This window comes from Klebsiella sp. 10982, assembly GCF_048589245.1.
Lineage (GTDB): Bacteria > Pseudomonadota > Gammaproteobacteria > Enterobacterales > Enterobacteriaceae > Klebsiella > Klebsiella quasivariicola.
The window spans coordinates 55896-111676 of sequence record NZ_JBMAXV010000007.1 but is presented as its reverse complement, the minus strand read 5'-3'; the positions used below and the strand labels follow the sequence as shown (position 1 = coordinate 111676).

The window sequence follows — 55781 nt, the reverse complement described above, 5'->3', positions numbered from 1 at the left end:
GTGTACGCCGATCAGCTTGGCCTTGTCGATAGCGGCCTGACAACATCGATGTGGCAGGCGCCGGGTCTGGAGCGCCGCCAGCGCGTTGCGTCTTCCCCCTCACCCTAACCCTCTCCCGGTGGGAGAGGGAACCGTTCGGCACTCGCGTTGAATATCGGTGCCGATCCGCCTTTCTCTTTGCCCTTTGAGCGGGAACCGTTCGGCGCAGGCCTTGAATACCAGTGCCGATCCGCCTTTCTCCCTCGCCCTTTGGAGAGGGAACCGTCCGGCGCTGGCCTTGCATACCGGTGCCGGTCCGCCTTTCCCCCTCTCCCTTTGGGAGAGGGTCGGGGTGAGGGACAACGTGTTCCGTTCTTTGAATCCCATCACAATCACCGCACTCCCCTTTTCCCTTTTTCTCCGCGACGGCTAAATTAGTAACTCATCCGACCACATAACAATAATTTTACATTGGAAGCCACTATGAGCCGCTATCCGTCGCTTTTCGCCCCGCTTGAGCTGGGCTTCACAACGCTCAAAAACCGCGTGTTGATGGGCTCAATGCACACCGGGCTGGAAGAGCTGCCGGACGGCGCGCAGCGGCTGGCGGCCTTTTACGCCGAGCGCGCCCGCCACGGCGTGGCGCTAATTGTCACCGGCGGCATCGCCCCGGCGCCCTCTGGCGTCACCATGGCCGGCGGCGCGGTACTCAATGATGCCAGCCATCTGGCGCACCATCGCCATATTACCGACGCGGTACACCAGGAAGGCGGCAAAATCGCCCTGCAGATCCTGCATACCGGGCGCTATAGCTATCAGCCCGCGCTGGTTGCCCCCTCGGCGCTACAGGCGCCGATTAACCGTTTTACGCCCCATGAACTGAGCCACGATGAGATCCTGACGCTGATCGATGATTTTGCCCACTGCACCCAGCTGGCGCGCGAAGCGGGCTATGACGGCGTCGAAGTGATGGGCTCTGAGGGCTATCTGATTAACGAATTTCTCGCCGCGCGCACCAACCAGCGCGACGACCAATGGGGCGGCGATTATGCCAGGCGCATGCGTTTCGCCATTGAAGTGGTTAAGGCGGTGCGCCAGCGCGCCGGCCACGATTTCATTATCATCTACCGTCTGTCGATGCTCGATCTGGTCAACGGCGGCAGCACGCTGGCGGAGGTCACCGAACTGGCCCAAGCCATCGAAGCGGCAGGGGCGACAATCATTAATACCGGCATCGGCTGGCACGAAGCGCGCATTCCGACCATCGCCACGCCGGTACCGCGCGGGGCGTTCAGCTGGGTCACCCGCAAGCTGAAAGGCGCAGTGTCGATCCCGCTGATTACCACCAACCGCATCAACGATCCGCAGGTCGCTGAGGATATTCTCGCCCGCGGCGATGCCGATATGGTATCGATGGCCCGCCCGTTCCTCGCCGACGCCGAATTTATGTCGAAAGCGCAGAACGATCGTGCCGATCAGATCAACACCTGCATCGGTTGCAACCAGGCGTGTCTCGATCGGATCTTCGTCGGCAAAGTCACCTCCTGTCTGGTCAACCCGCGCGCCTGTCATGAAACCCTGATGCCGGTCCAGCCTGCCAACGCGCCTAAACGGCTGGCGGTGGTCGGCGCCGGGCCTGCCGGCCTGGCTTTCGCCGTTAACGCCGCCGCCCGTGGCCATCAGGTCACGCTGTTCGATGCGCTCCCGGAGATCGGCGGCCAGTTTAATATCGCCAAACAGATCCCCGGCAAAGAGGAGTTTCACGAGACGCTGCGTTACTACCGCACCATGCTCGATCTTCATGGTGTCGATCTGCGCCTGAACACCCGCGTCACGCCAGACGATCTGCTGGCGTTCGATGAGACGATCCTCGCCACCGGTATCGCCCCGCGCCTGCCGGCGATCGCCGGGATCGATCATCCTAAGGTGCTGAGCTACCTGGATGTCTTGCGCGACAAAGCGCCGGTTGGCGCGAAGGTGGCGATTATCGGCTGCGGCGGCATCGGCTTCGACACCGCGATGTATTTAAGCCAGTCGGGCGCGGCCACCAGCCAGGATATCGGCGAGTTCTGCCGCGAATGGGGTATCGATACCAGCCTGCAAACGGCGGGAGGGCTGAGTCCTGAGGGCCCACAACTGAGTAAAAGCCCGCGACAGATTGTGATGCTGCAGCGTAAAGCCAGCAAACCGGGCGAAGGGCTCGGCAAAACCACCGGTTGGATCCACCGCGCGACGCTGCTGGCGCGCGGCGTGAAAATGATCCCGGCGGTCAGCTATGAAAAGATCGATGATGAAGGGTTACATGTCACTATCGGCGGCGAGCGCCAACTGTTGGCGGTCGATCAGGTGGTGATCTGCGCCGGTCAGGAACCGCGCCGCGAGCTGGCGGATCCGCTGCGCGCGGCGGGGAAAACTGTGCATCTCATCGGCGGTTGCGACGTGGCGGCGGAGCTGGATGCGCGCCGGGCGATTGCCCAGGGCACAAAACTGGCGCTGGCGATTTAGCCGTGTCCCGGGGGCGGCGCGATGCGCCTTCCCCGGGCTACCACGATAATCCCGAAAGGTAGGCCGGCTAAGGCGACAGTTGGTAGCCCGGCTAAGGCGACAGCCGCAAGCCGGGGGAAACAGCGACAAGAATCAGCGCTGCTTACGCACCTTCGTTGCTTTCAAAATGACAAACTTATTGTTCGTCGCAATGGTCGTGCAATTACCAAACGCGCGCTTCAGCTTACGGAAGTAATCGAGGTGGCGGTTGCCGACGACATACAGCTCGCCGCCATATTTCAGGCTGCGGCGGGCATCGTTAAACATCTGCCAGGCAATATGGTCGGTAATGGCGTGCTGCTGATGGAACGGCGGATTACACAGAATCGCCGTAAACCGGTCGGGCTCAATGCCGGAAAGCGAATTGTTGACCATGAATTCACAGCGTGCGATATCGTCCGGCAGGTTGCGCTCGACGTTCAACCGGCTGGAAGCTACCGCCATGTGCGACTCATCGGTAAACATGACCCGCGCATTCGGGTTTTGCGCCAGCGCCTGCAGGCCAATCACCCCGTTGCCGCAGCCGAGATCGGCGATCTCGCCTTCTAAATCAGACGGTAAATGCTGCAGGAAGAAACGCGCGCCGATATCCAGTCCGCTGCGGGCAAAAACGTTGGCGTGGTTATGGATGGTCCATGGCGTGCCGTCCAGCTTCCAGCTGTAGGTTTGCGGCGCATCGGCAAGCTTGGGGGCCGTGAAAACGCAGTGGATCAGACGCGCTTTTTTCCACGCCAGCGAGGTGGTGGTAGTGCCGAGGATTTTTTCAAACAGCGCCAGCGTCGAGTTGTGCACATCACGGGCTTTCGCCGCGGCGATAATGCGGGTTTCCGGCGTGACCACTTCGCGCAGGGCGCGCAGCTGCTGTTCCAGTAGCGCCAGCTGTTTTGGCACCTTAATCAGCACCAGCGCCGGCGCAGCCGGTAGCGGGCTCAGGCTATCCTGAAAGCGCACGCTCTCTTCATCGATACCGTTCATCCGCAGGTTGTGGCGGGTCGCCAGCTCGGAAATAAAGGAGTCGTTGATGCTGACCGGGTTGCGCGCCGCCAGCGCGCAGGAGAGCGCGCCGAAGCCGTCGTTGAAGATGAGCGTCAGGCCGTCGACGTCATTCACCTGTTGCAGCAGATATTCATCCGCCGCTTCCCAAGCCTGAAGCGCTTCTTCTTCAGCGTTAGGTGGGAACCGCTCTAATGTGAATAACTCACCGTTTAACTCTACCTGGCTCATCGCCCCTCCGAAATGCTAAAATTCGCGCGTGTTATCGCTCAATTCTCCGGAGAAGTAAACTTTTTTCACCATGAACACGCTACCTTACCTTCAGGGCTACCCTGAATCGCTGCTGTCGCAGGTCACGGCTTTAATCGAGCAAGACCGCCTCGGCGAGGTGCTGCAAAAGCGTTATCCTCAGGGCCATGACGTTAACAGCGATAAAGCGCTGTATCAGTACACTCAGGATCTGAAGGCCCGCTTTCTGCGCGGAGCGGCGCCGATCAACAAAGTGATGTACGACAGTAAGATCCACGTGCTGAACAATGCGCTCGGCCTGCACACCGCCATTTCCCGCGTTCAGGGCGGCAAGCTGAAAGCCAAAGCGGAAATTCGCGTAGCGACGGTGTTTCGCGACGCGCCGGAAGCGTTTCTGCGTATGATCGTGGTTCATGAACTGGCGCATTTAAAAGAGAAGGATCACAACAAAGCCTTCTATCAGCTGTGCTGTCATATGGAGCCGCAGTACCACCAGCTGGAGTTCGATACCCGTCTGTGGCTGACGCATCTTTCGTTAAATCGTTCTGCGTAGTGACGCACTGGTTTTGTCATGATGGCATGATAGAGTGACGACAGGTTCCCTTTAATGGAGTTCGTCAACGTTTATGATACGTTTCGCAGTTGTTGGCACAAACTGGATCACCAAGCAGTTTGTCGATGCCGCCCATGAAACCGGCAAATATAAACTTACCGCCATCTACTCCCGCAGCCTCGAACAGGCGCAAGCCTTTGCCAATGACTATCCGGTCGAGCATCTGTTTACCTCGCTGGAGGCGCTGGCGCAAAGCGACGCGTTTGATGCTGTGTATATCGCCAGCCCGAACTCCCTGCACTTCCCGCAGACCCGCCTGTTCCTGAGCCATAAAAAGCACGTGATTTGCGAAAAACCGCTGGCGTCGAATCTGCAGGAGGTCGAGGCGGCCATCGCGCTGGCGAAAGCCAATAACGTGGTGCTGTTTGAAGCCTTTAAGACCGCCAGTCTGCCTAATTTCCTGCTGCTGAAGGAAACCCTCAGCAAAGTGGGTAAACTGCGCAAAGCCTTCATCAACTACTGTCAGTACTCCTCGCGCTATCAGCGCTACCTTGACGGCGAAAACCCCAACACCTTTAACCCGGCGTTCTCTAACGGCTCGATTATGGATATCGGCTTCTATTGCCTCGCGTCCGCCGTGGCGCTATGGGGCGAACCGCGGGCCGTTCATGCCACCGCCAGCCTGCTGGACAGCGGCGTGGATGCCCAGGGTACCGTGGTGCTGAGCTATGGCGACTTCGACGTGACGCTGCACCACTCCAAGGTGAGTGACTCGGCGATCCCCAGTGAAATCCAGGGTGAAGATGGGGTGCTGGTGATCGAAAAAATCTCCGAATGCCAGAAGCTGGCGTTTGTGCCGCGCGGCGGCAAAGCCCAGGACCTGACGCAGCCTCAGCACATCAATACTATGTTGTATGAGGCAGAGACCTTTGCGCGCCTGGTGGAGACAGCAGATGTGGATCACCCGAGCCTGGCGGTAAGTCGTATCACCGCCAAACTGTCGAGCGAAATTCGTCGCCAGACCGGAGTGATCTTCCCGGCCGATACGCAGCCGCTGGCGTAAAAGAGTGTAAAGGCCGGACCGGCCGCCATTGACGAAAACCGCCCTGTGACATATTTTGTTACGTGCAAAGGGGAGTAACTTCCTTGCCGGTTGATCGTCATTACGATGCGTGCAATACCGCATCCGGTCGCCGGGCAATAACCAAAGCCCATCGCGATGTACTTTGGTTGTTGTAAGTGAGACCTTGCCGGAAGGCGAGGTCTATGCATAAAAGCGCAGCGGCTGCCGTCTTCCGACGTCAGCCGTTTTGTTTTTATGTAAGGAATATCAAATGAATACTGTCGGCACGCCGTTGCTATGGGGTGGATTCGCTGTCGTCGTCGCGATCATGCTGGCGATCGACCTGTTGCTTCAGGGACGACGCGGTTCGCATAGCATGACTATGAAGCAGGCCGCGGGCTGGTCAATCCTCTGGGTCACACTTTCTCTGCTGTTTAACGCCGCCTTCTGGTGGTATCTGGTACAAACCCAGGGCCGCGCCGTCGCCGATCCGCAGGCCTTAGCCTTCCTCACCGGCTATTTGATTGAGAAAGCGCTGGCGGTCGATAACGTCTTCGTCTGGTTGATGCTGTTCAGCTACTTCGCCGTACCGCCTGCTCTGCAGCGCCGGGTACTGGTGTATGGCGTGCTGGGCGCCATTGTTCTGCGTACCATCATGATCTTCGCCGGCAGCTGGCTGATTTCGCAGTTCGACTGGCTGCTGTACGTCTTCGGCGCCTTCCTGCTGTTTACCGGCGTGAAGATGGCGCTGGCGAAAGAAGATGATTCCGGTATCGGCGATAAACCACTGGTGCGCTGGATCCGCAGCCATCTGCGCATGACGGATAAAATCGAGAGCGAGCGCTTCTTCACCCGTAAAAACGGGGTGCTGTTCGCCACCCCGCTGCTGCTGGTGCTGATTCTGGTGGAACTAAGCGACGTGATTTTCGCCGTCGACAGTATCCCGGCTATCTTCGCGGTCACCACCGATCCGTTTATCGTGCTGACCTCGAACCTGTTCGCCATCCTCGGCCTGCGCGCCATGTACTTCCTGCTGGCGGGGGTCGCTGAGCGCTTCTCGATGCTCAAATACGGTCTGTCGGTGATCCTGGTGTTTATTGGCGTGAAGATGCTGATCGTCGACTTCTACCATATCCCGGTTGCCATCTCGCTGGGCGTGGTGGGCGGCATCCTGGCCGTCACGCTGCTGATTAACGCCTGGGTTAACAAGCAACACGACAAGCAACGCAACCTGCCTGAGTAATCTGCCCAATCCGCCGTCGGCTATTGCCGACGGCAACCCCATCTCATGTCACAATTATGTTGCTACATAGTTAATAAATTAGATACAGATTAAAATCACAGTATTTTGCGCTTCCCGCCCGCCGTTCTTTCCGTATACTCGACTATGCAAACATCTACTTACATCCTGACATAAACGTAACAAATAATACGTGGCTGGGATGGCTTGCTACATCACTGGAAGGAATGAATTATGACAACACGCACTCCCCCAACAGGGTGGCTCACTCGTCTGGCGCAAGGCAGCCTGGTGAAACAAATTTTAATCGGCCTGGTGCTTGGCATACTGCTGGCGCTGGTTTCAAAGGAGGCGGCGATTGCCGTCGGACTGCTGGGGACCTTGTTCGTCGGCGCGTTAAAGGCGGTGGCGCCAGTGCTGGTATTAATGCTCGTGATGGCCTCCATCGCCAACCATCAGCACGGCCAAAAAACCAGCATCCGGCCCATTCTGTTTCTTTATCTGCTGGGTACCTTTAGCGCGGCGCTGACCGCAGTGTTGCTCAGTTTTGTCTTTCCGTCGTCACTGCATTTAACCACCGCCGCCGACAGCATCACCCCGCCATCGGGGATTGTCGAAGTGCTGCGCGGCCTGCTAATGAGTATGGTATCCAACCCGATCGACGCCCTGCTGAACGCCAACTATATCGGCATTCTGGTGTGGGCGGTGGGGCTAGGCTTCGCCCTGCGTCACGGTAACGACACCACCAAAAACCTGATCAATGATGTCTCCCACGCGGTGACCTTCATCGTCAAAGTGGTGATCCGTTTTGCGCCGCTGGGGATCTTCGGTCTGGTCTCTTCCACCCTGGCGACCACCGGCTTCGAGACCCTGTGGGGCTACGCCCAGCTGCTGCTGGTGCTGGTGGGCTGTATGCTGCTGGTGGCGCTGGTGATTAACCCGTTGCTGGTGTTCTGGAAGATCCGCCGTAACCCCTATCCGCTGGTGCTTACCTGCCTGCGCGAAAGCGGCGTCTACGCCTTCTTCACCCGCAGCTCGGCCGCCAATATTCCGGTGAATATGGCGCTGTGTGAGAAACTGAATCTGGATCGCGATACTTATTCGGTGTCAATTCCGCTGGGAGCAACCATCAATATGGCGGGCGCGGCGATCACGATCACCGTGCTGACGCTGGCGGCGGTGCATACGCTGAATATCCAGGTCGATCTGCCGACAGCGCTGCTGCTAAGCGTAGTCGCTTCGCTGTGCGCCTGCGGCGCCTCCGGCGTAGCGGGCGGTTCACTGCTGCTGATCCCGCTGGCCTGTAATATGTTTGGTATTCCGAACGATGTGGCGATGCAGGTGGTGGCCGTTGGCTTTATTATCGGCGTGCTGCAGGACTCCTGCGAAACCGCGCTGAACTCCTCCACCGACGCTCTGTTTACCGCCGCGGCCTGTATGGCGGAAGACGACCAGCTGGCGAAAAACGCCCTGCGCGGATAACGCCTTTCCCCTCCGCTATCGGGCGGAGGGGCTCTCTTCCTGTACTGCGTTTTCAACCTTAAACGGATCGATACCGCGCTTTTGCATCCGGCGGAAGCGAATGATGTTCAGCCCGTTGACGATCAGAAAACTGCCTTCAATCAGCGTCCCGCCAATGGAACCCAGCCACAGGTTATGCGTAACCCAGCAGGCGGTGGAGCACCACATCACGCAGCGGACGGTCAGCCCTTTGCAGCGAAACAGCGCCCAGGTACTGGCAACGGTGCCAATAATCGGCAACAGCTCCATGGCATGCTGCAGTTTGCCCAGGCCGAGGATCAACGTCAGGAGGATAAAGACCGTCATCACCCACAGGCTGCGGGTGCGCAGGGAAATGACCGTGCGGAGCGCATTGAGCCCGGCGCTCATCCCGGCGGGTGCGGCGCCCATCAGGAAAAAATGGACGCCAATAATGGCGCTATAGCCCGCCAGCTGAAGCCTGAAGCGGCGTTCGTCGCGGTTGATAAAGGTGGTAATGCCGATAAGAAAGGCGATGACGCCGACACCCTGGGCCAGCCAATACGCGGTCATGAAGGCTCCCTGACAGGAAAAAATAAACGGCGCTTCACAGGCTGAAACGCCGCTTTTACTTGCCTGATGGCGCTACGCTATCAGGCCGATACGCGCTCAACGCCCCTGGAGGCTAGTATGATTGCGCCTTTACAGGGTAACACCGCTTTTAAAGATGGCCAGTTCGCGGAAGTCATTCTTCTCATTACACGTCGGTTTACCGTTGGCGAAAGCCACAATGGTATCCACAAACTCCTCCAGCAGCTGCGGCATCGCTTTACCGTGGATCAGTTGCCCGGCATCGAAGTCGATCCAGTGCTTTTTCTTCGCCGCCAGCTCACTGTTGGTGGCAATCTTCACCGTTGGCACAAAGCCACCATACGGCGTGCCGCGGCCGGTACTGAACAGCACCATATGGCAGCCGGCGCCGGCCAGCGCGCTGGTGGCAACCGCATCGTTACCCGGCGCGCTCAGCAAATTCAGACCATGTACCTTCAGGCGCTCACCGTAGCGCAGGACATCCACCACCTGGCTGGAGCCCGCTTTCTGGGTACAGCCCAGCGATTTATCCTCCAGGGTGGTGATCCCCCCGGCTTTGTTGCCCGGCGATGGATTTTCGTAAATAGGCTGGTCGTGGGCAATAAAGTACTGCTTGAAGTCATTGACCATGGTAACCAGCTTGTCAAAGGTCGCTTCGTCACGGCAGTGGCTCATCAGCAGCTGCTCGGCGCCAAACATCTCCGGCACTTCGGTCAGCACGGTGGTGCCGCCGTTGGCGATCACATAGTCTGAGAAACGTCCCAGCATCGGGTTAGCGGTGATCCCTGACAGCCCATCCGATCCCCCGCACTCGAGGCCAAACTTCAGCTCGCTGAGTTTGCCCGGCTGGCGTTTATCCTGGCGCATCACTTCATACAGCTGGTGAAGATGCTCAACCCCCGCCTCCACTTCATCGTCCTGGTGCTGGCAGACCATAAAGTGCACGCGCTGCGGATCATACTCGCCCAGCGTCTCGCGAAACGCATCAACCTGGTTGTTTTCACAACCAAGCCCTACCACCAGTACCGCCCCGGCGTTCGGATGACGAACCATATTTTGCAACATGGTACGGGTGTTGATGTGATCGTCTCCGAGCTGCGAGCAGCCGTAGGTATGGCTGAAGAGATGCACCCCGTCGATACCCTCAGCGCCACCGGTCTCTTTCAGAAAACGGTTCTGCATTTGCCGGGCCATGGCATTGACGCAGCCGACGGTCGGCAGGATCCACAGTTCGTTGCGTACCCCAACGTCGCTGTTGGCGCGACGATAAATCTGCACCTCGCGATCCGCAGGCTGTGCCGGTTGGGCAACCAGGTCCGGTTGATAGCGATACGCGTCAAGATCGCTGAGATTGGTGCGCGTGTTATGCGCATGGACATGCTCACCCGGCGCGATATCCGCCAGCGCATGACCTATCGGCAACCCGTACTTAATGACGTTTTCCCCTTTCGCGATAGCGCGCAGTGCAAACTTGTGGCCGCGAACGATATCCTGGCCAAGGGTGACAGAGTCATTATCTACCGTCACCACGCTACCGGCCGCCATATCCGAGAGCGCGACCGCGACGTTATCCTGCGAATGGATTTTAATGTATTGCATATCAACCGACCTCAGGCCTTAGTTCAGTTCAATGGCGAAATAGTCGCGCGCATTGTTAAAGCAAATGTTTTTCACCATCTCGCCCAGCAGCGCGATATCCGCAGGCGCTTCACCCGCAGCCACCCAGCGGCCAATCATCTGGCACAGAATGCGGCGGAAATATTCATGGCGCGTGTAGGAGAGGAAGCTGCGGCTGTCGGTCAGCATGCCGACAAAGCGGCTCAGCAGACCGAGCTGCGCCAGCTGGGTCATCTGCCGCTCCATGCCGTCTTTCTGATCGTTGAACCACCAGCCGGAGCCGAACTGCATCTTGCCCGGCATACCTTCGCCCTGGAAGTTACCGATCATAGTACCCAGCACTTCGTTATCACGCGGGTTCAGGCAGTAGAGAATGGTTTTCGGCAGCAGGTTTTCTTCATTCTGCTTGCTCAGCAGCTTAGACAGCTCTTCAGCCATCGGGCGGTCGTTGATCGAGTCGAAGCCGACGTCTGGCCCTAACAGTTTGAACTGACGCAGGTTGTTATTGCGCAGCGCGCCAATGTGGTACTGCTGCACCCAGCCGCGGCGAGCATACTCTGCGCCAAGGAACACCAGCACCGCCGTTTTGAACTGTGCGACTTCGTGTTCATTGAGGGTTTCCCCTGCCAGACGGCGCGCCAGAATGTCATCCAGCTCGGCGTCGGTCGCTTCCGCAAACAGCACCACGTCCAGCGCGTGGTCGGAAACTTTGCAGCCGTGAGCGGCAAAGTGATCCAGACGTTTCGTCAGGGCGCTTTGCAGGTCAGAGAAGCGACGAATATCGGTGTCGGACACCTCGCCCAGCTTCGCCATGTAGTCATTGAAAGTCGCCAGCTCGATGTTGAACGCTTTATCCGGGCGCCAGCTCGGCAGCACCTTGATATCAAAGGAGGTGTCTTTGGCAACGACCGCATGGTGCTCCAGCGAATCAATCGGATCGTCGGTGGTGCCGACCATCTTCACATTCATCTGCTTCATGATTCCGCGGGCGGAGAACGCGTCCTGAGCCAGTAAATCATTGCACTGGTCCCAGATCTCATCGGCAGTGGATGGCGACAACAGCTTACCTGTAATACCAAAAGGACGACGCAGTTCTAAATGCGTCCAGTGGTATAACGGGTTGCCAATAGTGTGCGGAACTGTTGCCGCCCAGGCGTCAAATTTCTCGCGATCGGAGGCATCTCCGGTGCACAGACGCTCTGGTACGCCGTTGGTGCGCATCGCGCGCCATTTGTAGTGATCGCCTTTCAGCCAGATGTCATACAGATTTTTGAAACGATAATTTTCGGCAACCTGCTGCGGCGGAAGGTGGCAGTGATAGTCGAAAATTGGCTGATCTTTGGCATAATCGTGGTACAGACGGCGGGCAAACTCGGTATCAAGTAGAAAATCTTCAGTCATAAACGGTGTCATTCGCGTGTCCTCTTCGCTCCACTGCGGGAGCCTTTCAGATGATTGACTACAATGCTGACAAAGTTATCACACCAATTTCTACAGACCGAGCTGTTTTTCGTGAGTTAGATCAATAAACGTCGATAAAAAAACAACCGCCCCAGGGCAAAACACCTCGCCAGAGCGCGCCATTTCTGGCTTTTTCGGCCAGAGATAAAGACCACACTATCTTTCCCACTTTTGTGACAGCACTCAACTTTTAAAGTTGTATGACAAGTTATCTTTCTGCCGTCGCAACATATAAACCGACGGAATGCATTACCGGTGTTTATGACATCGGCTTAAACGGGATGGATACCGACTTTCAATAACCACTAATGGCAAGGTTCGAACAGAGGGGAGTTCCCTCCTGAACCCTCCGTTTCGCTTTCCCGGCCGCGTAACGCGGTCGGAAAAGGCCGCACCTGGTGCGGAAAGATAACAGACGATGAGGTTTACATGCGTAAAATTAAAGGGTTACGTTGGTACATGATTGCACTGGTGACGCTGGGCACCGTGCTGGGCTACCTGACGCGTAACACCGTGGCGGCGGCCGCGCCAACGCTGATGGAAGAGTTACACATCTCGACCCAACAGTATTCCTATATCATTGCAGCTTATTCCGCTGCCTACACCGTCATGCAGCCTGTTGCGGGTTATGTCCTTGATATTCTGGGCACAAAAATCGGCTATGCCTTCTTCGCCATCGCCTGGGCGGTATTCTGCGGCTCAACGGCGCTGGCCGGCAGCTGGGGTGGACTGGCGCTGGCCCGCGGCGCGGTGGGCGCGGCAGAGGCCGCGATGATCCCGGCAGGTCTGAAGGCCAGCTCAGAGTGGTTCCCGGCAAAAGAGCGCTCTATCGCGGTGGGCTACTTCAACGTCGGTTCCTCTATCGGCGCCATGATCGCGCCGCCGCTGGTGGTGTGGGCGATCGTGATGCACAGCTGGCAGATGGCGTTCATCATCTCCGGGGTCCTGAGCTTCGCCTGGGCCATCGCCTGGCTTATCTTCTACAAACACCCGCGCGATCAGAAAAAATTATCTGACGAAGAACGCGACTACATCATTGGCGGCCAGGAGTCTCAGCACCAGACCAACAACGCGAAGAAAATGTCGCCATGGCAGATCCTGCGCAACCGTCAGTTCTGGGGTATCGCCCTGCCGCGCTTCCTCGCAGAGCCGGCCTGGGGGACCTTCAACGCCTGGATCCCGCTGTTCATGTTCAAGGTTTACGGCTTTAACCTGAAAGAGATCGCCATGTTCGCCTGGATGCCGATGCTGTTCGCCGACCTCGGCTGCATCGTCGGCGGTTACCTGCCGCCGCTGTTCCAGCGCTGGTTCGGCGTCAACCTGATCGTCTCGCGTAAAATGGTGGTGACCATGGGCGCGGTACTGATGATTGGCCCGGGCATGATCGGCCTGTTTACCAGCCCGTACGTGGCGATTGCGCTGCTGTGCATCGGTGGGTTTGCTCACCAGGCGCTGTCTGGGGCGCTGATCACCCTCTCCTCCGACGTCTTTGGCCGTAACGAAGTCGCCACTGCCAACGGTCTGACCGGGATGGCTGCCTGGCTGGCCAGCACCATGTTCGCTCTGGTCGTCGGCGCGCTGGCAGACACCATTGGCTTCAGCCCACTGTTTGCGGTGCTGGCGATCTTTGACTTGCTGGGTGCGCTGGTTATCTGGACGGTATTGAAAAATAAACCGGCTGATGATGACTCTACGCCACTTAGCAGTAGCAAACCGGCTACGCAAAGTTAGACGTTGTGAGAATGTGACTGCTGATTAAGCCGCCTGTACAGGCGGCTTTTTCATACCTGCCAGTGGTGGAAAGCGCGTAAAAGTGGTATAACAAATCGAATATTGTCGCCATCTTCCGGGAGCGAATATGGAAATCATTGAACCACGCCGTCTGTATCAGCAGCTCGCCGCTGAGCTGAAGACGCGCATCGAACAAGGTGTCTACCTTGTTGGGGATAAGCTGCCCGCCGAGCGCTTTATCGCCGATGAAAAAAACGTCAGCCGCACCGTGGTTCGCGAAGCCATTATCATGCTGGAAGTGGAAGGGTATGTCGAAGTCCGCAAAGGGTCGGGTATTCATGTCATCTCCAACCATCCGAAATACCAGCAGGTGGCCGATGAAAGCCTTGAGTTCGCTAACTATGGCCCTTTTGAACTGCTGCAGGCGCGGCAGCTCATTGAAAGTAATATCGCCGAATTTGCGGCTACTCAGGTGACCAAGCAGGACATCATGAAGCTGATGGAAATTCAGGAGAAAGCGCGTAACGAGAAATGTTTCCGCGACTCCGAGTGGGACCTGCAATTTCACGTCCAGGTCGCCCTGGCCACGCAGAACAGCGCGCTGGCGGCGATCGTGGAAAAGATGTGGACCCAGCGCGTGCATAACCCGTACTGGAAAAAACTGCATGAGCATATCGACCTGCGTACGGTCGATAACTGGTGCGACGATCACGATCAGATCCTGAAGGCGCTGCTGCGTAAAGACCCGAACGCCGCCAAGCTCGCCATGTGGCAGCATCTGGAAAATACCAAGCAAATGTTGTTTAACGAAACCAGCGACGACTTTGAATTTAATGCCGATCGCTATCTGTTTGCTGAAAACCCGGTCGTTCATCTCGATACGGCGGCCAACAGCGCAAAATAACCCCTTATCTCAGCGGCGCGCAGCCCCGGCGCGCCTGCCCGCCACCCAGGCTGGAGTAAGCAAAGCATATATAGTGTCAGCCTGTGTAAATCCTCTCGCCTCCCACCGCCGCAATCAGCAAAATCAACAAGCAACACCTTGCAATTTCTCTGACGTAAAGTCAGGTGATTTGTTACAATTAGATGCATTTTGCCGTTCTGGGGGTAGGTCTTTACTTACTTCAGTTTTATACAGGGAAGCGTTCAGAGCGCCTAAGCCGCGACCATAATCTCATAAAAATCTTGTCGCCCTATATGCCACGCGCTCAGACGTGCCGTTAACCGATGTACCAGGAATCGTGAATGGAACTATTAACCCAGTTATTGAATGCCTTGTGGGCTCAGGATTACGAAACACTCGCAAATCCCTCCATGATTGGCATGCTGTATTTTGTCTTGTTTATGATTTTGTTCCTTGAGAATGGGCTCCTGCCTGCCGCGTTTTTACCGGGAGACAGTCTGCTTGTGCTCGTCGGCGTGCTGATCGCCAAAGGCGCGATGGGCTTTCCGGAAACCTTGCTGCTGCTTACCGCCGCCGCCAGCCTTGGCTGCTGGCTGAGCTATATCCAGGGGCGCTGGCTGGGCAATACGCGGATCGTGCAAAACTGGCTATCACATCTGCCCTCTCACTATCATCAGCGTGCCCATCATCTGTTCCATAAACACGGGCTTTCCGCGCTGCTGATCGGCCGCTTTATTGCCTTCGTGCGTACGCTGTTGCCCACCATCGCGGGCCTTTCCGGCCTCAATAACGCCCGCTTTCAGTTCTTTAACTGGATGAGCGGCCTGCTGTGGGTGCTCATCCTGACCTCGCTGGGTTATCTGCTGGGTAAAACCCCGGTATTCCTCAAGTATGAAGACCAGCTGATGTCCTGCCTGATGCTCCTGCCGGTCGCGCTGTTGGTCTTCGGACTGATCGGCTCGCTGGTGGTGCTGTGGAAGAAAAAATACAGAAGCCGGGGCTAATGATGGTCATAAAACGCCCTTCCCTGCGCCAGCTGAGCTGGCTGCTGGGTGGCTCTCTTGTGCTCTGCGCGCTGTTATGGGTCTGTCTGGCGGTGCAGCAGCAAGAGGCCACGCTGGCGATCCGTCCGGTTGGACAAGGCGTCAGCATGCCGGACGGCTTCTCCGTCTGGCATCACCTCGACGCCAACGGCATCCGCTTTAAAAGCATTACGCCGCAAAAAGATGGCCTGCTGATTAAGTTCGATTCCACCGCCCAGGGCGCGGCGGCGAAAGAGGTTCTCGGTCGCGCTCTGCCACATGGTTATATTATCGCCCTGCTGGAGGACGATAACTCGGCCACCGCCTGGTTATCCCGCCTGCGCGACGCGCCGCACCGGCTTGGCTAAGCGGCCACCAGACTGCGTTTTTCTCGTAGTCTGGTGGTTTTCCGCATTTGTTACTATGCTTAAACCTGCGGGAATCAACGCATTCCCGTTCACCATCGGGAACGGGTATATCCTCCGGGTACACCCTCAGACAATGGAAGGTACTATCCATGAAACACCGCATCGCTCTGCTTCTGGCCCTGACTTCACTTAGCGCCAGCGCCAGCGCCATAGCCGCCTCTCCCTGCCAGGAAAAAGAGCAGGATATTCAACGAGAGATCAGCTATGCCGAAAAGCATCACAATCAAAGTCGCATTGATGGGCTAAATACCGCGCTACGTCAGGTCAGAGAGAACTGCAGCGACAGTCAACTGAAAGCCGATCATCAGCAAAAAATTGCCAAACAGCGGGAAGAGATCGCTGAACGTCAGCGCGATCTGCAGGAAGCCCGGAAGAAAGGCGATGCGGACAAAATCAACAAACGCCAGCGTAAACTTAATGAAGCGCAACAGGAGTTGAAAACGCTGGAGTCTCGGGATTACTAATCACCATTAACTTTCGCAACACGGACCACGCTACAGGAGAACGACATGGCTAAAGAGAATGTGACTGACGACCTTCGTGCAGAACTGAAAACGCTGGCGGATACCCTGGAGGAAGTTCTGAATTCCTCAGCGGACAAGTCGAAAGAAGAGATGGGTAAACTGCGTAGTAAAGCAGAGAGCGCGCTAAAAGAGAGTCGTGCCCGCCTGGGTGAAACCAGCGAGGCGATTCTGCGTCAAACGCGTGAGACCGCCGCGCGGGCGGATGATTATGTTCGCGAAAATCCGTGGACTGGCGTCGGGATTGGTGCCGCCGTCGGGCTGGTGCTGGGTGTCCTGCTGTCGCGTCGCTGATTATGGCGAATACTCAACACACGCAGGGGCCAGGCCAGCGCGTGTTCTCCATTGGCCAGCGTATCGTCACGCTGCTGGCCGAAATGGTGGAAACACGGCTGCGCCTGGTCGTCGTGGAGCTGGAGGAGGAGAAAGCCAACCTCTTCCAGCTGCTGATCATGACCGGACTGACGCTGCTGTTTGCCGCGTTTGGCCTCATGAGTCTGCTGGTGCTGGTTATCTGGGCCGTTGACGCCCAGTACCGCCTGCACGTCATGATCGCCACCACCGTCGTTCTGCTCCTCGCCGCCGCGATCGTGGGTATCCTTACCCTACGTAAGGCGCGCCGCTCCACGCTGCTGCGCCTGACGCGTAAAGAACTGGAGAACGACCGTGCCCTTCTGGAGGACCATAAACCATGAATGGCCGACAGGAGCGTGAACGACAAAAGGCGCTGCTGTTGCGCCAGATCCAGCAGCAACGTCTGGAGCTGAGCGCTTGTCGTCGCCACTGGCTGGAGACGACAGCGCCTTTCGATCGCGGCTGGCATACGCTGCTGGGCTTACGTTCGTGGCTGATGGTGGGCAGCGGTTTGATGGCCGTGTGGTCCGTACGACATCCACACTTTTTAATGCGCTGGACCAAACGCGGTCTCGGACTGTGGAGCACCTGGCGAATGGTCCGCGGCATCCTGCGCCAGTCAGCTCGCTAGCGGCTCAGGGCGCGGGCGCTTTTTCTCGCGCCCCGTTCTGCCGTTTTCCCACCAGATAATACCGTTTACGGCAACCTGCGCCTTTACCGCACCAGGCGGTTCCCCTGCCTTAACATCCCTGTCCAGTGAGATCTGTCGACTCCATATCGTGGCGGTTGGCTACCCATCGCCCCTGGGTATTTTGTCTCTCACCGCACTTATTGCTCAGAAACTTTGAAAAAGATCTACAGTTTTCCTTGCTAACAATTCCCTCTCCGCCTCGCTAATATCCTCTCCATCGACAGCGACACCGCGTAACTACGCGGGATTGCACTAAAAAACAAAACCGCCGCCCTTTGGGTTTTCTGGAGTAAGAAATGAAAAAATTAGAAGATGTTGGTGTACTGGTAGCGCGCATTCTGATGCCAATTCTGTTTATCACTGCAGGTTGGGGCAAAATCACCGGTTATGCGGGTACCCAGCAGTATATGGAAGCCATGGGCGTACCGGGAGCGCTGCTGCCGCTGACCATCCTCCTTGAGTTCGGCGGTGGTCTGGCGATTCTGTTCGGTTTCCTGACCCGTACCACGGCGCTGTTCACCGCAGGCTTTACGCTGCTGACCGCGTTCCTGTTCCACAGCAACTTTGCGGAAGGCGTGAACTCGCTGATGTTCATGAAAAACCTGACCATTGCTGGCGGTTATCTGCTGCTGGCCATTACCGGACCGGGCGCATTCAGCATCGACCGCGTACTGAATAAAAAGTGGTAAGCGCACTATACTGAGTAAAAATCTAAAAAAAGCGAGGGGATTATCTCCTCGCTTTTGTTATCTGAAGGAGGAAGTAATGGGACAATTAGTCGACGGCGTCTGGCAAGATACCTGGTATGACACCAAATCCACCGGAGGACGGTTCAAGCGTTCCGTTTCGGCCTTCCGTAACTGGCTCACTGCCGATGGCGCCGCCGGTCCCAGCGGTGAAGGCGGTTTCGCGGCAGAGAAAGATCGCTATCATCTGTACGTCTCTCTCGCGTGTCCGTGGGCGCATCGCACGTTAATCATGCGTAAACTGAAAGGGCTGGAGCCTTTTCTCCCCGTCTCCGTGGTCAATCCGCTGATGCTGGAAAATGGCTGGACCTTTGACGACAGCTTCCCGGAAGCTACCGGCGATACCCTTTACCAGCACGATTTTCTGTATCAATTGTATCTGCACGCCGACCCGCACTACACCGGTCGCGTCACCGTGCCGGTGCTGTGGGATAAAAAACAGCAGACTATCGTCAGCAATGAGTCAGCAGAAATCATCCGCATGTTTAATACCGCCTTCGATGGCCTGGGCGCCAGAGCCGGTGATTACTACCCGCCGGCGCTGCGGGAAAAAATCGATGAGCTGAACGGCTGGATCTACGATAACGTGAATAACGGCGTGTACAAAGCCGGCTTCGCCACCAGCCAGCAGGCGTACGACGAAGCGGTCGATGCGGTCTTTACCTCGCTGGAACGGCTCGAGCAGATCCTCGGCCAGCACCGCTACCTGACCGGGAATCAGTTAACTGAGGCGGATATCCGCCTGTGGACGACGCTGGTACGGTTCGACCCGGTGTATGTGACGCATTTTAAATGCGATAAACGGCGCATCAGCGATTACCTCAATCTGTACGGTTTCCTGCGCGACCTTTACCAGATGCCGGGCATCGCCGAGACGGTAAGTTTTCCGCATATCCGTAACCACTATTACCGCAGCCATAAAACCATTAATCCTACCGGTATCATCTCCATAGGGCCGCAGCAGGATCTCAACGAACCACACGGTCGCGATCAGCGCTTCCGTTGATCTGTCAGGCGCCAGTGATGGCGCCTAATAATTCAGAAAACAGATATTTACCCACCATTCATTCACGTCTATTCTTATTACGATCGCTTAAAAAACAAGTGATTGACGGTTAATTGAGGCGTAGAAATGGACTGGTATCTCAAGGTATTAAAAAACTATATTGGATTTGGCGGCCGTGCGCGGCGCAAAGAGTACTGGATGTTTATTCTGGTCAACCTCATCCTGACCGGCGTATTGAGCATCATCGATAAAATGCTGGGCTGGCAGCGGGCGGGCGGCGAAGGCATTCTGACAACCATCTATGGCGTGCTGGTCTTTTTACCGTGGTGGGCGGTGCAGTTTCGGCGTCTGCACGACACCGACCGTTCGGCCTGGTGGCTACTCCTGCTGTTGATCCCGGTCATCGGCTGGCTGGTGATCCTGATCTTTAACTGCCAGCGCGGCACCGAGGGTAATAATCGATTTGGCCCCGACCCAAAACCCTTTTCCTACTAATCTTCCTGCTCCTCCCGCTACCGGGAGGAGCGTCTTCGTGGCTAGCGCCCCGCAAACAGCTTAGGGATCTCACGCAGACACCAGGACTTCGCTTCGCCCATACTGTCCCGTCGCCAGGCCATAATAATGTCAATTTCATTGGTGTATTCCGGGCTGACGACCCGCAACCGCCCTTCGGCAATATCCTTCTCCACCAGCGGATAGGGCATGGTCGCCACGCCTAACCCGGCCAGCAGCGCCTGGCGCTTATCTTCTATCGTACTTACCGTTAAACGCGGCTGTTTATCCAGTAGCTGGACGGTAAGAACAGGCCGCTCGCGCGCGGTATCCGCCACCGCAATACCGCGATATTTTACGCGGGTAACCTCAGAGAGCGGCTCCGCCTCCTGATGGATCGGATGGTCCGGCGCCGCCACGTAGACGCTCAACACCGAGTAGAGCTTGCGGGAGTTAATCTCTGAGGAGGAACGAAAATGCATATCCGGCGCGACAACAATATCCGCCCGCCCCTGCTCCAGCCGTTCCCAGGCACCGGCCAGTACCTCGGTGATAATTGACAGCTGAGTGTTGGATTTGGTCGCCAGTTTCTCAATCAGCGGAAACAGTTCCGGGGTGGGAATAAGCGCTTCAGTGACGATCGTGAGGTGGGTTTCCCAGCCACGCGACAGGGCTTCCGCATCGGTAGTCAGCTTATCTGCCGCTTCAAGCAGCACTCGCCCGCGCTCCAGCAGCATTCTTCCGACGTTAGTGAACTTCGTGCGATGACCGGAACGGTCAAACAGCACCACGTCCAGCTCCTCCTCCAGTTTTTGCATGGTATAGCTCAGGGCGGAGGGCACGCGACCCAGTTCATCAGCCGCGGCAGCAAAGCTCCCGCGCCGGTCGATCGCATCCATCACGCGTAACGCTTCCAGCGTTAATGCTCTCTCTTTGGCCATCGCTTTCTCATTCAGGAAATTTGAACATACCGGGCAGAATATCTGGCTAACAATACAGCGTCCATACCTTTACCATTGATTTAGTGTAAAGAGAGGTCAAGAACATGATTACTACCCGAACAGCCAAACAATGCGGACAAGCAGACTTCGGCTGGCTGCAGGCCCGCTACACTTTCTCCTTTGGCCACTACTTCGATCCGAAATTACTGGGCTTTGCGTCCTTACGTGTCCTCAATCAGGAAGTGCTGGCGCCTGGCGCCTCGTTCCAGGCGAGGACTTATCCAAAAGTCGATATCCTGAACCTGATTCTGGAAGGTGAAGCAGAGTACCGCGACAGCGATGGCAACCATGTGCAGGCCAAAGCCGGTGAAGCGCTGCTTATCGCCACCCAACCAGGCGTAAGCTACAGCGAGCATAACCTGAGTAAAGAGCAGTCGTTAACACGGATGCAGCTGTGGCTGGATGCCTGCCCGCAGCGGGAAAACCCGTTACAGCAGAAAATCGACGTCGCGAGCGCACCGCTGCAGCTGCTGGCCTCGCCGGAAGGAGAGAGCAACAGCCTTCAGCTTCGCCAGCAGGCCTGGGTCTACCATATTGCCCTGGAGAAAGGTGAGCATATTAACGTGCAATTACATGGTCCACGCGCTTACCTGCAGTCGATCCACGGCACCGTCCATGCCGTCGCGCAGGAACAACAAAAGCAGGCACTCACCTGCGGTGACGGCGCATTTATTCGTGACGAAGCTAACATTACCCTCGTCGCCGATACGCCGCTGCGCGCTTTGCTGATAGATTTACCGGTGTAACAACGGAAGTCATGGAGTCGGTCAGTGAGTAAGAAGAAAAATAGAAAAAAGGCGTCACCAACGCCGTTAGCCCCGCCGCAGCCGGAAGCCGCCGGGGTTACCAGCTTTGGTTATGATGAGATGCTTAGCGAACTGGAAGCCATTATTGCCGAAGCGGAGATTCGCTTGCGGGATGAAGAAAGTCTCGCCTGAAATGGCAAAATGGATGGGTTAATTTTCGTTTATGGCCTGAAGATGAAATCGGCCCCGAAAGGGGCCGATGGCATTATTCACTCAGCGCGTCGGCAAGATCTTTTTTCACCTGGGTGCGCTGCTCCGGCGTCAGTACCTGATTCACTTCAAAATAGTACTTCACGCGGTAATAACGTACCTGCTGATCGATCTTACTGAAGGCTGCCAGCTGATCCTTGACCGCTTTCTCATCCCATTTTCCGGAATCAATTACGTTAATCAATGCGCCATCTTTAATGTCTTGCTGTGAAATCTGCTGAACATTATTTTCCAGCTGCTGATGCAGGCTTTTAATTTTCGCAACCTGATCGTTGGTGAGTTTTAAGTGCTGAACAATAGGATCCTGCGCCGGTGCTGGTGCCGCCTTAACATCCGCGGCCTGTGCCGCAACAGAGAAGCCGGTGGTCAACAGCGCGGCGAAGGCAATACGGGTCATAAATTTCATGGTCTTATCCTGTAGTAAAGGGAGCAGAAATAGCAGCTCATTATTTTCCAGTCGGTAGTGAAGAAATGTAAAAAATAATACCTAAAGATTATTCACATTCAATTGCGGAATGTATATCACGATATATATAAAAAACACGAATATCACCCCTTTATTAATCACTCAGGATAATACACTATTATCATTACATTATTTTCACCGCTGGCCTCAGGTAAAATAATTGACAACAGTAAGCTTTAGTTTATTTAATAAGCGCGAAACAAGTTATCCAGTGCATCAAGGACACCATAAAAAATAGATAAGGAGATAGTAATGTTATTACGTTTTCGCGTATTACCGCTGGTTTTTTTCATCTCGTTGTTAAGCGGCTGCGGCCTGGCTTCTAAAGCCTTTTATTCCGCGGGTGATAAATTATTTCAACCCGGAGATGACGCCGTCGCGTCGATGCAGACGTATTCAGTGTCTCAGTTCTTGCAGCCGTTTACTCTCAACCCGGCGAAGGCCAGCAACGATTATCTGGGTAAATGGGTTAAGGTGCGCGGCGTCATTGTCGATATTCGCCGGATGAGCGGTATTGCCGGCAGCTATTATTTTACCGTGACCATGCGAGATGAGCAGAATAAAACGGATAAACGTCTGACCTTCAATTTTGGCTCACACAATAGCGCAGACGTAGAAGCTTTAAACAACGGCAGCGTCGCCACGATCGTCGGTCAGGTTCATCAGGTGCAAGATTCCACGATACCGACGCTACAGAATCCTAAAGTGGTGAAATAACGGTAGCTGACCGGTAAGCCGCTTTCCGATTTCCGAATAGCAAAAACCCCGCCGGAGCGGGGTTTTGACATAAAAAGGTGAAACTGACCGATAAGCCGGGTTCTGTCGTGGACAGTCATTCATCTAGGCCAGCAATCGCTCACTGGCTCAAGCAGCCTACCCGGGTTCAGTACGGGCCGTACCTTATGAACCCCTATTTGGCCTTGCTCCGGGTGGAGTTTACCGTGCCGCGGACTGTTACCAGCCGCGCGGTGCGCTCTTACCGCACCCTTTCACCCTTACCTGATCCCGCTTGCGCGGGCCATCGGCGGTTTGCTCTCTGTTGCACTGGTCGTGGGCTGTGACACCCCCCAGGCGTTACCTGGCACCTTGCCCTATGGAGCCCGGACTTTCCTCCCCTCCGCCCGTCTCCCCCCGAAGGAGGACGACGACGAAGCGGCGACTGTCTGGTCAGCTTCGGCGCGCAGTATAGAGGGTTTACCGCCCGTTGTCATCCTTCTGTCGTCATCCCGACCAGCAGGGTAGCGGCGATATTGCGCGATGCATGATAAATATTATCAAACGCCCCGCGAAATGCCTCTTCCAGCGTCGAAACGGAAGTTAACACGCTGAAAACAGCATCGATGCCGTGCTGGTGAACCACACCGACGTCGTGGGTCAGGCTACCGGCAATACCAATCACCGGCTTATGGTATTTCTTCGCCACCCGGGCAACCCCGACGGGAACCTTACCGTGAATAGACTGACTATCGAGCCGCCCTTCCCCGGTAACCACCAGTGAACAATCAAGGATCTGCTCTTCCAGATGCAGCGCCTCGGTGACAATCTCAATCCCGCTGCGCAATTCCGCGTTCAGAAACGCCATCAGCGCCGCGCCCATGCCACCTGCCGCTCCCGCGCCGGGGATCGACTTCACGTCCACCTGCAGCGACGTCTTAATGACGTCGGCATAATGCGCCAGATTACGATCCAGCTCGACGATCATCGCCTCGGTCGCCCCTTTCTGTGGGCCAAAGATCCGCGACGCTCCTCGCTCGCCTACCAGCGGATTGGTAACATCGCAGGCCACGTGGATCATCCTGTCACGTAAGCGTGGATCGATGGCGGAAAGATCGATCCGGCTCAGACGGCTCAGGCTACCGCCGCCATGGCCGATCTCCTGCCCCTCGGCGTCACAAAGGCGGGCGCCTAGCGCCTGCATCATGCCCGCTCCACCGTCGTTGGTCGCACTGCCGCCGATACCGATAATGATCCGTTTCGCGCCATGTTCCAGCGCCTGTAATATCAGCTCGCCGGTACCGCGTGAAGTGGTGATGAGAGGGTTGCGTTTTTCGGGCGGAACGAGTCCCAGGCCACTGGCCGCCGCCATCTCAATAAACGCAGTGACGCCATCGCCGGACATGCCCCAGCAGGCCTCCACTTTCTCGCCCAGCGGGCCAGTCACCCATGCGGAATGTTCCGTTCCCTGCGTCGCGGCAATCATCGCCTCCACCGTTCCCTCGCCGCCGTCGGCGACGGGCATGGAAACATACTGCGCGTCAGGGAAAATTTCCCGAAATCCTTTTTCTATCGCCTGAGCTACCTCGGTGGCAGAAAGGCTTTCTTTGTAAGAGTCTGGGGCAATGACGATTTTCATAATTTTGTAGCCTGACAGTGCCGCGCAAGGCAAGAATAACAGGGCGCGCAAGGCGCCCTTCTTGTTAGCGAGTGACTTCCACTTTCGCCAGTTTTTCGTAGTAGCACGCCAGCGCGCTATGGTCCGCGGTGCCCAGACCGTCTGCGCGCAGCGCCTGCATCATCTCCATTACCGCCGCCGTCAGCGGTAGCTGAGCGCCCACGCCATGGGACGTATCCAGGGCGTTCGCCAGATCTTTAATATGCAGGTCGATACGGAATCCCGGCTTGAAGTTACGATCCATCACCATCGGCGCTTTGGCATCCAGCACGGTACTGCCCGCCAGGCCGCCACGGATCGCCTGATAGACCAGATCCGGATTGACGCCAGCTTTGGTCGCCAGAGTCAGCGCTTCAGACATCGCTGCGATGTTCAGGGCGACAATCACCTGGTTAGCCAGTTTGGTGACGTTGCCCGCGCCGATGTCGCCGGTATGCACCACGGAGCCCGCCATCGCTTTCATCAGATCGTAGTATTTATCAAAGATCGCCTTATCGCCGCCGACCATCACCGACAGGGTGCCGTCGATGGCTTTTGGTTCGCCGCCGCTCACCGGCGCGTCCAGCATATCAATACCCTTGGCTTTCAGCGCTTCGCTGATTTCCCGACTCGCCAGCGGCGCGATAGAGCTCATATCAATCACCACGGTGCCCGGCTTTGCGCCTTCGATAATGCCGTTTTCACCCAGCGCCACCTCTTTCACATGCGGAGAGTTTGGCAGCATGGTAATGATCACGTCACATTGCTCAGCAACCGCCTTCGGCGTCGTCGCGGTCTCTGCACCCGCGGCAATCACGTCGGCAATCGCTTCCGGGTTACGGTCGGACACCACCAGCGAATAACCTGCTTTCAGCAAATTTTTGCTCATCGGTTTGCCCATAATGCCAAGACCGATAAAACCTACTTTGATTGTCATAATGTTCTCTCTCTTCATCCTGGTGATTATTTTTTAAACGCATCAGCAAGTTTCTGCGTTGCTGAGCGGAAGACGCCCAGATCGCTGCCGACGGCGACGAAAGTCGCCCCCCATTCCAGATAGCGGCGCGCATCAGCTTCCACTGGCGCCAGAATGCCGCTTGGCTTACCGTGCTTCTTCGCGCTGGCAAAGATATGTTGGATAGCGTGCTGTACCTCAGGATGGGCGGCATTGCCGAGATGGCCTAAAGCGGCAGCCAGGTCGCTCGGGCCAACGAACACCCCGTCCACACCCTCGGTCGCGGCAATCGCCTCGACGTTATCTACCCCGGTCTGGCTCTCAATCTGCACCAGAATGGAAATGTTCTTGTTGGACTGGGCGAAGTAGTCCGGCACGGTGCCAAACATATTGCCGCGGTGGGAAACGGAGACCCCGCGGATCCCTTCCGGCGGATAGCGGGTCGACGCCACCGCCTGCGCCGCCTGCTCAGCCGTCTCGACGAACGGCACCAGGAAGTTATAGAAGCCGATGTCCAGCATGCGCTTGATGATGATCGGCTCATTGGTCGGCACACGGACTACCTGCGCGCTGGAGCTGCCCTTCAGCGCCATCAGCTGTGGGATAAGCGTGGTCACGTCGTTCGGCGCGTGTTCCGCATCCAGCACCAGCCAGTCGAAACCGGCCAGACCCAGCACCTCAGTACTGATCGGGTTAGCCAGCGCGCACCAGCAGCCAATCTGCACCTGATGAGCCGCCAGCGCGGCCTTAAATTTGTTCGGGAAAATTGCGTTATCCATAATTTTTACCTTGCGTTAATCGTTGCTTACTTCTGCAATTCCATACGTTTGATATCGCCAACCACAAACAGGTAGCAGACCATCATCATCAGCGCGGAGCCGCCAACAAAAATCAGTGCGCCATTGAATGAGTGCAGTTCGCTTACGATGTAGCCAATAACCAGCGGCGTGGCGATCGAGGCCACATTGCCAAAGACGTTGAATACCCCGCCGCACAGGCCAACAATCTCTTTCGGCGCAACATCCGAGATAACCGGCCAGCCCAGCGCGCCAAAGCCTTTACCAAAGAACGCCAGCGCCATCAGCGTAATAACCAGCGGCGTGCTGGCCGTGTAGTTACACAGAATAATGGACGATGCCAGCAGCATTCCGAGTACTATCGGTAACTTACGCGCAAAAGTCAGCGTACAGCCGCGGCCAATCAGATAATCCGAAAACAGCCCGCCCAGTACGCCGCCGGCAAAACCAAACAGCGCCGGAATTGAAGCCACGAAGCCGACTTTCAGAATTGACATTCCCTTGTCCTGCACGAGGTAGATCGGAAACCACGTCAGGAAGAACCAGGTAATGGTGTTGAGGAAATACTGACCGAAAAATACGCCTAACATCATTCGGTTGGTCAGCAACTGACGGATATAATCCATCTTCGGCCCGGCCGCCTGGGTCGTCTCTTTTTTGTGGTCCATATCGACCACCGCGCCGCCTTCAGAGATATACTTCAGCTCCGCCGCGGACATTCGCGGATGATCGGTGGGGTTATGCACAAACTTCACCCAGATGACGGTGAGCACAAACCCTATTATCCCCATCACGGTAAAGACATGCTCCCAACCCAGCGCGAAGGTCAGCCAGCCGAGTAGCGGCGAGAATAACGCCAGCGAAAAATATTGCGCCGCATTAAAAATAGCCGAAGCGGTGCCCCGCTCTTTGGCCGGAAACCAGGCCGCCACAATGCGGGCGTTGGCGGGAAACGAGGGCGCTTCGGAAAAGCCCAGCATAAAACGCATAAAGAACATGGAGACCCCAGCCCAGGCGAGCGGGAACACATCAATAAAGCCCTGCAGGAAGGTAAACAGCGACCAGAAAAACAGGCTGTATGAGTAAACCTTCTTCGATCCAAATTTATCCAGCAGCCAACCACCAGGGATCTGCATCAGCAGATAAGCCCAGCCGAAGGCGGAAAAAATGTATCCCATCGACACCGCGCTGAGCCCCAGCTCTTTCGCGACTTCAGTACCGGCGATAGACAACGTCGCGCGGTCGCCATAGTTCACCGCCGTCACGACAAATATCATCAATAGAATTAAATAGCGGGTCGGTATTCCTTTTTTCTCATCTAATGTAGAATCCAGAATCATTTAGACATTCCTCAGGCACAGAACACCTTTTATAATTGCTTTAAGCGGTTTCTTATTTATTTAAAAGACGATATTGAAGCTATCTATTCGCATATCGAATACCTCAAAAACATGACTCAGTATAATCAGCACGCCTCCGCCAGACACTATGCATAACCACAATATAAAGTCATTATTTAACGCTAAAATTAGGCTTATGCCATAAGCCATGGGCGCTAATCCACAGTTCTTACGATTGCCTGCCCTGCTGGGGTTACCACCTCAGCAAGGAGTGATGTAGATCACATTTTAAAATCAATACAGCTGACATCCTTTATTCCATCATACTGATACGTAGTAAATGAATTAGCGTTTTATTTTATTATTAGCACCTGTTTGGAGATGACTGGACAATGGCTGACATTGCAATTCGACAACAATCGCCAACCGCGTTTTATATTAAAGTTGACCCGACAGATAACGTGGCGATTATTGTCAACGATCGGGGATTGACCGCCGGAACACGTTTCCCGGACGGCCTGACGCTCGTCGAACACATCCCACAGGGTCATAAAGTAGCCCTGGTGGATATCCCTGCCCGCGGTGAAATCATCCGCTACGGAGAAGTGATTGGCTTCGCCGTGCGCGACATCCCACAGGGAAGCTGGATTGACGAATCGCTGGTGGAACTGCCCACCGCCCCGCCGTTGAACACCCTGCCGCTGGCGACCAAAGTGCCTGAACCCCTACCGCCTCTGGAAGGCTATACCTTTGAAGGGTACCGCAATGCCGATGGCAGCGTGGGCACCAAGAACCTGCTGGGCATCACCACCAGCGTGCACTGTGTTGCGGGCGTGGTTGATTATGTGGTGAAAATCATTGAACGCGACCTGCTGCCGAAATACCCCAACGTCGACGGCGTGGTAGGCCTGAACCACCTCTACGGTTGCGGCGTGGCGATTAATGCGCCGGCGGCGGTAGTGCCAATTCGCACTATCCACAATATCGCCCTCAACCCGAATTTCGGCGGTGAGGTGATGGTCATTGGCCTCGGCTGTGAAAAGCTGCAGCCGGAACGCCTGCTGCAGGGCACGGAAGACGTCAAAAGTATCCCGGTGGACAGCGCCAGCATCGTCAGCCTGCAGGATGAAAAGCATGTTGGTTTTAAATCGATGGTCGATGACATTCTGCAGGTCGCCGAGCGCCACCTGGTGAAACTGAACCAGCGCCAGCGGGAAACCTGTCCGGCTTCAGAGCTGGTGGTCGGCATGCAGTGCGGCGGCAGCGACGCCTTCTCCGGTGTGACCGCCAACCCGGCGGTGGGTTATGCATCCGACCTGCTGGTGCGCTGCGGCGCGACGGTGATGTTCTCGGAAGTGACCGAAGTCCGCGACGCCATCCATCTGTTAACCCCGCGGGCGATTAACGAAGAGGTCGGCAAACGCCTGCTGGAAGAGATGGCCTGGTACGATAACTATCTCGACATGGGCAAAACCGACCGCAGCGCCAACCCCTCCCCCGGCAACAAAAAAGGCGGCCTGGCTAACGTGGTGGAAAAAGCGCTGGGTTCTATTGCTAAATCAGGTAAAAGCGCCATCGTCGAGGTGCTCTCTCCAGGCCAGCGCCCGACCAAACGCGGCCTGATTTATGCCGCTACCCCCGCCAGCGATTTTGTCTGCGGCACCCAGCAGGTCGCCTCTGGCATTACCGTGCAGGTGTTCACCACCGGTCGCGGCACGCCGTATGGCCTGATGGCGGTACCCGTAATAAAAATGGCGACCCGTACCGAGCTGGCCAACCGCTGGTATGACTTAATGGACATTAACGCCGGGACCATCGCCACTGGCGAAGAGACGATTGAGGATGTCGGGCGGAAGCTGTTCGAATTTATTCTCGACGTCGCCAGCGGACGCAAGAAAACCTTCTCCGATCAGTGGGGCTTGCATAACCAACTGGCGGTATTCAACCCGGCGCCGGTAACCTGATCGCGACACTGGCAGCCCACTCCCCTTCAGCCCGGATTTATCCGGGCTTGTTGATTAAGCGTGCTGTGCGGCAAGAAAAGCGCTGATCTGCGCCTGCGTCGAGGTGCCTTCCATCGGTCCACGCTGGCTAATCGCCAGCGAGCCGCTGGCATTTGCCCATCTCAGCGCCTCCTGCGGCGTGGCGCCATTGAGGAACAGGCTGACAAAGGTGGCGCCAAAACAATCCCCGGCACCTGTCGGATCCACCACCGGCACGTTGAAGCCGGCGACATGGTGTGTCTCGTTGGCGCTAAAGTAGCTGGCGCCACGCGGCCCACGTTTAATCACCACATGCTTCACGCCGCGTTTCAATAGTTTATCAACCAGGATCTGCTCATTGCGCTCCGGATTGAGGCCAAAATAATCCAGCTCACCGTCGCTCGGCAGGAAAATATCGGTGTAATCGAGAATGTATTCAAACGCCTGCGACATCTCGGGAATGTTCAGCATCTCTTTGCGAATATTTGGGTCGAACGACACCGTACCGTTGCGGCCTTTAATGTTTTCAATCGCTTTACGCATCGCATCGATAATACGGAACGAGAACAGCGACGATCCCATAATATGAAAATGCTGACACTGATTTAGCAGCGCCTCATCAATGTGGTCGGCAGTCAGCAAACCGCAGGCGCTGTTAGGCATATTAAAAATAAAATCGCGCTGCGCCTGGCTACGATAGCTGACGAAGGCGCTACCGGTGGTCGCTTTCTGCAGCATGGCGATACCGTTGACGTTAACGCCATCTTTCTCCAGACGCGCAATATTCATCTCGCCAAATGCGTCGTTGCCCACGCAGCTAAACAACACAGAGCCAAAACCCAGCTTTGCCACCTGATCGGCAAAGATTGCCGGCGCCCCGCTGGGATAGGGCCCCCAAAATTCACCGGGGCGGGAAAAACCCTGATTCTCTTCCTTGGCGAGAAACTCCACCAGCAGTTCGCCGATGGTGCAAATGGTTACGTTCATCACCGCTCCTGGTTTGTCTTATGCAAAGCCGTGTTGAGCCATGTCAGGCATTCATTGTTGGTATAGCTGTTGGTCAAACCCGCAGCGAGGAAGCAGGCATGGTACTCTGCCGCGACGACCTGCGGGGTCACGACGCTGCTGATCTGTTGCAATTCACCCACAGCATAGCGTTTCTCGCCATAGACCGGTCGGGACGCGACAATCGCAATGACTCGTTTACTCTGGGCGACAGCCTCGTTTAGTAAATGTGCTGTGACCTCGTTACGCACGCTCAGCGTGCCGTCTTCGGCAATATGATCCACCGCTATCAGCGCACGTGAAGGGCGGTAATGGCCTAACGCCTTCAGCGCCAGATCGCCCTCCACAATCCGCCCCTGGCCTGACAGCACCCCGCCAAGCAGAACGGTTTCCCCATTTAAAAACTCCTGCGCCAGCGCGACATGGCCCAGATCGTTTAACAGCAGGCAAAGTTCTTCTCTGTTGGCCAGAAAGGGGATCACTTTACGCAAAATGGAACCTTGGCCTAAAAATAGCGTTTCGCCATCTTCTATCTGCGCCGCCACCTGGCGAGCCATTTCCGTCTCCAGCGCTTTATCCCTGACGGCTGGTGCTTCCCGCATCACCGCAACCGGCGCGCCAGCCTGGGCGGTATAAATCGCCCCGCCGAAGGAGCGTTTCAAGTAGCCCTGCTGCTCGAGGTAGTTGAGATCGTTACGGATTGTCACTCCGGAAACAGCCAGCATTTCGGCCAGATCGTCGACTTTGATCTCGCCGTTCTTACGAACGATCTCTGCGATGTCCAAGCGCCTTTTCAGCAGGCTGGTTGACGGTTTTGCCACGGTTTATGCCTTATTATTTTCTCCTGGAATAACTTTCATTTTTAAATTTCCCTATCGTAATGTCAAACCGCGGCTGAACCCCCATCTTGCCATAAACAAATTAATGCATATTAATCACATAGTTATAATGATACCCCTTCCCTGCTAAAACTTTAAAAAAGAAACATTAAAAATACTATTAACTTTCATTTTAAAAATCAATTCATCATTGTGTGCGGTGGATCACACCTAAAAGTCGAGACGATCGTTACATTACTTTCAAATTGAAGGTTATTTAATGTTAATAACTTACAAATTGAAAAAAGAGGGCTAAAATGTACATCATTTCCAGTAAAAACATGCTGTTAAAAGCTCAACGACAGGGTTATGCCGTGCCGGCTTTCAATATCCATAACCTCGAAACCATGCAGGTCGTCGTTGAAATGGCGGCTGAATTACGCTCCCCCTTGATCCTTGCCGGCACGCCCGGTACCTACAGCTATGCCGGCACCGGCAACGTGGTGGCGATCGCCCGCGATCTGGCGAAAAAGTGGGATCTCCCGCTCGCCCTGCACCTCGATCATCACGAGGATCTGGCTGATATCACGCGCAAAGTCCAGGCAGGGATCCGCTCGGTCATGATCGATGGCTCTCACTCACCGTTCGAGGAAAATGTGGCACTGGTAAAAAGCGTGGTGGAGTTGAGCCACCGCTATGATGCCAGTGTAGAAGCCGAGCTGGGCCGTCTGGGCGGAGTCGAAGACGATCTGGTGGTCGATGCTAAAGATGCGCTCTATACCAACCCCGAACAGGCCCGTGAATTTGTCGCTCGTACCGGTATTGATTCGCTGGCCGTCGCCATCGGTACCGCTCACGGTCTTTACACCGCCGAACCGAAGCTTGATTTTGAGCGCCTGGCGGCTATTCGCGACTGCGTTGATGTTCCACTGGTTCTGCACGGCGCTTCCGGCCTGCCGGATAGTGATATTCGCCACGCCATTTCTCTGGGCGTATGCAAAGTCAACGTCGCCACCGAACTTAAAATCGCCTTCTCGGATGCACTGAAAGCCTACTTCCTGGAAAATCCGGGCGCCAACGATCCTCGTCACTATATGAAACCGGCGAAAGCGGCAATGAAAGAGGTCGTTCGCAAAGTCATTCACGTCTGTGGCTGCGAAGGACAACTGTAATCAGCGGATCGAAGGAGCCTTGTCGTGATCCACACCCTGACACTGAACACCGCGATTGATATGAATATCTTTTGCGATCCGCTCCAGCCGGCGGCAGTCAACCGCACCCGGCAGACGGAATATTGCCCGAATGGTAAAGGGGTTAACGTCTCGCTGGTATTACATCATTACCAGCAGCCAACCCATGTTATGGGCATATTCGGCGGTTTTACCGGCCGCTATATCGTTGAGGAACTACGCAAACAACATATTAACGTCACGCCGGCATGGGTCGCTGAACCCACCCGTATTAATATCTTTATTAACGACGGCAGAGATGAATATAAACTGGTAAATCCCGGCGCGCGGATTAACGATGAAGGGAAAGAACAAATTCTTCATCATTTACAGTGCGTCACGCCTGGTGATTATTTAGTTATCAGCGGCAGTCTGCCACCGGGAATAGAGAGCCGGTTCTATAGCGAGATTCTGGTGCTGTGTCAGCAAAAAGGGTGTGAAGTCATCTTAGATATCAGCCACCCGGTGCTGCGCCAGCTTTTGGAGTGGCATCCGCTATTGATTAAACCCAATGACGACGAGCTGAACGAGATCTTTGGTCTGGATGTCAGCAGCCCCCAGCGGGTACGCGAAGCAATGCAAACGCTCCACCAGCTTGGGGCTCGCAATGTTCTGCTGACCCTTGGCGCACAAGGGCTCTATTTTTCGAACGGCGAGCAACTGTGGTTCTGCTCGGCACCGAAAATCGAACTGGTCAGCTCGGCCTGCGCCGGCGATGCCGCGCTGGGCGCGTTCCTCAGCCGATGGCTTAACGCAGGCGATATTCCTCAGGCGCTGGCGCTGGCCAGCGCCACCGGCGCCGATGTTGCCGCCTCCGCCGGGCTTGGCAAATTAAACCGTACGCAAGAATTATTACAACAACTTCAGATCGTCCAATTATAAAGGTCCGATTATGAAAAAAATTATTGCCGTTACCGGCTGCCCTACAGGTATTGCTCATACATTTATGGCTGAAGAGGCCTTAAAAACCGCAGCGAAAAAATTAAACGTTGAAATAAAAGTCGAAACCAATGGCGCTTCCGGCGTAGAAAATGCCATTACGCCGGAAGACCTGACGGATATTTATGGTGTGATTATCGCTGCCGATAAAGATGTTAATGCCGAACGTTTTAATGGCTTACCGGTTATTGAGGTGCCGGTTAAAGAAGCCATTCACCATCCGGCGGAATTAATTAATAAAGTTGTTAACGGTCAGGCGCAGCGTCGCCAGGGACACTCCGCGACGACGGATCTCGCCGAGAAATATGAGCGAGAATCGTTCGGCCGACAGATTTACAAACATCTGATGAGCGGTGTTTCCAACATGCTGCCGTTCGTTGTCGCCGGCGGGATCTTAATCGCCGTTTCTTTCCTGTGGGGCATCTACTCTGCCGATCTGAATTCACCGCAGTATAACGTGGTTGCCGCCACCCTGATGAAAGTCGGTCAGCAGGCGTTCTCGATCATGGTGCCGGTGTTTACCGCCTACATTGCCTGGTCGATATCTGGCCGCCCGGGTATGGTTGCCGGTTTTGTCGGCGGCCTGCTGGCGAACGCCACCGGCGCCGGGTTCCTCGGTGGGATCATCGCCGGTTTTGCCGCCGGGTATTTTATGCTGCTGATCCGTCATCTGCTCGACGGTCTGCCGCGCCAGTACGAAGGGCTGAAGTCGATCTTCATTATGCCGCTGATCGGCGTCCTGGTGATTGGCGTGATGATGGTCCTGCTCGGCCAGCCGGTGGCAGCGATCAACAATGGCATGATGAACTGGCTCAGCTCTCTGCAGGAAGCCAACCCCATCCTGCTGGGGATCGTGGTCGGCGCAATGTGTTCCTTCGACTTCGGCGGGCCGGTCAACAAAGCGGCCTATGTCACCGGTACGCTGCTGCTGGGGCAAGGTAACTATTTCTTTATGGCCGGTGTGTCTGCCGCCTGCATTACGCCGCCGTTGGTCATCGCCCTGGCGACCACGTTCTTTCCGAAAGGCTTTAGCGAGGAGGAACGCGCCGCCGGGATGGTCAACTATATCCTCGGCTGCACGCACATTACCGAAGGTGCAATTCCCTTCGCCGCCAAGGATCCACTGCGGGTGATCCCGATGATGATGATCGCCTCCTCAATTTCTGCGGTACTCAGCTACAGCCTGCATATTCAGGTTCCGGCACCGCACGGCGGCTTCTTAATCCTGCCGCTGGTCAGCAAACCGTTGATGTGGGTGCTGTGCATTCTCGCCGGTTCCGCGTGCGGCGCACTTATGCTGGGATGCTGGCGGCTGTGGCAAAAACGCACTGACAAAGCGACAGCTCTTGCTGGCGCCATGAAATAAGGAGCACGCTATGCAACTGACTTCTGCCGATATTGGTTTCGATCGTCAGGTCAAAACGAAAGACGAGGCGCTACAGCGTGTCGTTGCAGCCCTGACTCAGGCCGGACATACGCAAGCAGCCTATCTGCAAGGCATGCGCGAGCGCGAGGAGCAAATCAGCACCTATCTGGGCAACGGCATCGCCATTCCCCACGGTACGCCGCACAGTCGCGACGCAGTGCTCAAAACGGGCGTTAAGGTGCTGGCTTGTCCGCAGGGGATTGACTGGGGTGAGGAGCAAACCGCCTATCTGATTGTCGGTATTGCGGCTCAGGACAATGAGCATCTCGATATTTTGCGCCAGCTCACCCATGCCCTGGGCGACGATCGGGTGCCTGAGGCGCTGACGCGCGCCGATATCCCTCAGGCGGTGCTGGAAATTCTCGCTGGCAATATCCCTCTGCCGGCAGGCGAAGAACCACAACCCGCGCCGCATTTTGACGAAGAGGCCACCTTTACCCTGCGCAATCCGCACGGTCTTCATGCCCGCCCCAGCGCGGTGCTGGTGAAAGCCGTCAAGCAGTGGCGATCGCAAATCCAGGTCGAAAACCTGGATACGCGCTCCGCGATTGTGGATGCCAAAAATCTGATGCGCGTCGTATCGCTGGGTGCCAAACAGGGTCATCGTCTGCACTTTATGGCCAGCGGCAACGATGCGCAGCAGGCGTTAAAAGCCATTGGCGACGCTTTTAACGCCGGTCTCGGCGAAATTGCCGCCCAGCCGCAGCAGGTCTCTCAGGAAGCCGTCAAAACGAAACGCAGCTGGCTCTCCCGACTATTTAGTTAATTTTCAATCAATTAAAAACGCCCTGCCTTCCTGGTCAGGGCGTTTTTGTCTCGAAAGACGACACCTTTCACTGCGTTACATCACTATTTATCGATACAGATCACAATTCAAAACAAAGCCATTTGCGACCAAAACAAAACATAACGAATATATTCGAAAGAAAACGGAGGTTGTAAATGAAAGATATTATCACTCGCCACAAGTCCGGCGAACATATCGGCATCTGTTCAGTGTGTTCAGCGCATCCGCTGGTTATCGAAGCGGCGTTACGTTTCGATCTGCCGACCAACAACAAGGTGCTGATCGAAGCGACGTCCAACCAGGTAAATCAGTTTGGTGGCTACACCGGCATGCAGCCGGCCGATTTCCGCGACTTCGTCTACAACATCGCGCGTACCGTCGGTTTCCCGGCTGAGCGCATTATTCTTGGCGGCGATCATCTGGGCCCGAACTGCTGGCAAGATGAACCAGCAGCCGTGGCGATGGAAAAATCAATCGACCTGATCAAGGCCTACGTCGCGGCCGGCTTTAGCAAAATCCATCTCGATGCGTCAATGTCCTGTGCTGACGACCCGGTGCCTTTGGATCCTGGTGTGGTTGCTGAGCGCGCCGCTCGACTGTGTCAGGCTGCTGAAGAGACCGCCAGCGCTGAGCAAAAGCGCCACCTGACCTACGTCATCGGGACCGAAGTTCCGGTGCCCGGCGGCGAGGCCTGCACCATCGGCAGCGTACATGTCACCCGGGCGCAGGATGCCGCGGCGACACTCGAAACCCATGAGGCTGCTTTCCGTAAGCTGGGACTCGAGGCTGCGCTGGAGCGAGTTATCGCTATCGTCGTGCAGCCTGGGGTGGAGTTCGACCATACGCAAATCATTCATTACCAGCCGCAGGAAGCGAAAGCGCTTTCCGCCTGGATCGAAAGTACCCCGATGGTCTACGAAGCGCACTCCACCGACTACCAAACTCGCCAGGCTTATCGCGCGCTGGTTCGCGACCACTTCGCCATCCTGAAAGTCGGCCCGGCGCTCACCTTTGCCCTGCGTGAAGCCATCTTTGCCCTCGCCCAAATGGAAAATGAGCTGATCGCCCCGGAGTCTCGCAGTCGCGTGATGGAGGTGATCGACGAAGTGATGCTTAACGAACCCGGCTACTGGAAAAAATACTATCACCCCACCTGGAGCCAGGCGATGGTCGATATCCACTTCAGCCTTTCCGACCGTATCCGTTATTACTGGCCGCATCCGCGTATTCGCCAGAGCGTTGAGAAACTTATCGCTAATCTGACCGACGCTAAGCTGCCGCTGGGGCTTATCAGCCAGTATATGCCGGTGCAGTTTGAACGACTGTCGCTGAATGCACTGAACGCCGAGCCGCACGCGCTGATCCTCGACAAAATCCAGGATGTTCTGCGTGCCTACCGCTACGGCTGTTCTTCTGAAATCGCCTGAAGTTAAGAGGATATATGAGTCAACTGTTTGTTCGTACCGGCATTCATTTCAGTTCCAGCCAGCAGGCGCTGGAACACATTGGCGCAGAGATGCTGGCGCGAGGCGTCGTACACGACAGCTATCCCGCCGCCCTGCTCGAACGCGAAGCGACTTTTCCCACCGGCATCGCCCTGGAGCAGCATGCTGTCGCTATCCCGCACTGTGAAGCCGTCCACGCCAAATCGCCGGCCATTTACCTGATTCGTCCGGATGCGCCGGTTCCTTTTCAGCGCGCTGATGACGACGGCGAAATCGACGTTTCGCTCATCATCGCGCTGATTGTTGAAAACCCGGCGGCACAGCTGAAGCTACTGCGCCGGTTATTTAGTGAGCTACAAAATCCGCACACGCTGGAGGCACTGCTCGCCGCTTCCGACGATCAGCTGCCGGTGCGGTTCCAGCAATTTATCCTTGAGCCTGAGCTTAACGCCGTGGCTTCATAAGATACTGATAATAAAAGGGGTACCCTATGAAACGTAAAGTTATCGTCGCCTGCGGCGGTGCCGTCGCCACCTCCACGATGGCGGCTGAAGAGATTAAAGAGCTGTGTGCAGACCACAATATTGAACTGGATTTGGTGCAGTGCCGGGTCAATGAAATCGAAACCTACATGGACGGGGCGGACCTGATCTGCACCACCGCGCGCGTGGAGCGGACCTTTGGCGACATTCCGGTGGTACACGGCATGCCATTCGTTTCGGGCGTCGGCATTGAAGCCTTACAACAGAAAATCCTCGGCATCCTCGCGGAGTAAACGCCATGTTTAGCGAAATCATGCGTTATATCCTCGATCTCGGTCCGACGGTGATGCTGCCGATCGTGATCATTATTTTCTCCAAGTTACTGGGGATGAAGCTCGGGGATTGTTTCAAATCTGGTCTGCATATCGGGATCGGTTTCGTCGGTATCGGCCTGGTCATTGGCCTGATGCTCGACTCCATCGGCCCGGCGGCAAAGGCGATGGCGGAGCATTTCCAGATTAATCTTCACGTGATCGATATCGGTTGGCCGGGTTCATCACCGATGACCTGGGCGTCGCAAATCGCCCTGGTGGCGATCCCGGTGGCCATCGTGGTTAATATCGTGATGCTGGTTACCCGTATGACCCGCGTAGTGAATGTCGATATCTGGAACATCTGGCATATGACCTTTACCGGCGCGATGCTGCATATCGCTACCGGATCGTACTGGATAGGTATTCTCGGCGTGGTAGTGCATGCCGCCTTTGTGTATAAGCTGGGCGACTGGTTTGCCAAAGATACCCGCGATTTCTTTGGCCTCGAGGGTATTGCGATCCCGCACGGCAGTTCGGCGTATTTAGGGCCGGTTGCCGTGCTTGTCGATACCATCATCGACAAGATCCCCGGTCTTAACCGCATTCACTTTAGCGCCGATGATATCCAGAAACGCTTCGGTCCCTTCGGTGAACCGGTTACCGTTGGCTTCGTCATGGGCCTGGTGATTGGCGCGCTGGCGGGTTACGACCTGAAGAGCATTCTCCAGCTTGCGGTGAAAACCGCAGCGGTGATGCTGCTGATGCCACGGGTGATCAAACCGATTATGGATGGCCTCACACCGATAGCCAAACAGGCGCGTAAACGTCTGCAGGCCAAATTCGGCGGCCAGGAATTCCTGATTGGTCTCGACCCGGCGCTGCTGCTCGGTCATACCTCGGTGGTCTCCGCCAGCCTGATCTTCATCCCGCTGACCATTCTTATCGCCGTCGTGGTTCCTGGCAACCAGGTCCTGCCGTTTGGCGACCTGGCCACCATCGGCTTCTTCGTGGCGATGGCAGTCGCGGTACATCAAGGGAACCTGTTCCGCACATTGATTTCCGGGGTCATCATTATGGGTATCACCCTATGGATCGCCACCCAGACCATAGGCCTGCACACCCAGCTGGCGGCAAACGCCGGGGCCCTGAAAGCCGGCGGTATGGTGGCCTCAATGGACCAGGGCGGTTCACCGATTACCTGGCTGCTGATCCAGCTCTTTACCTGGCAGAACGTGGTGGGCTTCGCGGTCATCGGCATTATCTATCTGACTGGCGTTCTGCTGACCTGGCGTCGTGCCCGTCGCTTCATCGCGGTGGAAAAAGCAGAAAAAAGCGCTGCCCCACAACAAAGTACAGGCATGTCTTGATCTAAAAGGGGAGCGGTCGCTCCCCTGAATCTTATAGCTGGAGAATGTTATGAAATCAGTGGTAATCCATGCTGAGGGGAACGTCTGCGTTGAAGAACGCCCTATCCCTACGCTGCAAACGGAAAACGATGTCCTGGTCAAAGTGGTCAGTTCCGGTTTATGCGGCTCCGACATCCCGCGCATTTTCGCCAAAGGCGCGCATTACTACCCTATTACGCTGGGACACGAATTCAGCGGCTATGTGGAATCCTACGGCGCGGCGGTAACCGACCTGCAGCCCGGCGATGCCGTCGCCTGCGTGCCGCTGCTGCCCTGCTTCCAGTGCCCGCAGTGCCAGCGCGAGTATTTCTCTTTATGTAAACAGTATCAGTTCGTCGGCTCACGCAGCGAAGGCGGCAACGCCGAATATGTGGTGGTAAAGCGTGCCAACCTGTTCCGCCTGCCGGACCAGATGCCAATTGATGACGGCGCGTTTATCGAACCGATAACCGTTGGCCTGCACGCTTTCCATCTGGCGCAGGGCTGCGAAGGTAAAAACGTGATTATTATCGGTGCCGGCACCATTGGCCTGCTGGCGCTGCAGTGCGCCCGGGAACTGGGCGCCAACAGCGTCACGGCGATCGATATCAATCCGCAGAAACTGGAACTGGCCAAAACCCTTGGCGCAACCCGTGTGTTCAACAGCCGCGAGATGAACGGCCAGGCGATTCAGCAGGCGCTGGAAGCCATTCAGTTCGACCAGTTAGTCCTCGAGACCGCCGGTACGCCGCAGACCGTCGCATTAGCGATTGAAGCCGCCGGGCCGCGGGCGCAGCTGGCGCTGGTCGGCACGCTCCATCACGATTTAACCCTCCCGGCCGCCACCTTCGGGCAGATCCTGCGCAAGGAGTTGAATATTGTCGGTAGCTGGATGAACTATTCTGGCCCGTGGCCAGGAGAAGAGTGGCAAACGGCCACCCGCCTGCTGACAGAAAAACGCCTGCAGCTGGCGCCGCTGATCGCCCACCGCGGTGACGCGGAGAGCTTTGCGCGTGAAGTGCAGGCGCTCAACGGCGCGCCGATGCAGGGCAAAATCCTGCTCAAACTCTCCTGACCGCCCGAGCCAGCCCTCGGCGCTGGCTCATCAAACCTTTCGAAAATTATCGTTCAACTTTCGTTACCCTTCGATTACACTGAGATGAGTTAATTATCAGGCAAATCAAGATGAACTCATTTGAACGAAGGAACAAAATCGTCGATATGGTGAATACGCAGGGCAGCGTATTGGTTCTAGACCTTTCGAATCTCTTTGGCATCTCTGAGGTAACGATTCGCGCCGATCTCCGCTTACTGGAAGAGAAAGGGCTGTTAACCCGTTTTCACGGCGGCGCCGCCCGTGCGGGCAGCGACCTGACCGACGCCGAAAATCAGGAAGTGGTACTGGAAGATCGTTATCAGCTTGCCAGCGATCCCAAAAAGCGCATCGCCCAGGCCGCCGCGGCAATGATCCGTGAAGGTATGACGGTGATCCTCGATAGCGGCAGCACAACCCTGCTGATTGCCGAGGCGCTGGTGCGGATGACCAATATCACCGTGATCACCAACAGCCTGCCCGCCGCGTTTACCCTGGCGGAAAATAAAGACATCACCCTGGTGGTATGCGGCGGTACCGTGCGGCACAAAACGCATTCGATGCACGGCACAATTGCCGAACGTTCGCTGCAGGGAATTTGCGCCGATTTGATGTTTGTCGGCGCCGACGGTATCGACGCCACCAACGGTATCACCACCTTTAACGAAGGTTACTCCATCAGCAGCGTGATGGCCGCCGCCGCGCATCAGGTGATCGCCGTGCTCGACGCCAGCAAATTCAATCGCCGGGGCTTTAACCAGGTACTGCCGATGGAAAAAATAGACTGCGTGATCACCGACGACGGCATTAGCGAAAATGACCGTGCAGCGTTAAGCAGCAAAAAGGTGGAACTGAAGATAGTGTGATTGCACGCTGAGTGGAACATCATAGCGGCTGGTTCTACTTAACCAGCCAGCTTCCACCTTTTTTAGCGCCTATGCGAATCAATCTCCCTTTCGCTTGTAGCCCTTGCAGATAGCGCTCAACCGTACGTGCTGATATCCCGATGTTTTCAGCCAGTGCTCTCGCCGTCAAATCCGGAGCTGCGGTTAGCAAATGTAGAATTGTGGTTTCCAGCTCAGTTAATTTCGCGTCGATTTCTTCCGACATTTCTTCCGACATTTCTTCCGACACAACGAATGAAGTCTCCAGACCTTCTTTCAGCGCCGCCAGGATATTTTGCAACATCCAGGTCACGAATAGCGTGCAATCACTGGTTTTGTCACAAACACCTAAAATGTCGTAATAGCGTTCTTGCTGATGGTGGATCAGCGTTTCAACCGGCAGCCAGGCCAATTCCTGACGCCACTGGCTTAGAATCAATGTCTGCCATAAACGCCCCATTCGACCATTGCCATCAGCGAAAGGGTGAATGAACTCAAACTCATAGTGGAAAACTGAACTGGCAATCAAAGGATGAAGCTCGGTGTGTTCCAGCCAGTTGAGTAAATCAGCGATCAATCTTGGGACCAGTGCAGCAGGCGGAGCCATATGTACCACCTGCGTACCACGGTAAATACCCACGTTACCGCCACGTAAAACGCCAGGACTATCCACCAACCCTACCATCAGCGTTTTGTGTGCCGCCAGAAGGTCGCTTATATTTGCCGCATGCCATCCGGGCATTAATTCATAAGCACGAATGGCATTTCTCACTTCCTGAATATCCTTAGCCGGCGCCAGAACCCGCTTGCCTTCCAGCAGCGCCGTTACCTGTTCCATGCTCAGGCTATTATGTTCAATTGCGAGTGACGCCTGAATAGTACGAATGCGGTTTTCTTTACGCAGCAACGGCGATGTTTGTCCACGTTTCGCCGACCAATGCCCAAGCAATTCCCCAATCTCAACGACAAGGTTGAGAACCGTGGGTGTGATGCTAAACGGCGGTTGGTAACGGCTCATCGCTTACTCCCCCTGCTGCTCCAGGGCATACTTATACAACGCATTTTTCTTCACGCCGTGGATTTCCGCGGCCAGCGCGGCGGCTTTCTTCAGCGGCAGCTCCGCCTGCAGCAGCGCCAGGGTCCGCAGCGCGGCTGCCGGCAGCGCCTCTTCCTGGGCCTTAAAGCCTTCGACGATCAGCACCATCTCGCCTTTGCGACGGTTTTCGTCTTCCTTCACCCACGCCACCAGCTCGCCGATCGGCGCGCCATGGATAGACTCCCAGGTTTTGGTCAGCTCGCGTGCCAGCACCACGTAGCGGGATTCTCCCAGTACCGCGCAGATATCTTCCAGACTCTCCACCAGGCGATGGGTCGATTCATAGAAGATAAGGGTGCGCGGCTCTTCTTCCAGCGCTTTCAGGGTATCGCGGCGGCCTTTTGATTTCGCCGGCAGGAAGCCTTCATAACAGAAACGGTCGGAAGGCAGGCCAGCGGCGCTCAGGGCGGCGATGGCCGCGCAAGGGCCCGGCAGCGGTACCACGCGAATATTCGCTTCGCGGCAGGTGCGCACCAGATGATAGCCTGGGTCGTTAATCAGCGGTGTGCCCGCATCGGAGACCAGCGCGATGTTTTGCCCTTCTTTCAGTTTAGCGAGAAGTGTTTCAGCCTTTTGCTGCTCGTTATGGTCGTGAAGCGCAAATAAGCGGGCGTTAATCGCAAAATGTTGCAGCAGCAAACCGGTATGACGGGTATCTTCCGCTGCAATTAAATCAACGGCTTGCAGCACTTCCAGCGCACGCTGCGTGATATCAGACAGATTTCCTATCGGAGTGGGCACAATATAGAGCTGCCCCTGAGAATTATCCGCTGATTCGTGTTGTTTCATTGTCTCGTCCGTATTGCCGATTTAATATTGAGCATTGAGCCAAAAAAATATCACTGGACACTTATGGTACCGTCAACATTTCTTCGTTCTAAGCCCGCGCGCTGTCTGCCCGTATTGCTGGCGACGCTTCTTTTTGCTGGCTGCGGCACCCACACGCAGGATCAAAGCACGGCGTTTATGCAGGGTACATCGCAGGCCAACTCCAGTTTCTACTTGCAGCAGATGCAGCAAAGCACGAATGATAGCAAGACCAACTGGCAATTACTCGCCATTCGTGCACTGCTGCAGGAAGGCAAGAAACAGCAGGCCATCGACCTGTTTAACCAGCTGCCGTCGAACCTGAACAGCACCCAGGCCCGTGAACAGGCGCTGCTGGCGGTGGAAGTGAAGCTGGCGCAAAACGATTTTCAGGGCGCCCGGACTCTGCTGTCTAAACTCGACCCGGCAAGCATGGAGCCGCCACAGCAGGCGCGCTACTGGCAGGCGCAAATCGATGCCAGCCAGGGCAAACCGTCGGTTAGCCTGCTGCGCGCATTAATCGCCCAGCAGCCGCTGCTGAGCGATGCCAAACAGCGCCAGAAAAATATCGACGCGACCTGGCAAGCGCTGACGACAATGACCCAGGATCAGGCCAATGCTTTGGTGATCAATGCCGATGAAAATACCCTTCAGGGCTGGCTGGATCTGCAGCGGATGTGGTTTGACAACCGCAACGATCCGACCCTGCTGAAAGCGGGCGTTAAAGACTGGCAGACGCGCTATCCGCAAAACCCGGGCGCAAAAATGCTGCCGACGGCGCTGGTGAACATGCAAAACTATAAGCCCGCGTCCACCAACAAGATTGCGCTTTTCCTGCCGCTGAACGGCCAGGCGTCGATTTTCGGCCGTACTATCCAGCAGGGCTTCGAAGCCGCCAAAAATGGCGCGCCGTCGGTGACGGGCAGCGCGGTTCCCGCCCAGGTCGCCCAGGCGGCGAATGTCTCCGGTAATGATGATGTGGTGAGTCCGTCGCAGGCAGAAATCAGCGATCTTACCGCCACCGGAAGCCGCGCTGAACCGGTGCAGGCCCCGACACAAGACCAGGCGGCGCCTGCCGCGGAACCGGCAGCCCAGGCGCCGGCAGCATCCGCCACGCCGCAGACCACCGCTTCCCCGGTTACCCAGCCGGTCACCGCCCCGACCGCACAGCCTCAGCCCGTGGTGGCCACCGCCGCCAACCCCTCTGCGGAACTGAAAATTTACGATACCACCAGCCAGCCGATAAGCCAGCTACTCGCCCAGGCACAGCAGGACGGCGCCACCCTGGTCGTCGGGCCATTGCTGAAAGAGAACGTCGAAGAGGTTATCAAGAGCAACACGCCGCTCAACGTGCTGGCCCTCAACCAGCCGGAGAAAGTCGAGAGCCGCGCTAACCTCTGCTATTTCGCGCTTTCTCCGGAAGACGAAGCGCGTGACGCTGCCCGACATATCCACCAACAGGGCAAACAGACGCCGCTGCTGCTGGTTCCGCGCGGCGCGCTGGGCGATCGTGTGGTTAGCGCCTTCGCCGACGAGTGGCTGAAGCTGGGCGGCGCCAGCGTCCTGCAGCAGCGTTTTGGCTCAACGGCTGAGCTGCGCGCCGGCGTCAACGGCGGCGGAGGCATTGCGCTGAGCGGCACTCCGGTTTCCACCCTGCCTTCAGCCCAGAACAGTTCCCTCGGCAGTGCGGATGAAATGCCTGTGAGCAGCGGCGGCAGCGTGGACGCGGCCTATATCCTCGCCACCCCGGAACAGATTGGCTATATCAAACCGATGATCGCCATGCGCAATGGCAGCCAGAGCAATGTCACCCTGTACGCCAGCTCACGCAGCGCCCAGGGCACCGCGGGTCCGGATTTCCGTCTGGAGATGGACGGCCTGCAATACAGCGAGATCCCGATGCTGGCCGGCAGCAACCCGGCGCTGATGCAGCAGGCGCTGTCCGCTGTGCGTAATGACTATTCGCTGGCGCGCCTGTATGCCATGGGCGCCGACGCGTGGTCGCTGGCCAACCACTTCACGCAAATGCGCCAGACGCCGGGCTTCGAACTGAACGGGAATACCGGCGATCTGACGGCTACACAGGACTGTGTGATTACCAGGAAACTGTCATGGCTCAAGTACCAGCAGGGACAAATCGTCCCGGCCAACTAAGCAAACAGACCGGCGATGCCTGGGAAAACCAGGCTCGCCGCTGGCTGGAAGGCCAGGGCCTGCGTTTTATTGCCGCCAACGCCCGCGAGCGTGGCGGCGAAATTGACCTCATCATGCGCGACGGCGCGGTCACCGTCTTTGTCGAGGTGCGCTACCGTCGCAGCGCCCGGTACGGTGACGCGGCGGCCAGCGTCACCCTGCAAAAACAACAACGCCTCCTTAAAGCCGCCCGTTTGTGGCTCTGCCGACAGAATGGGAGCTTTGAGACTGTGGATTGCCGTTTCGATGTGGTAGCCTTCACCGGAAACGACATCCAATGGCTTAAAAACGCCTTTGGCGAATAGCGTAATACCAGAAGTAAGGGATCCCGTGCTCGACAGAATCAAAGCCTGCTTTACCGAAAGCATTCAAACCCAAATTGCCGCAGCGGAAGCCCTCCCGGACGCCATCTCCCGGGCGGCGATGACGCTTGTACAGTCCCTGCTCAACGGCAACAAAATCCTCTGTTGTGGTAATGGCACCTCCGCCGCCAACGCACAGCATTTTGCTGCCAGCATGATTAATCGTTTTGAAACGGAACGCCCTGGTTTACCTGCCATTGCACTAAATACCGATAATGTGGTCTTAACTGCCATCGCTAACGATCGCCTGCATGACGAGATCTACGCCAAGCAGGTGCGCGCCCTGGGACACGCCGGCGATGTGCTGTTGGCGATCTCCACACGCGGTAACAGCCGGGATATTGTCAAAGCGGTGGAAGCCGCTGTGACCCGCGACATGACCATCGTCGCGTTAACCGGCTATGACGGCGGTGAGCTGGCTGGCCTCTTAGGTCAGCAGGATGTCGAAATCCGCATCCCCTCGCATCGCAGCGCGCGTATTCAGGAGATGCATATGCTGACCGTCAACTGTCTGTGCGATTTGATAGATAACACCCTTTTTCCACACCAGGACGATTAAGGAGAACACATGAAGGCTCTCTCGCCCCTCGCCATCCTGCTTTCTGCACTACTGCTGCAGGGCTGCGTTGCCGCCGCGGTAGTCGGAACGGCAGCAGTCGGCACCAAAGCCGCAACGGACCCGCGTACGGTGGGAACCCAGGTCGATGACAGCACCCTGGAACTGCGCGTCAATAGCGCCTTGTCGAAAGATGAACAGATTAAAAAACAGGCCCGCATCAACGTTACCGCTTATCAGGGCAAAGTCCTGCTAACCGGTCAGTCGCCGACGCCGGATCTCTCTGCCCGCGCCAAGCAAATCGCTATGGGTGTGGAAGGGACCACGGAAGTGTTTAATGAAGTGCGTCAGGGCCAGCCGATTGGTTTAGGGACCGCCTCGTCTGATACCTGGATCACCACCAAGGTGCGTTCGCAGCTCCTGAGCACCGATCAGGTCAAATCGTCGAATGTGAAGGTCACCACGGAAAACAGCGAAGTCTTCCTGATGGGACTGGTAACCGATCGTGAAGGCCGGGCGGCCGCCGATATTGCCAGCCGGGTGAGCGGCGTGTCCCGGGTGACCACCGCCTTTACCTACATCAAATAAACCTGCAGTCTCCCGGCTGGCGCTGCGCGTAGCCGGGCTAGCATTCCCTGTCCGTTGGAAGCCGGGTAAGGCGTCGCCGCCATCCAATCCGGCTATCCATACGTTTACGCCGAACTATATCAGCGCCAGCGCGCCAACGATCGCTCCACACAGCGCCACCAGTCCGCCCGTCAGCCACAGCGCTTTGGCCGGGAAGGCTTTACGCAGCATAATCAGCGACGGCACGCTCACGGCCGGCAGAGTGATGAGCAGCGCCAGCGCCGGCGCCATTCCCATTCCCGCCAGCATCATCGTTTGCACAATTGGAATTTCCGCCGCGGTGGGGATCACAAACAGGCAGCCGGCTATCGCCATCGCAATGACCCAGAACAACGTATTATCCACCACGCCATCGGCGTGCGGGAACAACCAGACGCGCGCCGCTCCCAGCGCCAGTACCGCGAGGATATAAACCGGGATCGTGTTCCAGAACAGCGTCCACAGCGCCCGCAGCCAGCGACTCAAGAAGCCGCCCTGGGCCGCGTCCGGCTGTGCATCAGGCACCACAGCCGGCTGCGTCGCCGCCTCTGTTACCCATTTCTGCACCAGGGTCGCCACAATCAATACCGTCGCCAGGCCCGCCACCAGACGAATCAGCGCAAACTGCCAGCCCAGAACAAAACCCATAAACACCAGTGTCGCCGGGTTGAGCAGCGGGTTGCCCATCCAGAACGCCAGCGCTCCGCCCATCGACACCTGCTGTTTGCGCATCCCGGCCGCAACCGGGGCAGCGCAACAGGTACACATCATGCCCGGCAGCGAGAAAATCGTCCCCAGCAGCGTCCCCTGAAACCGCGATTGCCCAAGCGTACGCAGCAGCCAGTCGCGGGGTATCAGTACCTGGATCAACGACCCGAGCAGCACGCCGAGCACCGCCGCTTTCCAGACGGCAAGGAAATAAACTATCGCGTAGTCCCACGCCGCCTTCAGCGGGTTAGCGTCGGCCTGGGCGAGAATGGATTTACCGATACTGTGGGTTTCCGCAGCGGTAAAGGCCTTCCCGTAGTAGGGTTGCCATTTGACGATCCACAGACCAACAATGACGACAAGAAAGAAAAGCGCGGGTTTCCACCATTGAAACGGTGACGCCGCCTGAGATGAAGACTGACCAGTCATAGCATTCCCCAGCAAGAAATGTGGATATGAATTGAAGCCGTGAATACTACGCCGGAAGCCTGCGTTTGCAAACCGCTATTCCGTCTGTCGCGCGGCGCGCGCCCGCAACTGGGATGAGGTGAGAATTTGCACCCCTTTGTGGGTGGGCGACAATGCCTCCGCCAGCAGGGCAATTGCCACATCGCGGGCCGCGATGGCTTTCCAGTTCCCCGGCAGGAGCCGAAAAAGCGGTGCGAGTAAGGTCTCATTGGTCCGTTTTTTTTCCCGCTCACCCGACAGCATCGACGGCCTGGCAATGGTCAGCCGCGGCCAGCCCTGATCGATCAGCGCCGCCTCCATTTCACCCTTCACCCGATTGTAGAAAAACGGCGAGTGGGCATTGGCGCCCATCGCACTGACCACCAGCATATGTTGCGCACCCAGCCGTTTGCCGGTCAGCGCGGTATCAACCACCAGCGTGTAATCGGCATGGACAAAAGCCTCTTTGCTCCCGGCCTCCCGGCGCGTTGTTCCCAGACAGCAGAAGACGATATCCACCGGGTCGACCACCTGCGCCAGGGCATCGGTCAGCTGGGGATCGTGAGGATTAAAGACACCTTCCGCTGGCGCCAGCGGGCGCCGCGTCGGCGCAGCAATGGTGCTGATGCTCGGCTCATTCTGCAGCAGCCGAAGTAAGTGACCACCAACTAACCCGGTCGCGCCGGTCAATAATACCTGACTCATTGATTCTCCTTTACAGAATTCTCCGCCTTGCACTTTCGGGCTCATGTTCCAGGCTTAATACCTTACAAGGTAAGTATCCACCATCATCATGGAATTACCTCATTGACCATCCAGATAGCGGAGGAAGCATGAGTAAAAAGATAGCCGTGCTCATTACCGATGACTTTGAAGATTCTGAATTTACCTCTCCCGCCGACGCCTTCAAGCTCGCCGGGCATCAGGTTGTGACGATCGAAAAGCAGGCTGGCAAGACGGTGAAAGGTAAACAGGGAGAAGCAGAGGTGGCTATCGATCGGGCCATCGATGACGTCACACCGGGTGAGTTTGATGCCTTGTTGCTGCCCGGGGGCTATTCCCCTGACCAGCTGCGCGGGGATGAACGCTTCGTCACCTTTACCCGCGATTTTGTCAACGGCGGTAAGCCGGTGTTTGCCATCTGCCACGGCCCGCAGCTGCTGATCAGCGCCGATGTGATCCGCGGACGTAAGCTCACCGCGGTGAAACCGATTGTGGTAGATGTGAAAAACGCCGGGGGCGAGTTTTACGACCAGGAGGTGGTGGTCGATAACGAACAGCTGGTCACCAGCAGAACGCCAGACGATCTACCGGCCTTTAATCGTGAAGCGTTACGCCTGCTCGGCGCTGGCATCACGCCGCCAGTGTAATTTTTTCCCAAAGCCCAGCGTGTTGTCGGTGAACTTTATTTCGTCCGGACGAATTTCCCATACCGGTGCCGACAGCATGCGGGCCACCGGAAAGCGTCTGACGTAGCGCTGGCGCATCCGTGCCTCTTCGTCGCCGCTCAGCCGACGGATCTCGCCTTTGAACTGCACGCCGCGGATCAGGGCCACGGTTTTTGGCTGGCCGTTGACCGTGCCGGCCACTTTCGCCCGCTCACCGGTCATCTGACCGTGGCGCGTATGTTCATCGCTGAGCAGATAAAAGGCCACCGTCTCGGGGTCATAAACGTAAAAAGCATTGGCACACCACAGCTCGTCGTCGCGCGAAACGCACCAGGTGACGACGTGCTGTTTATTCAGCCAGCGACCAATGGCAGCAAGCGTATCCATTTTCTTCTCCATTATGCTATGGTGCACACACCTTACCATACCGACTTTGTGACCGTGTGCTGGTTTCTGTATCTCATTCGAACCGCGGATAATCGCCTCTATACCGGCATCACCACCGATGTGCCGCGCCGCTTTCGCCAGCATCAGACGGGGAAAGGCGCGAAGGCGTTGCGTGGCAAAGGCGACCTACAGCTGGCCTTTAGCCATGAAGTTGGTGAACACTCACTTGCTTTGCGACTGGAATATCGTGTTAAGCAGCTAACGAAGCGCGATAAAGAGCGCCTCGTTGCCGGAGAGGGTACCTTCGAAATCCTGCTGGCAAGGCTCAAAGACGATTAAAGTGATCGCTATATTCCACCTGACCGTGTACCCCGTTAAGGGCGTCATCCGCCAAACGGTGAACCTGAAACGCTTCTGCGCTATCCGGCCAGCGGCAGCGTAGATCGAAGCGTGCTGCCGGTTCAAAGCCGAAGCGACGGTACAATTCCGGATCGCCCAGCGTCACCACCGCGGCATAGCCAAACTCATTTAGCGAATCCAGCCCTTCATAGACCAGCTGCCGGCCAATGCCCTGCCCACGGTATTGTTCATCCACCGCCAGCGGCGCCAGGCCAACCCACTGCAGCTCTTCACCTTCCACCGCCACCGGGCTAAAAGCAACGTAGCCGATCACCTGGCCTTCATCATCCGTCGCCACCACCCCCAGCGTGATCAGTCCATCTTCACGCAGATCGTGCACCAGCTGCGCTTCGGCATCGCGGCCGAAGGTACGACGCAGCAGTGCGTCGATTCCCGGTGCATCAATCCCAATCTCCACTCGAATCAGCATGCCTCACCTACCGATGTCTGTTCAGGTTTCTGCGGGCTCTTCAGTCCAGCTTCGACAAAATCCGCCAGTTGCAGCAACATCACGCGCAGCGCTTTTGGCATCTGCTCGAGCTCAATGGCGTCCATCAAATTTTTTACATACAGCCCCAGCTCCGTATCGCCTTCGATCACCAGACGACGCTGGAAGAATAGCGTATCCGGATCCTGCTTGCGCGCGGCAATCATTAGCAGATCGCTGGCGTCGGCGCTGAAGCTGACGTCGGCGTCGGCCTGCTGGCTGACCACCAGGCGCCCATCGACTACCGAGGTATACCACAGCAGACCGATGTCACGCACATGAATACTTAACCAGCGCCCCTCGAGAAACTCCAGCTCGCCTTCTGCCAGCGCCTGACGGAACTGCCAGCTTAGCACTTGCTCCAGCACCTGGCGCTTGAGGGCAAAAGGCGCCAGCTTAACCGGCACGCTCAGTAAAGACGGGCCAAAGTGGACCAGCCGGGAACGCAGTTTATCCAACACAAGCTTTACTCCATGAATGCAATAGTTCCGCTATTGTGCCATATCACATAAACAACATAGCGGCGTAAATCAACAAAAACGCGATGACGGTCGCCAGTTATTGGCGCCGCCAATACACTTTTAACTGCCTCAAATCAAAAATTGTCACCAGAAGGTTAACTAAAATCCCTGCTCGTTAACCAATCAGCGTCCCTGACGGGCCGCATTTTTCAGGAAAAATTATGGAGCTGCTCTGCCCAGCCGGTAACCTTCCGGCGCTTAAGGCGGCCATCGAAAACGGCGCCGATGCCGTCTATATCGGGCTGAAAGATGACACCAACGCCCGCCACTTTGCCGGCCTTAATTTCACCGAAAAGAAACTGCAGGAAGCCGTCAACTTTGTGCATCAGCACCGTCGTAAACTGCATATCGCGATCAACACCTTTGCCCACCCGGACGGCTACGCTCGCTGGCAACGCGCGGTGGATATGGCCGCCCAGCTGGGCGCTGATGCGCTGATCCTGGCCGATATCGCCATGCTGGAGTACGCCGCGGAACGCTATCCACATATTGAGCGTCACGTTTCGGTGCAGGCTTCCGCCACCAATGAAGAAGCGATTCGCTTCTATCACCGCAACTTCGACGTCGCGCGCGTTGTGCTGCCGCGCGTCCTGTCTATTCATCAGGTGAAACAGTTAGCCCGCGCCACGCCGGTGCCGCTGGAAGTCTTCGCCTTCGGCAGCCTGTGCATCATGGCGGAAGGCCGCTGCTATCTCTCTTCCTACCTGACCGGCGAGTCGCCGAATACCGTTGGCGCCTGTTCGCCTGCCCGCTTCGTGCGCTGGCAGCAAACGCCGCAGGGGCTGGAGTCGCGCCTCAACGAAGTGCTGATCGATCGCTATCAGGATGGTGAGAACGCCGGGTATCCGACGCTGTGTAAAGGCCGCTACCTGGTCGACGGCGAGCGCTATCATGCGCTGGAAGAGCCCACCAGCCTCAACACCCTCGAGCTGTTGCCGGAGCTGATGGCCGCCAATATCGCCTCGGTGAAAATCGAAGGACGCCAGCGCAGCCCGGCATATGTTACCCAGGTGGCAAAAGTCTGGCGTCAGGCAATCGATCGCTGCAAAGCCGATCCGCAGAATTTTGTGCCGCAATCCGCATGGATGGACACCCTCGGCTCCATGTCTGAAGGGACACAAACCACCCTTGGCGCCTACCACCGTAAATGGCAGTGAGAAACATGAAATATTCATTAGGGCCGGTGCTGTACTACTGGCCAAAAGAGACGCTGGAAGATTTTTACCAGCAGGCGGCAAACAGTAGCGCCGACACCATTTATCTCGGCGAAGCCGTGTGCAGCAAACGCCGCGCCACCAAAGTTGGCGACTGGATCGAGATGGCAAAAGCGCTGGCCGGTAGCGGCAAGCAGGTCGTGCTGTCTACCCTCGCGCTGGTGCAGGCCTCCTCTGAGCTGGGCGAGCTGAAGCGCTATGTCGAGAATGGCGAGTTTCTGATCGAGGCCAGCGATTTGGGGGTAGTGAACCTCTGCGCCGAACGCAAGCTGCCGTTCGTCGCTGGTCATGCGCTAAACTGCTACAACGCCGTCACCCTGCGCCTGCTGCTAAAACAGGGGATGGTACGCTGGTGCATGCCGGTGGAGCTTTCCCGCGACTGGCTGGCAAATTTACTGACCCAGTGCGAAGAGCTGGGCATTCGCAACCAGTTTGAAGTCGAAGTACTGAGCTACGGCCATCTGCCGCTGGCCTATTCCGCGCGCTGCTTTACCGCCCGCTCGGAAGACCGGCCAAAGGATGAATGCGAAACCTGCTGCATCAAGTACCCGACCGGGCGCAGCATGCTGTCGCAGGAGAACCAGCAGGTCTTCGTGCTCAACGGTATCCAGACCATGAGCGGCTACGCCTATAACCTGGGCAATGAGCTGACGTCCATGCACGGTCTGGTGGATATGGTGCGCCTGTCGCCGATGGGCAACGAGACCTTCGCTATGCTCGAGGCCTTCCGCGCCAACGAAAACGGTGCTGCGCCGCTGGATCTTACCAGCAATAGTGATTGCAACGGCTACTGGAAACGGCTGCCCGGGCTGGCGCTGCAGCCCTGATAAACCGCTCACTTTGTTAACAACAGTGCTCAGATTTTAATGCATTATTAAAGATGCAGCTTTTCTGGCTGGCGCGTCCAGGATGCGCCAGGCTGGAAGAAGACCTTCAATCTGATGACGATGCTGTAGCAAAGTGAGCCTTTATGACTGACAAATCTGTTCCGTTCTCGGTGCTCGATCTGGCGCCGATCCCGCAAGGTTCTTCTGCCAAAGAAGCCTTTACCCACTCTCTGGATCTCGCCCGGCTGGCCGAATCGCGCGGCTATCACCGCTACTGGCTGGCGGAGCACCATAATATGGTCGGCATTGCCAGTGCGGCGACTTCGGTGCTGATAGGCTATCTCGCCGCCAACACCTCCACCCTGCATCTCGGGTCCGGCGGCGTAATGCTGCCCAACCACTCACCGCTGGTGATCGCCGAACAGTTCGGCACCCTGAATACCCTTTATCCCGGGCGGATCGATCTCGGCCTTGGCCGCGCGCCAGGCAGCGATCAGCCGACCATGCGTGCCCTGCGCCGCCATATGAGCGGCGATGTCGATAACTTCCCGCGCGACGTGGCGGAGCTGGTGGACTGGTTTGACGCCCGCGATCCAAACCCGCACGTGCGCCCGGTTCCCGGTTACGGGGAGCGTATTCCGGTATGGCTGCTGGGATCAAGCCTGTACAGTGCCCAGCTGGCGGCGCAGCTCGGCCTGCCGTTCGCGTTCGCCTCGCATTTCGCGCCGGATATGTTGTTCCAGGCCCTGCATCTGTATCGCAGCAATTTCAAACCTTCGGCGCGGCTGGAAAAACCGTACGCCATGGTATGCATCAATATCATTGCCGCCGACAGTAATCGCGATGCGGAATTCCTCTTTACCTCTATGCAGCAGGCGTTTGTGAAGCTGCGCCGCGGCGAGACCGGGCAGCTGCCGCCGCCGGTGGAAAATATGCATCAGCTGTGGTCTGCATCCGAGCAGTATGGTGTGCAGCAGGCATTAAGCATGTCGCTGGTTGGCGATAAAACCAAAGTCCGCCACGGCTTAGCGTCGATTCTGCGCGAAACCGAGGCGGACGAAATTATGGTCAATGGCCAGATCTTCGACCACCAGGCTCGTCTGCATTCGTTTGATTTGGCGATGCAGGTGAAAGAGGAATTGTTGGGGTAGTGAGCTATGCGGCATTTTTGCCGCATTTCTTTTCCTCCGCTAAACCATTTTGTGATCGTCTTCATTCATATTTTCGCATACCCCCCGTCTTATTACGTTGAGCGTAATTACATTACCTCTGGCGTAATTGTCCCCCACTTTCAACGGTGTTAGTTTTCCTCTGATTTATTTTTCAACCCTGAATCTGGTAAAAGAGAATACCCATGAGCCAACCAACTGCCCGTGCTATGTGGATCGGCGAATGCTTATTAAAAGCGCTGTTAATGGAGGTCTCCGCCTGGCCTAAACCTGGCCTTGTTACACCTCATTCACAAGGGGCGCATAAAGATATGGATATCTGGTTATTTATTACCAGTTCATCGGCTATTGCCCCCTGTTTTAGCGCCTGCGCCCATGCCGGGGAAAATCATCAGGGCTCGCCATGGGAACTCTTTTCAACAATACGTGCCATTGGCATTCATTATGAAAATACGCTGCTGCGGGCAACACAGCAGGTTAATACCCAACGCGGCATTCTTTTTTCCGGCGCGGTTCTGGCGACAGCGGCAGGATGGCTTTCCGGGCGCGGAGAAACCCTCTCATATCACGCCTTAAGCCAGTGCGTCGCTGAACTCTGCCGCGATCTCTGCCGTCGGGATTTTGCCGCCCTGGCCGAACGCCCGGCGCAAACCCACGGTGAGAGATTGTACGTCGGATTCGGCATTACCGGCGTGCGCGGAGAGGCAGAGCAAGGTTTCCCACTAGTTTGTCAGATTGGCTTACCCGCGCTGCATCAGGCGCTGGACAACGGGCTGCCCTGGCGGGAAGCGCTTATTCATACGCTGCTCACCTTAATGGCCCATTGCGATGACACTACCGTTTGGTTTCGCGGTGGCCAGCAGGTGCTAGCGGAAATGAAACAATATGCCTGGCATCTGGTGACGCAAGGAGGAATGTTTAACCCTGCGATTGAACAAGAGCTGGAGAATTTTAATTCATGGTGTCTGGATAAGTGGGTTAGCCCTGGCGGTTCGGCCGATTTATTAGCGCTGTGTCTGGCGATGTATTTTCTTTGCCGCCAGCCGCAAGGAGATATGACATAAGGAAGAATATGAACATCTATTTTTATACTTTATTAACATATGGCTTAACGATTGTAATTTCATTTGCGGTTGTCGGCATCATCGTTGGCGTCAACAAGATGATGAATAAGTTAAATATCACCGACGATTAATTTGCTAACTTTACCTTTGC

General features: G+C 56.4%; 60 protein-coding genes and 1 other RNA gene (1 of these 61 only partly in view). 41 read left to right on the top strand and 20 right to left on the bottom strand.

What is annotated here, in order from left to right; translation table 11 throughout:
• Both lsrK and ACKLKD_RS08715 read left to right on the top strand, forming a co-directional pair.
• On the top strand, window positions 1-108 hold the 3' end of the coding sequence (gene lsrK, locus ACKLKD_RS08720) for an autoinducer-2 kinase (RefSeq protein WP_087805855.1). 1491 nt of this gene lie to the left of the window's left edge; only the last 108 of its 1599 coding nucleotides appear in the window; the start codon falls outside the window, past its left edge; it ends in the stop codon at window positions 106-108.
• 354 nt (window positions 109-462) lie between these two features.
• Window positions 463-2484 (top strand): NADPH-dependent 2,4-dienoyl-CoA reductase, encoded by a 2022-nt coding sequence (locus tag ACKLKD_RS08715; protein ID WP_087805853.1) that lies wholly within the window; start codon window positions 463-465, stop codon window positions 2482-2484.
• Between the two features lie 132 nt (window positions 2485-2616).
• Here ACKLKD_RS08715 and rlmG read toward each other — a convergent pair whose 3' ends face one another.
• Entirely contained in the window at window positions 2617-3747 is a 1131-nt protein-coding gene (gene rlmG / locus ACKLKD_RS08710) for a 23S rRNA (guanine(1835)-N(2))-methyltransferase RlmG (RefSeq protein WP_080897341.1), read from the bottom strand.
• A 70-nt stretch (window positions 3748-3817) separates the two neighbouring features.
• Here rlmG and ACKLKD_RS08705 point away from each other — a divergent pair, with 70 nt between their 5' ends.
• The 4 genes from ACKLKD_RS08705 (at window position 3818) to sstT (ending at window position 8103) form a co-directional block, all read left to right on the top strand.
• Window positions 3818-4318 carry a M48 family metallopeptidase gene (locus ACKLKD_RS08705; RefSeq protein WP_016161861.1) on the top strand — a complete coding sequence of 167 codons (501 nt, stop codon included), beginning with the start codon at window positions 3818-3820 and terminating at the stop codon, window positions 4316-4318.
• Window positions 4319-4391: 73 nt separating this feature from the next.
• A complete protein-coding gene (locus ACKLKD_RS08700; protein ID WP_025710585.1) occupies window positions 4392-5381 on the top strand; it encodes a Gfo/Idh/MocA family protein in 990 nt (329 codons plus the stop codon).
• A 271-nt stretch (window positions 5382-5652) separates the two neighbouring features.
• Window positions 5653-6624: a TerC family protein gene (locus ACKLKD_RS08695; protein WP_025710586.1), complete on the top strand. Its 972-nt coding sequence runs from the start codon at window positions 5653-5655 to the stop codon at window positions 6622-6624.
• Window positions 6625-6855: 231 nt separating this feature from the next.
• Window positions 6856-8103: a serine/threonine transporter SstT gene (gene sstT / locus ACKLKD_RS08690; protein WP_025710587.1), complete on the top strand. Its 1248-nt coding sequence runs from the start codon at window positions 6856-6858 to the stop codon at window positions 8101-8103.
• 15 nt (window positions 8104-8118) lie between these two features.
• On the opposite strand, the gene ACKLKD_RS08685 is transcribed toward sstT, so the two are convergent.
• The 3 genes from ACKLKD_RS08685 to uxaC form a co-directional block, all read right to left on the bottom strand.
• Window positions 8119-8673: a YgjV family protein gene (locus ACKLKD_RS08685; protein WP_025710588.1), complete on the bottom strand. Its 555-nt coding sequence runs from the start codon at window positions 8671-8673 to the stop codon at window positions 8119-8121.
• A 129-nt stretch (window positions 8674-8802) separates the two neighbouring features.
• The gene (locus ACKLKD_RS08680) at window positions 8803-10290 is read right to left on the bottom strand and encodes a UxaA family hydrolase (RefSeq protein WP_025710589.1); all 1488 of its coding nucleotides are present in this window, start codon (window positions 10288-10290) and stop codon (window positions 8803-8805) included.
• A gap of 18 nt (window positions 10291-10308) precedes the next feature.
• Window positions 10309-11721 (bottom strand): glucuronate isomerase, encoded by a 1413-nt coding sequence (uxaC, locus tag ACKLKD_RS08675; protein ID WP_025710590.1) that lies wholly within the window; start codon window positions 11719-11721, stop codon window positions 10309-10311.
• Between the two features lie 477 nt (window positions 11722-12198).
• Here uxaC and ACKLKD_RS08670 point away from each other — a divergent pair, with 477 nt between their 5' ends.
• The 11 genes from ACKLKD_RS08670 to ACKLKD_RS08620 all read left to right on the top strand — a co-directional run bounded on the left by ACKLKD_RS08670 (window position 12199) and on the right by ACKLKD_RS08620 (window position 19667).
• Entirely contained in the window at window positions 12199-13500 is a 1302-nt protein-coding gene (locus tag ACKLKD_RS08670; RefSeq protein WP_025710591.1) for an MFS transporter, read from the top strand.
• Window positions 13501-13627: 127 nt separating this feature from the next.
• Window positions 13628-14404 (top strand): transcriptional regulator ExuR, encoded by a 777-nt coding sequence (gene exuR / locus ACKLKD_RS08665; RefSeq protein ID WP_008806583.1) that lies wholly within the window; start codon window positions 13628-13630, stop codon window positions 14402-14404.
• A gap of 341 nt (window positions 14405-14745) precedes the next feature.
• Window positions 14746-15408: a DedA family general envelope maintenance protein YqjA gene (yqjA, locus tag ACKLKD_RS08660; protein ID WP_004206121.1), complete on the top strand. Its 663-nt coding sequence runs from the start codon at window positions 14746-14748 to the stop codon at window positions 15406-15408.
• 8 nt (window positions 15409-15416) lie between these two features.
• Window positions 15417-15794: an EnvZ/OmpR regulon moderator MzrA gene (mzrA, locus tag ACKLKD_RS08655; RefSeq protein ID WP_165931850.1), complete on the top strand. Its 378-nt coding sequence runs from the start codon at window positions 15417-15419 to the stop codon at window positions 15792-15794.
• Between the two features lie 149 nt (window positions 15795-15943).
• A complete protein-coding gene (locus ACKLKD_RS08650) occupies window positions 15944-16318 on the top strand; it encodes a DUF1090 domain-containing protein (protein WP_025710593.1) in 375 nt (124 codons plus the stop codon).
• A 45-nt stretch (window positions 16319-16363) separates the two neighbouring features.
• Entirely contained in the window at window positions 16364-16669 is a 306-nt protein-coding gene (locus tag ACKLKD_RS08645; RefSeq protein ID WP_002917916.1) for a DUF883 family protein, read from the top strand.
• 2 nt (window positions 16670-16671) lie between these two features.
• Window positions 16672-17070, top strand: coding sequence for a phage holin family protein (locus ACKLKD_RS08640; RefSeq protein ID WP_025710594.1), 399 nt, complete (start codon window positions 16672-16674; stop codon window positions 17068-17070).
• Window positions 17067-17360, top strand: coding sequence for a YqjK-like family protein (locus ACKLKD_RS08635; RefSeq protein ID WP_025710595.1), 294 nt, complete (start codon window positions 17067-17069; stop codon window positions 17358-17360). Before ACKLKD_RS08640 ends, ACKLKD_RS08635 begins: the two co-directional genes overlap by 4 nt.
• A gap of 356 nt (window positions 17361-17716) precedes the next feature.
• Window positions 17717-18109 carry a DoxX family protein gene (locus ACKLKD_RS08630; protein WP_002917920.1) on the top strand — a complete coding sequence of 131 codons (393 nt, stop codon included), beginning with the start codon at window positions 17717-17719 and terminating at the stop codon, window positions 18107-18109.
• Window positions 18110-18185: 76 nt separating this feature from the next.
• Complete coding sequence (locus ACKLKD_RS08625) at window positions 18186-19172, top strand: glutathione S-transferase family protein (RefSeq protein WP_025710596.1); 987 nt, start codon at window positions 18186-18188, stop codon at window positions 19170-19172.
• A gap of 126 nt (window positions 19173-19298) precedes the next feature.
• Window positions 19299-19667, top strand: coding sequence for a DUF805 domain-containing protein (locus ACKLKD_RS08620; RefSeq protein ID WP_002917923.1), 369 nt, complete (start codon window positions 19299-19301; stop codon window positions 19665-19667).
• A 41-nt stretch (window positions 19668-19708) separates the two neighbouring features.
• Here ACKLKD_RS08620 and ACKLKD_RS08615 read toward each other — a convergent pair whose 3' ends face one another.
• On the bottom strand, window positions 19709-20605 hold the full coding sequence (locus ACKLKD_RS08615) for a LysR family transcriptional regulator (protein ID WP_025710597.1): 897 nt from the start codon (window positions 20603-20605) through the stop codon (window positions 19709-19711).
• A 104-nt stretch (window positions 20606-20709) separates the two neighbouring features.
• Between ACKLKD_RS08615 and ACKLKD_RS08610 the strand changes: the two genes are divergently transcribed.
• Both ACKLKD_RS08610 and ACKLKD_RS08605 read left to right on the top strand, forming a co-directional pair.
• Entirely contained in the window at window positions 20710-21411 is a 702-nt protein-coding gene (locus tag ACKLKD_RS08610; RefSeq protein ID WP_080897340.1) for a pirin family protein, read from the top strand.
• 24 nt (window positions 21412-21435) lie between these two features.
• Complete coding sequence (locus tag ACKLKD_RS08605) at window positions 21436-21603, top strand: hypothetical protein (RefSeq protein ID WP_042928995.1); 168 nt, start codon at window positions 21436-21438, stop codon at window positions 21601-21603.
• Window positions 21604-21676: 73 nt separating this feature from the next.
• On the opposite strand, the gene ACKLKD_RS08600 is transcribed toward ACKLKD_RS08605, so the two are convergent.
• On the bottom strand, window positions 21677-22087 hold the full coding sequence (locus ACKLKD_RS08600) for a Spy/CpxP family protein refolding chaperone (RefSeq protein ID WP_025710599.1): 411 nt from the start codon (window positions 22085-22087) through the stop codon (window positions 21677-21679).
• A gap of 312 nt (window positions 22088-22399) precedes the next feature.
• Between ACKLKD_RS08600 and ACKLKD_RS08595 the strand changes: the two genes are divergently transcribed.
• Window positions 22400-22864 (top strand): OB-fold putative lipoprotein, encoded by a 465-nt coding sequence (locus ACKLKD_RS08595; protein WP_080897339.1) that lies wholly within the window; start codon window positions 22400-22402, stop codon window positions 22862-22864.
• 75 nt (window positions 22865-22939) lie between these two features.
• Here the strand turns inward: ACKLKD_RS08595 and rnpB are convergent.
• The 5 genes from rnpB to ACKLKD_RS08570 form a co-directional block, all read right to left on the bottom strand.
• Window positions 22940-23322: RNase P RNA component class A (gene rnpB / locus ACKLKD_RS08590), an RNA gene on the bottom strand.
• Between the two features lie 32 nt (window positions 23323-23354).
• The gene (gene garK / locus ACKLKD_RS08585; RefSeq protein WP_025712507.1) at window positions 23355-24500 is read right to left on the bottom strand and encodes a glycerate 2-kinase; all 1146 of its coding nucleotides are present in this window, start codon (window positions 24498-24500) and stop codon (window positions 23355-23357) included.
• A gap of 64 nt (window positions 24501-24564) precedes the next feature.
• Entirely contained in the window at window positions 24565-25455 is an 891-nt protein-coding gene (gene garR, locus ACKLKD_RS08580) for a 2-hydroxy-3-oxopropionate reductase (RefSeq protein WP_025712508.1), read from the bottom strand.
• A gap of 26 nt (window positions 25456-25481) precedes the next feature.
• Window positions 25482-26252, bottom strand: coding sequence for a 2-dehydro-3-deoxyglucarate aldolase (gene garL, locus ACKLKD_RS08575; protein ID WP_008806598.1), 771 nt, complete (start codon window positions 26250-26252; stop codon window positions 25482-25484).
• Between the two features lie 26 nt (window positions 26253-26278).
• Window positions 26279-27610: an MFS transporter gene (locus ACKLKD_RS08570; RefSeq protein WP_008806599.1), complete on the bottom strand. Its 1332-nt coding sequence runs from the start codon at window positions 27608-27610 to the stop codon at window positions 26279-26281.
• Window positions 27611-28002: 392 nt separating this feature from the next.
• Here ACKLKD_RS08570 and garD point away from each other — a divergent pair, with 392 nt between their 5' ends.
• Window positions 28003-29574, top strand: a complete 1572-nt coding sequence (gene garD, locus ACKLKD_RS08565; RefSeq protein WP_012967183.1) for a galactarate dehydratase — start codon at window positions 28003-28005, stop codon at window positions 29572-29574.
• A gap of 54 nt (window positions 29575-29628) precedes the next feature.
• Here garD and ACKLKD_RS08560 read toward each other — a convergent pair whose 3' ends face one another.
• Complete coding sequence (locus tag ACKLKD_RS08560; protein ID WP_025712509.1) at window positions 29629-30579, bottom strand: sugar kinase; 951 nt, start codon at window positions 30577-30579, stop codon at window positions 29629-29631.
• Window positions 30579-31382, bottom strand: a complete 804-nt coding sequence (locus ACKLKD_RS08555; protein WP_165931849.1) for a DeoR/GlpR family DNA-binding transcription regulator — start codon at window positions 31380-31382, stop codon at window positions 30579-30581. Before ACKLKD_RS08555 ends, ACKLKD_RS08560 begins: the two co-directional genes overlap by 1 nt.
• 350 nt (window positions 31383-31732) lie before the next feature.
• On the opposite strand from ACKLKD_RS08555, the gene ACKLKD_RS08550 reads away from it, so the two are divergent.
• From ACKLKD_RS08550 to ACKLKD_RS08505, 10 genes are all read left to right on the top strand, one after another.
• Entirely contained in the window at window positions 31733-32587 is an 855-nt protein-coding gene (locus ACKLKD_RS08550; RefSeq protein ID WP_025712511.1) for a tagatose bisphosphate family class II aldolase, read from the top strand.
• Between the two features lie 24 nt (window positions 32588-32611).
• Window positions 32612-33526 (top strand): 1-phosphofructokinase, encoded by a 915-nt coding sequence (gene pfkB, locus ACKLKD_RS08545; RefSeq protein ID WP_008806604.1) that lies wholly within the window; start codon window positions 32612-32614, stop codon window positions 33524-33526.
• Window positions 33527-33536: 10 nt separating this feature from the next.
• Window positions 33537-34949, top strand: coding sequence for a PTS fructose transporter subunit IIC (locus ACKLKD_RS08540; protein WP_025712512.1), 1413 nt, complete (start codon window positions 33537-33539; stop codon window positions 34947-34949).
• Between the two features lie 10 nt (window positions 34950-34959).
• On the top strand, window positions 34960-35775 hold the full coding sequence (locus ACKLKD_RS08535) for an HPr family phosphocarrier protein (protein ID WP_080897338.1): 816 nt from the start codon (window positions 34960-34962) through the stop codon (window positions 35773-35775).
• 176 nt (window positions 35776-35951) lie between these two features.
• On the top strand, window positions 35952-37223 hold the full coding sequence (gene gatZ / locus ACKLKD_RS08530; protein WP_025712514.1) for a tagatose-bisphosphate aldolase subunit GatZ: 1272 nt from the start codon (window positions 35952-35954) through the stop codon (window positions 37221-37223).
• Between the two features lie 14 nt (window positions 37224-37237).
• Window positions 37238-37705, top strand: coding sequence for a PTS galactitol transporter subunit IIA (gene gatA, locus ACKLKD_RS08525; protein ID WP_008806608.1), 468 nt, complete (start codon window positions 37238-37240; stop codon window positions 37703-37705).
• Between the two features lie 26 nt (window positions 37706-37731).
• Window positions 37732-38016, top strand: a complete 285-nt coding sequence (gene gatB / locus ACKLKD_RS08520) for a PTS galactitol transporter subunit IIB (RefSeq protein WP_002918119.1) — start codon at window positions 37732-37734, stop codon at window positions 38014-38016.
• 5 nt (window positions 38017-38021) lie between these two features.
• Complete coding sequence (locus ACKLKD_RS08515) at window positions 38022-39404, top strand: galactitol-specific PTS transporter subunit IIC (protein WP_008806609.1); 1383 nt, start codon at window positions 38022-38024, stop codon at window positions 39402-39404.
• A 49-nt stretch (window positions 39405-39453) separates the two neighbouring features.
• A complete protein-coding gene (gene gatD / locus ACKLKD_RS08510; RefSeq protein ID WP_025712515.1) occupies window positions 39454-40497 on the top strand; it encodes a galactitol-1-phosphate 5-dehydrogenase in 1044 nt (347 codons plus the stop codon).
• Between the two features lie 110 nt (window positions 40498-40607).
• Window positions 40608-41381: a DeoR/GlpR family DNA-binding transcription regulator gene (locus tag ACKLKD_RS08505; RefSeq protein ID WP_004206153.1), complete on the top strand. Its 774-nt coding sequence runs from the start codon at window positions 40608-40610 to the stop codon at window positions 41379-41381.
• Between the two features lie 34 nt (window positions 41382-41415).
• Here ACKLKD_RS08505 and ACKLKD_RS08500 read toward each other — a convergent pair whose 3' ends face one another.
• Complete coding sequence (locus ACKLKD_RS08500; protein ID WP_025712516.1) at window positions 41416-42306, bottom strand: Fic family protein; 891 nt, start codon at window positions 42304-42306, stop codon at window positions 41416-41418.
• A 114-nt stretch (window positions 42307-42420) separates the two neighbouring features.
• A complete protein-coding gene (gene rsmI / locus ACKLKD_RS08495; RefSeq protein WP_004144878.1) occupies window positions 42421-43284 on the bottom strand; it encodes a 16S rRNA (cytidine(1402)-2'-O)-methyltransferase in 864 nt (287 codons plus the stop codon).
• Between the two features lie 63 nt (window positions 43285-43347).
• On the opposite strand from rsmI, the gene ACKLKD_RS08490 reads away from it, so the two are divergent.
• From ACKLKD_RS08490 to dolP, 4 genes are read left to right on the top strand one after another with little or no spacing between them, the layout of a single operon-like run.
• Window positions 43348-45456, top strand: coding sequence for a penicillin-binding protein activator (locus ACKLKD_RS08490; protein ID WP_080897336.1), 2109 nt, complete (start codon window positions 43348-43350; stop codon window positions 45454-45456).
• A complete protein-coding gene (locus ACKLKD_RS08485; protein ID WP_025712518.1) occupies window positions 45414-45800 on the top strand; it encodes a YraN family protein in 387 nt (128 codons plus the stop codon). The genes ACKLKD_RS08490 and ACKLKD_RS08485 overlap by 43 nt, the downstream gene beginning before the upstream one ends.
• Before the next feature lie 25 nt (window positions 45801-45825).
• Entirely contained in the window at window positions 45826-46416 is a 591-nt protein-coding gene (gene diaA, locus ACKLKD_RS08480) for a DnaA initiator-associating protein DiaA (protein ID WP_002918211.1), read from the top strand.
• Between the two features lie 9 nt (window positions 46417-46425).
• A complete protein-coding gene (dolP, locus tag ACKLKD_RS08475) occupies window positions 46426-47001 on the top strand; it encodes a division/outer membrane stress-associated lipid-binding lipoprotein (protein WP_002918214.1) in 576 nt (191 codons plus the stop codon).
• Window positions 47002-47115: 114 nt separating this feature from the next.
• On the opposite strand, the gene ACKLKD_RS08470 is transcribed toward dolP, so the two are convergent.
• Together ACKLKD_RS08470 and ACKLKD_RS08465 are read right to left on the bottom strand one after the other, a co-directional pair.
• Window positions 47116-48156 (bottom strand): permease, encoded by a 1041-nt coding sequence (locus ACKLKD_RS08470; protein WP_025712519.1) that lies wholly within the window; start codon window positions 48154-48156, stop codon window positions 47116-47118.
• A 75-nt stretch (window positions 48157-48231) separates the two neighbouring features.
• A complete protein-coding gene (locus tag ACKLKD_RS08465; protein ID WP_080924488.1) occupies window positions 48232-48879 on the bottom strand; it encodes an NAD(P)H-binding protein in 648 nt (215 codons plus the stop codon).
• A 128-nt stretch (window positions 48880-49007) separates the two neighbouring features.
• On the opposite strand from ACKLKD_RS08465, the gene ACKLKD_RS08460 reads away from it, so the two are divergent.
• Window positions 49008-49544 (top strand): type 1 glutamine amidotransferase domain-containing protein, encoded by a 537-nt coding sequence (locus tag ACKLKD_RS08460; RefSeq protein WP_008806618.1) that lies wholly within the window; start codon window positions 49008-49010, stop codon window positions 49542-49544.
• Here the strand turns inward: ACKLKD_RS08460 and ACKLKD_RS08455 are convergent.
• Window positions 49506-49949: a YhbP family protein gene (locus ACKLKD_RS08455; protein ID WP_025712521.1), complete on the bottom strand. Its 444-nt coding sequence runs from the start codon at window positions 49947-49949 to the stop codon at window positions 49506-49508. The two genes, ACKLKD_RS08460 and ACKLKD_RS08455, sit on opposite strands and share 39 nt — an antisense overlap.
• A gap of 48 nt (window positions 49950-49997) precedes the next feature.
• Here ACKLKD_RS08455 and ACKLKD_RS08450 point away from each other — a divergent pair, with 48 nt between their 5' ends.
• Window positions 49998-50288 (top strand): GIY-YIG nuclease family protein, encoded by a 291-nt coding sequence (locus ACKLKD_RS08450; protein ID WP_025712522.1) that lies wholly within the window; start codon window positions 49998-50000, stop codon window positions 50286-50288.
• Here ACKLKD_RS08450 and ACKLKD_RS08445 read toward each other — a convergent pair.
• Entirely contained in the window at window positions 50275-50778 is a 504-nt protein-coding gene (locus ACKLKD_RS08445) for a GNAT family N-acetyltransferase (RefSeq protein WP_025712523.1), read from the bottom strand. The genes ACKLKD_RS08450 and ACKLKD_RS08445 overlap by 14 nt on opposite strands.
• Window positions 50772-51296, bottom strand: a complete 525-nt coding sequence (gene ubiT, locus ACKLKD_RS08440; RefSeq protein ID WP_008806622.1) for a ubiquinone anaerobic biosynthesis accessory factor UbiT — start codon at window positions 51294-51296, stop codon at window positions 50772-50774. Before ubiT ends, ACKLKD_RS08445 begins: the two co-directional genes overlap by 7 nt.
• 221 nt (window positions 51297-51517) lie before the next feature.
• Here ubiT and ubiU point away from each other — a divergent pair, with 221 nt between their 5' ends.
• The 4 genes from ubiU (at window position 51518) to ACKLKD_RS08420 (ending at window position 55630) form a co-directional block, all read left to right on the top strand.
• Complete coding sequence (ubiU, locus tag ACKLKD_RS08435) at window positions 51518-52513, top strand: ubiquinone anaerobic biosynthesis protein UbiU (RefSeq protein ID WP_025712524.1); 996 nt, start codon at window positions 51518-51520, stop codon at window positions 52511-52513.
• Between the two features lie 5 nt (window positions 52514-52518).
• Window positions 52519-53397, top strand: coding sequence for a U32 family peptidase (locus ACKLKD_RS08430; protein WP_080924489.1), 879 nt, complete (start codon window positions 52519-52521; stop codon window positions 53395-53397).
• A gap of 143 nt (window positions 53398-53540) precedes the next feature.
• On the top strand, window positions 53541-54548 hold the full coding sequence (locus tag ACKLKD_RS08425) for a luciferase-like monooxygenase (protein ID WP_025712526.1): 1008 nt from the start codon (window positions 53541-53543) through the stop codon (window positions 54546-54548).
• Between the two features lie 203 nt (window positions 54549-54751).
• On the top strand, window positions 54752-55630 hold the full coding sequence (locus ACKLKD_RS08420; RefSeq protein ID WP_080924490.1) for a triphosphoribosyl-dephospho-CoA synthase: 879 nt from the start codon (window positions 54752-54754) through the stop codon (window positions 55628-55630).
• Window positions 55631-55781 lie beyond the last annotated feature (151 nt).

Bases quoted from the DNA above. Each gene is read 5' to 3' on its own strand.
- ACKLKD_RS08600 (WP_025710599.1), bottom strand. From the start codon at position 22,087: ATGAAATTTATGACCCGTATTGCCTTCGCCGCGCTGTTGACCACCGGC.
- ACKLKD_RS08430 (WP_080924489.1), top strand. From the start codon at position 52,519: ATGAAATATTCATTAGGGCCGGTGCTGTACTACTGGCCAAAAGAGACG.
- gatD (WP_025712515.1), top strand. From the start codon at position 39,454: ATGAAATCAGTGGTAATCCATGCTGAGGGGAACGTCTGCGTTGAAGAA.
- ACKLKD_RS08445 (WP_025712523.1), bottom strand. From the start codon at position 50,778: ATGCTGATTCGAGTGGAGATTGGGATTGATGCACCGGGAATCGACGCA.
- ACKLKD_RS08640 (WP_025710594.1), top strand. From the start codon at position 16,672: ATGGCGAATACTCAACACACGCAGGGGCCAGGCCAGCGCGTGTTCTCC.
- ACKLKD_RS08540 (WP_025712512.1), top strand. From the start codon at position 33,537: ATGAAAAAAATTATTGCCGTTACCGGCTGCCCTACAGGTATTGCTCAT.
- ACKLKD_RS08625 (WP_025710596.1), top strand. From the start codon at position 18,186: ATGGGACAATTAGTCGACGGCGTCTGGCAAGATACCTGGTATGACACC.
- yqjA (WP_004206121.1), top strand. From the start codon at position 14,746: ATGGAACTATTAACCCAGTTATTGAATGCCTTGTGGGCTCAGGATTAC.
- ACKLKD_RS08635 (WP_025710595.1), top strand. From the start codon at position 17,067: ATGAATGGCCGACAGGAGCGTGAACGACAAAAGGCGCTGCTGTTGCGC.
- ACKLKD_RS08680 (WP_025710589.1), bottom strand. From the start codon at position 10,290: ATGCAATACATTAAAATCCATTCGCAGGATAACGTCGCGGTCGCGCTC.
- ACKLKD_RS08455 (WP_025712521.1), bottom strand. From the start codon at position 49,949: ATGGATACGCTTGCTGCCATTGGTCGCTGGCTGAATAAACAGCACGTC.
- ACKLKD_RS08670 (WP_025710591.1), top strand. From the start codon at position 12,199: ATGCGTAAAATTAAAGGGTTACGTTGGTACATGATTGCACTGGTGACG.
- ACKLKD_RS08700 (WP_025710585.1), top strand. From the start codon at position 4,392: ATGATACGTTTCGCAGTTGTTGGCACAAACTGGATCACCAAGCAGTTT.
- ACKLKD_RS08485 (WP_025712518.1), top strand. From the start codon at position 45,414: ATGGCTCAAGTACCAGCAGGGACAAATCGTCCCGGCCAACTAAGCAAA.
- rsmI (WP_004144878.1), bottom strand. From the start codon at position 43,284: ATGAAACAACACGAATCAGCGGATAATTCTCAGGGGCAGCTCTATATT.
- ACKLKD_RS08570 (WP_008806599.1), bottom strand. From the start codon at position 27,610: ATGATTCTGGATTCTACATTAGATGAGAAAAAAGGAATACCGACCCGC.
- uxaC (WP_025710590.1), bottom strand. From the start codon at position 11,721: ATGACACCGTTTATGACTGAAGATTTTCTACTTGATACCGAGTTTGCC.
- ACKLKD_RS08715 (WP_087805853.1), top strand. From the start codon at position 463: ATGAGCCGCTATCCGTCGCTTTTCGCCCCGCTTGAGCTGGGCTTCACA.
- garL (WP_008806598.1), bottom strand. From the start codon at position 26,252: ATGGATAACGCAATTTTCCCGAACAAATTTAAGGCCGCGCTGGCGGCT.
- ACKLKD_RS08425 (WP_025712526.1), top strand. From the start codon at position 53,541: ATGACTGACAAATCTGTTCCGTTCTCGGTGCTCGATCTGGCGCCGATC.
- ACKLKD_RS08610 (WP_080897340.1), top strand. From the start codon at position 20,710: ATGATTACTACCCGAACAGCCAAACAATGCGGACAAGCAGACTTCGGC.
- ACKLKD_RS08470 (WP_025712519.1), bottom strand. From the start codon at position 48,156: ATGACTGGTCAGTCTTCATCTCAGGCGGCGTCACCGTTTCAATGGTGG.
- ACKLKD_RS08645 (WP_002917916.1), top strand. From the start codon at position 16,364: ATGGCTAAAGAGAATGTGACTGACGACCTTCGTGCAGAACTGAAAACG.
- ACKLKD_RS08465 (WP_080924488.1), bottom strand. From the start codon at position 48,879: ATGAGTCAGGTATTATTGACCGGCGCGACCGGGTTAGTTGGTGGTCAC.
- ACKLKD_RS08515 (WP_008806609.1), top strand. From the start codon at position 38,022: ATGTTTAGCGAAATCATGCGTTATATCCTCGATCTCGGTCCGACGGTG.
- ubiU (WP_025712524.1), top strand. From the start codon at position 51,518: ATGGAGCTGCTCTGCCCAGCCGGTAACCTTCCGGCGCTTAAGGCGGCC.
- ACKLKD_RS08620 (WP_002917923.1), top strand. From the start codon at position 19,299: ATGGACTGGTATCTCAAGGTATTAAAAAACTATATTGGATTTGGCGGC.
- ACKLKD_RS08550 (WP_025712511.1), top strand. From the start codon at position 31,733: ATGTACATCATTTCCAGTAAAAACATGCTGTTAAAAGCTCAACGACAG.
- gatB (WP_002918119.1), top strand. From the start codon at position 37,732: ATGAAACGTAAAGTTATCGTCGCCTGCGGCGGTGCCGTCGCCACCTCC.
- ACKLKD_RS08650 (WP_025710593.1), top strand. From the start codon at position 15,944: ATGAAACACCGCATCGCTCTGCTTCTGGCCCTGACTTCACTTAGCGCC.
- gatA (WP_008806608.1), top strand. From the start codon at position 37,238: ATGAGTCAACTGTTTGTTCGTACCGGCATTCATTTCAGTTCCAGCCAG.
- garK (WP_025712507.1), bottom strand. From the start codon at position 24,500: ATGAAAATCGTCATTGCCCCAGACTCTTACAAAGAAAGCCTTTCTGCC.
- garD (WP_012967183.1), top strand. From the start codon at position 28,003: ATGGCTGACATTGCAATTCGACAACAATCGCCAACCGCGTTTTATATT.
- ACKLKD_RS08420 (WP_080924490.1), top strand. From the start codon at position 54,752: ATGAGCCAACCAACTGCCCGTGCTATGTGGATCGGCGAATGCTTATTA.
- ACKLKD_RS08695 (WP_025710586.1), top strand. From the start codon at position 5,653: ATGAATACTGTCGGCACGCCGTTGCTATGGGGTGGATTCGCTGTCGTC.
- rlmG (WP_080897341.1), bottom strand. From the start codon at position 3,747: ATGAGCCAGGTAGAGTTAAACGGTGAGTTATTCACATTAGAGCGGTTC.
- ACKLKD_RS08685 (WP_025710588.1), bottom strand. From the start codon at position 8,673: ATGACCGCGTATTGGCTGGCCCAGGGTGTCGGCGTCATCGCCTTTCTT.
- ACKLKD_RS08560 (WP_025712509.1), bottom strand. From the start codon at position 30,579: ATGAACGTAACCATTTGCACCATCGGCGAACTGCTGGTGGAGTTTCTC.
- ACKLKD_RS08630 (WP_002917920.1), top strand. From the start codon at position 17,717: ATGAAAAAATTAGAAGATGTTGGTGTACTGGTAGCGCGCATTCTGATG.
- ACKLKD_RS08615 (WP_025710597.1), bottom strand. From the start codon at position 20,605: ATGGCCAAAGAGAGAGCATTAACGCTGGAAGCGTTACGCGTGATGGAT.
- dolP (WP_002918214.1), top strand. From the start codon at position 46,426: ATGAAGGCTCTCTCGCCCCTCGCCATCCTGCTTTCTGCACTACTGCTG.
- ACKLKD_RS08705 (WP_016161861.1), top strand. From the start codon at position 3,818: ATGAACACGCTACCTTACCTTCAGGGCTACCCTGAATCGCTGCTGTCG.
- garR (WP_025712508.1), bottom strand. From the start codon at position 25,455: ATGACAATCAAAGTAGGTTTTATCGGTCTTGGCATTATGGGCAAACCG.
- gatZ (WP_025712514.1), top strand. From the start codon at position 35,952: ATGAAAGATATTATCACTCGCCACAAGTCCGGCGAACATATCGGCATC.
- ACKLKD_RS08505 (WP_004206153.1), top strand. From the start codon at position 40,608: ATGAACTCATTTGAACGAAGGAACAAAATCGTCGATATGGTGAATACG.
- ACKLKD_RS08460 (WP_008806618.1), top strand. From the start codon at position 49,008: ATGAGTAAAAAGATAGCCGTGCTCATTACCGATGACTTTGAAGATTCT.
- sstT (WP_025710587.1), top strand. From the start codon at position 6,856: ATGACAACACGCACTCCCCCAACAGGGTGGCTCACTCGTCTGGCGCAA.
- ACKLKD_RS08535 (WP_080897338.1), top strand. From the start codon at position 34,960: ATGCAACTGACTTCTGCCGATATTGGTTTCGATCGTCAGGTCAAAACG.
- ACKLKD_RS08595 (WP_080897339.1), top strand. From the start codon at position 22,400: ATGTTATTACGTTTTCGCGTATTACCGCTGGTTTTTTTCATCTCGTTG.
- ACKLKD_RS08490 (WP_080897336.1), top strand. From the start codon at position 43,348: ATGGTACCGTCAACATTTCTTCGTTCTAAGCCCGCGCGCTGTCTGCCC.
- exuR (WP_008806583.1), top strand. From the start codon at position 13,628: ATGGAAATCATTGAACCACGCCGTCTGTATCAGCAGCTCGCCGCTGAG.